Consider the following 42,859-nt stretch of genomic DNA (forward strand, 5'->3'; position numbering starts at 1 on the left):
TTTCTGTCTCAGCCGAAGTCGTCTCGGAATTAGGAATTTCCGAAACAGTCGGATTTTGAGTTTCAACTGCGGGGGAATTTTCGATTTCTGTCTCAGCCGAAGTCGTCTCGGAATTAGGAATTTCCGAAACAGTCGGATTTTGAGTTTCAACTGCGGGGGAATTTTCGATTTCTGTCTCAGCCGAAGTCGTTGTAGAAGTAGTATCTGGTTTTTTGTCTTCTAATTTAGTCTCAGTTTTTGGCGCAGCGTCAGCTATCAATTCTTTGCATTTCTCTGATGTACGCCAATCGGAGTTTTTGGCAATTACATCATCCATTGAAATGACTTTAGGGGTTGCACCTTTGAGCGAAAATATGATATCATTGTAATCAGCATCGCTCCCTTCTCCTATCCCCATATCTTCCATGACAAATATACTGCCGCCATTCGCAACACTGGCTATTTGTCCACGTTGAAAAGCATCGCTGGAATTAGCTGTAGCCATTGAGAATAAGGGCTTTTTGTCGCCGCCAATCGCTGGATTATTGTATGCTTCTTGTATTGTGCCGTTGGGAATTACGATGATACCAATTTCATCTCCTGGTGTCATTGCAAAGGTTTTGATTCCTCGGTATTCCCCGATATTGAAGTTATTTTCTCCATCGAAACTAGAGAATTTCGCTGCTTCTGTCCTGTCAGAAATGGCGATATAACCGAGTGAGGAGTTGCTTAAAGCGCGTCTGGCTGCTTCTTTGATAAATGCTTGGGAATCGGGAACAAATTCTTGCATTCCTGTGAGGCTGATAATTGCTAGTTCTCCTTGATACAAGCCTCCGTCTGATAGGTAATCGAACAAAATTTTACCTGTTTCGTCTGCTTGGAAAATGCCGGAGTCGAAAGAGATGTTATTGTGAGTTGCTGGCTTGGTTGTATCGCCTGTGATTGCGTCGGTTTGAGTTGTAGATGTTTGCGTTTTTTCAGGAATGCTGTTGGTTGTTGGTGGTGAATCTTGGTTGAGGATGAAGGCGTCTATCTCTGCTTGTTGGGGAGATATTTCAGGGCTTTTATCGAGGATTTGGTTGTTTGATGGTAATAGTTCAACGCTGGGGTTTGTGGAGGATGTTTCGTTAACAGTTAAAAGATTTTTCGGGGGAGAAGAGTAATCATTGGTAGAATTTGCTAGCGGCAAGTCTTCTACAATGTCGGTAATGAGAGAAATATTGGCAGTTGTTTGGGGGGTTGATGCTTCGATTAATAACATGATTTAAAGTTCTTTTTTTGATGATGAAAGTGACTAAAATTAGGCAGAACTTGAGGATGTTAATCTTGAAGTTTTCGCAAGCAAAGCGAGTCCAGATGATGCTGGAATTTTGTTTTTTTTATTGAGGACGCAAGCTGCGATATCGACAGGTGAAAACTTGCCGATGCGGCTCAAAAAAATTGATGGGATGGAATAATTGGGTTGTTTTATTGCTACCGGTAGATTTGAGAATATCAGTAACTTTTATCGATCGCAAGCGATGTTCGCCATCAGGAAGTAAACTTTATGGAAGCTTTAATCCACTTCCGTGTACTGAAGTGTCACGCTACGAATTTTGGGATGAGTGAGAGTTTGGGACTGGCGATCGCCCAACTAATTTCATGTTTTGTGTATAAAAAGTAACTTATATTTTTGCAAAAATACGCAAAACCCGATCGCAACAGTAAGGCTTTGGAAACTAGGTTGTACAGTCCAGGACGCAGACACACTATATGTAGTGTGGTGGGATTCCTAATAATTACTAACGACCAATTACTGAGGACTTCGCCTAAGTGAAGCCTAATATATGCCAAAATACGGACGAAATGTGCTATCTGTAGAAGACGAAAGCAGCCTTGACGAAATTTAAAGTCCCATGTTGAATGCGAACGGGAGCATATTGGCAGACAATCGATCGGCCGCGTCGCAGTGGGCGCAAGAAGCTTTAGGGCTTCCCGAAGTTCAAGTACAAGCGCGTTTGCGGGGAAATCACCTGCACATTTTGTGCGAAGCAGCGCAGTGTCCGTCTCAAGAATTGGTGACGGCGCGATTTACCAATGCCCTCGAACAAACGGATTTAACGCAACTGCTGCCCGATCGACCTAAAATTTACCAGTTGTTTCTGTGCGGCCGCAAAATCGGTTCCCGACAAAATGACTGGACAGTCCGGCTCGATTGCAGCAGTCCCAAGCGACAGCAACAGCCACAGCAACCGGAACCAAAAGTGGCCGAAGTGCCGCCGCCAGCGAGTTCCCCCGACGAACCGCCCGCAAGCCCTAAAAGAGGCGGATTTTTCGGCAAATTTAAGAATGACAACCAGAAACTCAAACAGACACCAAAACCGGTAGAAACAGCAGCCCACCCGCCACAAGTACGGGAAGAACTGGATTTTGACGCCGAAAGTCTGCCGATTGCCTCCCGGATTCAATACCCAGAAGCTTTTGAAACTTCCCCCGTGACGATCGACACTTCTGCTGCTGCGACGCGGCAAGCTTTTAGTTCCGCCGTTCCCCCGCAGCAGAAAGCGAACCGTGGCGCGGTGGCTTTGATTCAATCCCCCCAAGCTGACTCAGGCGAGGGCGATCGCGATGGAACATTAACGGTTTCGCCGGAAACGTTGGCGCGCCGGGGCTATCCAGATGCGATCGCCAGCTATCTCAGCGAAATCCTCGGGCCGATGGGAGTTTCGGTAAAAGTAAGCATTCGCGAAAAAGAACTCAAAAGCAGCCGAGAAACCCAGCCGATGAATGGGCCGGAAAATATCAAGCCCAAGGAACGCCGACTGCTGGTGCTGTGCGAGTCAGCTTATAGCCCCGACCCCTCATTGCTGGCCGAACCCATCGCCGGCAGGCTGCGGAAACTGCAACTAGAGGATTTCCGGGAAGCCGTAATCGCCAGCCAAGTCAGCGGCGAAGCGAAGCCGGACTGGCTGCTGCGGGTGGATTTGACTTCGCCGGACAAAATTCTCAAGGAATGGGCCAGGTGGGGAGACGTACAGTCGATCGCCAAACTGCTAAATCAACACTTGGCTGCATCGAGAGTCGAAGTGCGGGCTACCCTCAAAGAAGCAACCCTCCACCTGTTTTGCAGCAAAACTGCCAAAAAAGGACAAAACCCTAAACGGCAAGAATACCCCGACAAGCAGCAAACCACCGACGCGATCGCCCCTTTGTTAGCCTCCTTTGCGCCCCAAGGCATCCACGCAGCTACTATCTACGGCGTAGAACCAGCCAAGGACTCTCAGGCGGCGCCGGAGTCCCCGGTGTGGATAGACTGGGTAGACTTGCCGGCCGCCCACCACCCCGACTTGGCTGCAAACGCTAGAACGCTGGCGGCTGAGGGCGACCAATTGGCTTTGACTTTTTTATTGAACAGGTTGCTCAACCCCAATCTCAGACGCAAGCTGGAAACAGGAGGGATTCGGGCTGTCGTGCTGCAAAAAGCCAACGTGCTGCACGTCATGACAGAAGCTCTGACTTGCCCTTCTCAGTCGAAGGTAGGCCAGCCGGTGGCTAAATTTTTGCGGCACTTACAAATTCCGGGAGTGGCAGGGGTGCGAGTCTACGGACGGCGCGCCGGCCAGAAACTGCCTCTGTGGCGCTACGCAATCGACCTCAGAACGGTTGTTGACGAGGAATCAGCGACGGCACCGGCACCGGCTCCCTCCCAAGTGGCTGTGTTGGAAAAGGAACCGGTGCCGGAGTTTGCGCCGGCGGAGGATGGGAGTTTTTCGGGTTTGGGCGACAATTTGGTGTTCGATGCTCCGATGCCCAACTCCTGGCGGCCCCGCTTCAAAATCAGACTCCCCGGATACAATCTGGGCGAGCAGTTAGTTCAAGCTGTGGTGCAACCGCTTGTCGCTTCGGGTTTGTTTGTTCCCAACGATGGTTTGTCAACGAATGTTGCTGCGCCCGGGGGCGTGAGAGCCGATCGCGCGGCGGGAATGGCTTTGATTTGGGCGATGGCTGGCTGTTTGCTGACTTTTAATACCGATTGGCTGCTTGGTCTATTTCTGCAATCTGCGACGGTCAGTCAAGCTCCTAGCGCCTCCGAAGTTTGCAGCGGCCCAAATTGTCAAAATTCAGCTCCCAAGGCTTTGGGCGACGTTACAGCCCGACTGCCGAAGGAAACCCCGAACCCGGTTCCCCCTGCTGAGGAGGTGAATTTGCCTCGAATTCCGTTGCAGCAGTCGCCGGAAGCCAACCAGCAAGAGGTTTTTAATGGCTCTGGGTTTACGAAACCGGGAAATACTAGCGTTCCTGTAGCTGATGTTTCTGCTCCTGCGGTGTTCCCAACTTTGAGGAGCGAGCAGCTTGACGATCAGATAGCGCGCTATCAAGAGTACATCCACCTGCACAAAAAACCGCCGGATATTTTAATTGTCGGTAGTTCGAGGGCGCTGCGGGGCATCGACCCGGCGGTTTTGGAAACAGCTTTGGCAGAGTCGGGCTATCCAGGGCTGAGGGCTTACAATTTTGGGGTTAATGGAGCTACTCTCCAAGTTGTAGATTCGCTCATCCGCCGGATTTTGCCGCCGCAACAACTGCCAAAATTGCTGGTGTTGGCGGATGGGGCGAGGGCTCTCAACAGCGGGCGACCGGATTTGACTTTTAACGCGATCGCTTCTTCGGAAGGTTACAGGCAATTGAGCCGGGGTAGTTTTCTGATCCCCACCAATCAATTAGAATCCGAAACATCGAAAGAAAGCGCCAACAATCCAGTGGCGACTGCGACTGAATTGGTGCAGAATTTGGGACAAGCTCAAGCTACTGTTCAGCAATTGGTGAATCAAAAGTTGGTGGAGGGTTCTGCAACTTACAAAAAGCGCGATCGACTTAAAGGGTTTTTGCGATCGATCGTTAATCCATCAGCCCCTGTTGCAACCGAGAGTCCCCAAACCGCACCTCTGGGCCAACCAACAACTGAAAACGCCCAGCCAACCGCTGGGAGTAAACCCGTCAGCGAGTTTCAACCAAATGGCTTTTTGCCGATCGATATACGCTTCAATCCCGAAACTTACTTTCAGAAGCACCCGAAAGTATCTGGTTATTACGACTCCGACTATCAAAATTTTAAATTGGTAGGCGAACAAGCTCTAGCACTCAAAAATCTGATCGAATTTACCAAGGTTCGCAACATCAATCTCGTGTTTGTGAATATGCCTCTGACTGAAGATTATTTAGACCCGGTGCGGACAGGTTACGAACAAGAATTCCGGCAATATATGCAAGAATTAGCAGCTCAAAGCGGACTAATTTTCCTAGATAAGAGTTTATTGTGGCCCCAGGCGCGAGAATCTTTTTCCGACCCCAGCCACCTCAACCGTTACGGTGCTGTTGCAGTGTCTAAGCGGTTGGCTCAAGATCCCATGATTCCCTGGCCGGCGAAACAATAGTTATAATTTTTGAGTGGTGAGTTATTTTAGAAGTTAAATGCTCCCAACCTTGCGAGTGCGGCGCGACAATCTCAAAACTATTCTTTCCGGTGGCTAAATACTGACAATGAAAAGATTGATATTTCCTGAAAATAGCAAAAATACACAGATAAAAAATCCTAGAAAAAATCTGCCTGTGATATTTTTTATATTATCTTTAGCATTTTTCTGTTTCAGTTTGTATAAAGGTTTCTTTTTACCTTTAGCTTTATCATCTGGGCCGCCCAGCAACGAACAAAGTAGCGAACAGCCAACTCTGACACCCTTTGAAGAGGTTGTCAAAGACGCGCAAAAGTTAGAGGGACTATTTACTCTTTACCGCAATCAAGCAACTGATAAAGTATATCTGGAAATTAAACCGCAACAACTCGACAAAAAGTTCCTGTGCTTTGTGACATTGGCATCGGGTTTGGGGGAAGCGGGCATTTTGAGCGGAATGCCGATCGGCGATTTCTTGTTTCAACTGCGGCGCGTCCAAAATAACGTGCAGTTTGTGATACCAAATGTAAATTTTCGCACAAGTCCGGGCGACCCGCAAGCAGGTTCGGTAGCACGGGGATTTAGCGAGTCGATTCTCTATTCTTTGCCTCTCAAAAGCATTGATCCGCAAAGACAAACTCTGCTGATCGATTTAGGCGATTTGCTGATGAGCGAAAAACGCGATTTACCAGGGGTAAAAGCGATTTTGCCGATGCTTTTGGGCGCTTCTTACTCGATCGATGCAGACAAGTCTTCTTTTAAAGATGTTAAAGCGTTTCCGCTGAATGTGGAGATTGCTTCTGTCTATGGTTTTTCTAGCGATAATGACAGTGAGCTTAACTATTTACCTTCGATTCCTGACAGTCGGGCTTTTAACCTCCGCATTCACTACAGTTTCTCGGAAGTGCCGCTAAATAACGGCTACCGCCCCAGACTTGCGGACGAGCGAGTGGGCTATTTTCTGACAGCATATAAGGACTTTTCTGACAAGAGCAGCCGGGAGCCTTTTGTGCGCTATATCAATCGCTGGCATTTGCAAAAGCAAATCCCGACGGCGCCGATGTCGCCTCCGGTACAGCCGATCGTCTTTTGGATTGAAAATAATGTGCCTTCCGAATACCGAAACGCAATTCGCGAGGGCGTTTTGGAGTGGAACAAAGCTTTTGAAAAAGCAGGTTTTACTGAGGCAATTCAGGTCAAACAAATGCCGGACAATGCTAAATGGGACCCGGCTGACGTTCGCTACAATACTATCCGCTGGTCGAGTTCTTTTGAGCCTCAGTTTGCCGGCATCGGGCCGTCTCGCACTAACCCGCTGACGGGGGAAATTTTGGATGCTGACATTCTTTTGGATGCTAATGTTGTCCGGGAAATCAAACAGGGTTATCGGTCTTTGGTGGAACAAAATAGATCGCTATCTAAGAGTTTTCAAGGGCGAAACGGTTCTAATACCAATCCCTGTCAGTTCGGGATGTATTCTCGCTATTTGAATGTGCTAGAAAATGGGGATTTAGGAAAAAGCAGCGGGGAAAATGCTCAAGGTGGAATGGCTGATGATTTGCCGACTTTGGTAGAAAGATACCAAGAGCAAAAGCGCTCGCCTTTATCGCGGTTGATGTCGAGTTCGGATATGTGTTTTGGGTTGGAATCGAGCCGCCAGTTTGCGATGGGGGCAATGTCGATGGATCTGTTGGAAAATGCAGCGCCTAGCAGTGGGGCGATTGACAATTATGTTAATCAATATATCAGATATTTGGCGGCGCACGAAGTCGGTCACACTCTTGGTTTGAGGCACAATTTTCACGGGAGTACGATGCTGCAACCGGAGGATTTGAACAATACTCAGGTAACTCGCACGCAAGGTATGATTGCGTCGGTGATGGATTATGTACCGATTAATTTGGCACCTGCCGGAACTGTGCAGGGCGACTATTATCCAACGATTGTAGGGCCTTATGACGATTGGGCGATCGAGTACGGTTACAAGGTGATTGGCGGCGTAAACCCGAACAGCGACTTACCAGCGCTGCAACAAATTGCCAGCCGCGCTGCCCAAGCCCAATTAGCTTACGCGCCGGATGAGGATTCTGTCGATCTCGATCCCGCTGCAAATACCTTTGATCTCAGCGCCAATATGCTGAGGTATTCGCAATGGCAATTGGATAATGCTAGGGCGATGTGGAAGCGTTTGGAAAAGCGAATTCCGGTTGGGGAAGACGGTTATAACGAACTGCGGGTGATGTTTGATTCGGTGTTCGGGTATTATGTCAACCAAGTGATGAATGCTACTTTGTATGTGGGGGGACAGTCGTTTAGTCGGATTCGCCCTGGAGATACTAATGCGAAGTTGCCGTTTGTGCCGATCGAACTTTCTCAGCAGCGAGAAGCTTTAGCAACATTAGAGAAGTACGTTTTTGCACCGGATGCGTTTAGTTTTGCGCCGGAATTGCTGAATAAATTGGCACCGTCGCGCTGGGATCACTGGGGAAGTCCGGCTTTGGTGTTTCCTCTAGATTACCCGATCGGCGATCGAATTACTTTTTTGCAGCGGTTTGTGTTGCGGGTTTTGCTATCGCCGGTGCGCTTGGCGCGACTGCGGGATGCCGAGTTAAAATCAGCGCCGGAAACTACTTTGAGGTTGCCGGAAGTGTTGGATACTGTGCAAAAGGATATCTGGCAAGAGGTTTTGCAGCCGGAAAAGAAGATGCAAATTTCAACTTTTAGGCGTTCTTTGCAGCGGGAACATTTGGCAATTTTGATCGGAATGGTACTGCGAAAAACGAATGTTCCAGAGGATGCGCGGAGTTTGGCGTGGTACGAGTTGCGGCAGTTGCGGGAGGGTTTGAGCAAGAGTATTCGGAATCTGGATCGGAATGCGGATGCTTATACGCGGGCTCATTTGGAGGAAACGCGAGATCGAATTTCTAAGGTTTTGAATTCGCAAATTCAGTCGAATTAATTTGGGAGTCCAGAAACCGGGTTTTTGAGGAAGATATTTCGTTGCCGCCCGCAGATTTGGTCAAAAACCCGGTTTCTTAGAATCTCCGTCAAGTTAAAATAATTCTGAACTTGCGTCGTATACGATAGATAGACAGGGAAGCTAAAAAGAATAGCCCTTATGCCTGCCAAAGACCTTTATCACGATATTGTCTGCACTGCCCTCATCAAAGATGGCTGGACAATCACTCATGACCCACTGATTCTAAAAATTGGGGGCCGCTCGGTCTTTGTCGATTTGGGTGCCCAGAAACTAATTGCGGCTGAACGAGGGTCTGAAAAAATTGCGATCGAGATCAAAAGCTTTCTGGGCCCTTCGCCCATTAATGACCTCGAAAATGCTTGGGGGCAGTTCTTTATGTACGCCAGAACGCTGCAAAGACGAGAGCCAGAGCGTCGTCTATACCTAGCTGTTAATCGCAACACCTTTGAAACGTTGTTTAAAGAAGAAGCTGGGCAATTGCTGCTAGAAGAACCAGGTTTTCGCCTGATAGTTTTTGACCCAAACACGGAGGAGATTATCCAATGGAAACCGCAAATCAACCCGTAGACGAATGGCGTGAGACGTTGGAGAAAATTCTCCAATACTATGCGGATATTCCTTATACTTATGGGGATGTGATTACCTATGTGGTGGTCAGCCGCGATCGCAACCATTTTATGCTGATACATGAAGGTTGGGAAAATCATCTGCGAGTTCATGGCTATGTGGTTCATGCCGAAATTCGCAATGACAAAATCTGGATTCATTATGATGGTATTGAAGACGGCATCACTGATGAACTCGTCGCCTCTGGCGTACCCAAAGACCAGATTGTTCTTGCTTTCCATCCACCCGAAGTCCGACAGCATACTGGATATGCGATCGCATAGTTTCTCCTCTTGACGAAGATTTTAGATAATATCAGCTTGATAGGGTATATCGTACCTTAATAATTTTTTGGCAATACTGAGTACCTTACAGATAAGTTAGAAACACTAAACTTCTGTCATGGCAAGAATTTGAGCGATGGTTAATACCAACTGAGGAAAAGTTGGAGAAACAATAATGGCTTCTCCTTGATATCGCAGTGCCTGATATTCACCCTCGATTAAGCGGTTGATAGTCACCGTAGACTGTTTTGGAGAACCAATATACTGAACGCCTCCCAACCCTGCATAATCAACGATCCAATACTCCAGGATTCCTAAAGTTTCATACTCATTCAATTTGATGCGGTAATCATCCCGCCAATTCGTACTGACAACTTCGATCGCCAAGGGAGGTGGAATATAGGCAGCAGCAGAGGCAGAACTTTGACGCATTCTGACCCATTCTTCCTTGGCAAACACCACAATGTCGGCTTTACGACTCGATTCACTTTCACCGGGGGCAGCGTTCAATCTGACTTGTTTACTTTGTCGAGGAACGTAGGGAAGGTTCAAGGATTGGCAATGATCCACCAAGAGACGACATAAACCATCGACGACATCCTCATGTTTGGTTGTGGGTTCACTCAGGGGCATGGCAACTCCATTGACTAGCTCGAATGACCTGCCGGACTCGTCATCCCAGTTGAGAAATTCCTCGAAGGAAAGGGTTTTTTGGGCGATCGCAACCATTGATATTAACCTTTTGCGTAGGTTGGCTCTCTGTTGTCTGTTTCTAGCTTAACGTGAGGTAGAGAGATAAATCGCTGCTCTTGTAGGGTGCGTTAACGAAGTATATCGTAAACTTTGACACCTCTTCTCGGTTTTACTGCCCGCGCCCTGGTTTGCAATCTACGAAACCTAATGCTTCTGTGTCGATAAAATTGGCGATCGAAATGGCGATCGCAACTGCGATCGGATATTCAATTTCCGCAGCACGCGCGATCGGATGCGCTTGAATTCGTTCTGGCAAGCGTCTCAAAATGACTTCGGCATCAGCAAGAGAAAGTCGTTCTTGAAGTTTGGCTTGCATGGCATTCACCTGTCAGTTGGAATTTGATAGATATATTCAAGCCACTACCCAACTCAGATTTAGCAGTCTAACGTTTAGTTCAGCCGCAGTTCGTAAGACGAAATTGTGTGGAAAACTTTTGCGAAGCAAAACCATAAAATGGCGGTTTACAAACTGTCGAGCGTAGGCGCGAAGCGCCGGAGCGGTGCTGCAATGCTTTGTTAGTCATTTAATGAATCAATTCCTTGTTCTTTAAGCTTAGCTAATCCGTCTTTCATTATTTTGACTTGCTCTGATGAATGTCCTTGCCAAACTGTAACCTCACCTACAACCTTAAATGGATGTAATGAACGATAAGATTTTGTTGGGTTACCTGGGAATTTTCTGTCAGTCAAATCAGGATCGTCTTCAATGGGTCCTGTTGGTTCTACTAAATAAATTCTTTCACTCCCTTCGCCAAAGGAAAGTTCAGCACCCCAAACAGCGGCATCCAAGGTTGCTGTCAAGAAAATATATTTAGACTTTTTTCTTTGTCCAAAATTTGAATTAAAACCAACTTCGATTAAGTCCCCAATCTTTAGATCAGCCTTTGTTCCATGGAAGAACGTCTGAGAAAAAGGAGTTGCATTAGGTTCATTTGATTTGTTCATGCTTTCTTTCCTCATCGTGCAAGTTATCTATGATTGTTTTCTTTGTTTACTGGGTTGCCCATTACAATGACCACTAACGTTATGCGGCTGTTTGCACCCTGCGCTCAGGAGTGTTCGTAGGGCTTTGACACGTGCTGGTGCTGGACAACCCATGAACCATTCACCTTCATCAGACAGAACGTCGCGCGGACTAAGTCTTGGAAGGCTCTACCGTCGAGCAACGTCCCGCCTCCGCGAATGAACCCATGAGCGAATGCAATATCGCTGCCCGCAGTAATCGTCAGATTCTCAAGATTGAATATCGCCTCTCCCTGCGTTTCTGGCTGCCACTCTTCCCAACTGCGTCTATAGGACTCTGCACTTTCGTAATTCATAGACGGCAATACATCGAAAATCACCAAGTTCGCGACGTAGTTTTTCAGGATGTCATCCTTTCGGTTCTGCCTCGTAGCAGCAGCCCACTCTTCAAGTACGGCGAGGACTTCAGAGTCGGGCGTGTACCAGAGGTTATCATCGTTCGATCTCCAAGGGGCGTAGTTGAAAGAAGCATAACTTATAATTGGATCGCAGTTGCGGTATCATACCCAATACAATAGAAAAATACCGCCGATCGCTAGTCTATTTCACCAAAAGTAGCAGTAATCCACACAGCAAGGGCTGACGATAGACGAGAATTCAACCAAATTTTCATGCAGCTAAAACGGGATGGTCGAGTTTGCGGACTGCATACAGAAGCGCAGCTTTGAGATCCTCAAGTTCCAAGTCTGGCAATTCTTCGAGAATTTGCTAAAAACTCAAACCAGCAGCTAGCAACTCTAGGATATCGATGACTCGAATCCGCATTCCCCGGATGCAGGGACGATCGCCACATTGTCTTGGGTTCACTGTGATTCTGTCAAACAGATAAGCAACGGATGCTGGCATTGTTTGAAACCTTTGTCTATAGCTTACTTCATTTATCGCCCCAAACTCACACCGCGATATAATTCTGCGATGCCATCTCGCTAAAGCGCATCAACTAAGTTGCGATGGTTAGTATGAGCTCTTGAGCATTAAACAGTTTACGTTTGGAGGCATTGAGAAATTCGATGCTAACTGGTTCGTCACTTTCGTCATAACTGACAATCACGCCTCCAAGTTCAGAAATAGCATTGGCTGGAAACGCATCACGTAAGATAAAAATCTGAATGTCTGCTTCTGCATCGTATTTAACTTTCATTGGGATTCTCCGCCGCGAAAGCAAACACAGCTTGTAGAGATTCAGCATTAAGCGTTGGGTAGTTTTCTAGAACTTGTTGCTGCGTCCAACCTTCTGAAAATAACCCTAGAACGAACTCCACTGATATTCGTGTCCCCTTAATTACAGGCTTGCCAAGCAGAATTTTAGGATTTGAGTGAATGTGTGCTTTCCAGTTCATAGCCAGTGCGCCTCTATAGGGTTTTCATCTATTATCAGCATAGTTAAAATTATAAAATTTATGACCACAGCAGTATCTATTGACATTGGTACGCTCATTACACGCCCTCCCCGACTGCATGATGGATGTCCCCACATCGTCGGTAAAGGCGTTACCGTCCGCATCGTAACCTGGTACAAGCGAGGATAGAATGCTCAAGAGATTTGCGATCGCATTTCTCATCTCACCCTTGCCCAAGTCTACGTGGCACTCACCTACTATCATGCCAACACCCAAGAAATTGAAACTGATTTGCTCCATCAAGCAGCAGAAGCCAAGCGTCTTGAAGCTTTGCACAGCAACTTTGGTAAATATGAAATGCTAAGATAATAAATAATACATCGCCCACCGAAAAATCTACTAGATAAGCACTACCCTCAAACTGGGAAAGAGAAACTGATTTTTACCGGATAAATTTAGGGGGTGTAGGAGGAATATCGGCAATGAAGTAAAGTTGGGTAACAAGACTCAACACTTGTGATCCTTAACTAAACTGTAAAGTTCGAGCTCTTCAAACTGCCCTCGGTGAAAAACACGCTGTTTTTGGCTACCTTCCTGCGTCATTCCCAGCTTTTTTAGCACCTTAGCCGAGGCTATATTCGGTCTGAGACAAGTTGCATAAATGCGATCGAGCTTTAATGTTTCAAATATTCAAGACTGATTTAGTGTAATTGATTCGTTTTTTTCTCAAAAATTATGTCTGCTAACACTGCAAAAAATCATTACTTCCGATTGGCATTGTTCTGGGCGTTTCTGGGTAGTTTGGGAAGCTTGGCGGTGTTTCCTTATGCGCTGTCTCTCAATCCGGCAGTAAGTCAATTGCCTGCACCGCTACCTGTTTTGGCGATCACCTCCGCCCTGCAAACCGGAATTTTTCTAATTCTCTTTTGTTGGATTGGGCTTCGCCTCGGTAACTCGATCGGACTTGATACGCCCATAGCTCGTGCTTTGGTATATCGACAGCCTTTCGCGCCAATATCTAAATCTGCCCTTAACACGGCGCTAATTGTAGGCTGCATCGGTGGAATCGTCCTGATAGGATTGAGTTTAGGGTTTGAACCTTGGATGCCGCCAATGGCTTCAACAACTGCGTTAAAGATTGACCTCTGGAAACGCATATTAGCTTCCTTCTACGGAGGCATCACCGAAGAACTCTTGCTGCGACTGTTCGGTATGACATTGATTGCGTGGCTACTTTGGAAGATTTTTGAGCGAGACAAACTGCAACCCTCTACATTGATTTTTTGGCTGGCAATTGTGGCGGCTGCAATATTGTTTGGTGTGGGTCATTTGCCTGCGGCTGCGAATGTCTGGGCATTAACCCCGATCGTCATTCTCCGCACCATTACACTCAATGCCCTCTTAGGAATTCCCTTTGGTTTTCTTTACTGGCGTTGGGGATTAGAATACGCAATGTTATCTCATTTTTTGGCTGATTTGGTACTGCACGGAATTGGAGGAAGTTAGCAGGAGATGCAAACAATGCAATGGTACAACGAACCTTTACCAAGAAAAGGGGTCTAAAGCCCCGTCCTTTTAGGACGGCTTTAATTTCCCCAGAACTGTGATAGAGTGTTTTATATCCAGTTCCAAGACGTAAATGTTAGTATTTGAAGCCAAGCTAGAAGGAAAGAGCGAGCAGTACCAGAGGCTAGACGAAGCCATTCGTACTGCTCGCTTTATTCGTAATAGCTGCATCAGGTACTGGATAGATACGAAGGGTGTGAATCGATACGACTTGAGTGCCTACTGTGCGGTGCTTGCCAAAGAATTCCCTTGGGCTGCCAAGCTCAACTCAATGGCAAGGCAAGCTTCCGCAGAGAGAGCTTGGTCATCAATTGCTCGTTTCTACGACAACTGCAAAAAGGCAAAACCGGGAAAGAAAGGATTTCCACGTTTCAAAAAGCATGAAACCCGCGATTCTGTTGAATACAAAACCTGTGGATGGAAGCTTTCAGAAGATCTCAGAAGCATAAACTTTAGCGACGGCTTCAAAGCAGGAAGATTTAAGTTGTGGGGAACTCGCGACTTGCATTTCTACCAGCGAAGTCAAATCAAACGAGTGCGCGTAGTGCGTCGAGCCGACGGGTACTACGTGCAATTCTGTATTGATGCTGAACGGAATGAACAGCGAGAGCCTACGGGACGAACCATTGGTTTAGACGTAGGATTGACCCATTTCTACACTGACTCGGATGGTAATACCGTCGAGAACCCGCGTCATTTAAGAAAGTCTGAGCGGTCACTCAAAAAGCTTAATCGCCGACTTTCGAGAACCCAGAAAGGTTCTAAGAACAGAGCTAAGGCGCGGAATCGATTAAGCAGAAAACACCTCAAGGTAAGTAGGCGGCGTAAAGACTTTGCTGTGAAATTAGCAAGGTGCGTAGTCCAGTCCAACGACTTGGTAGCCTACGAAGACTTGTCGGTGCGTAACATGGTCAAAAACAAAAAGCTGTCCAAGTCTATATCTGATGCCGCTTGGACAGCTTTTAGGAATTGGATTGAATATTTTGGCAAAGTGTTGGGAGTAGCTACTGTTGCCGTCGCACCGCACTACACTAGCCAAAATTGTTCTAATTGCGAAAAGGTTGTGAAGAAATCGCTAAGTCAAAGAACACATATTTGTCCGCATTGTGGATTTGTTTTAGACCGCGATTGGAATGCTGCGCGAAATATATTAGAACTGGGATTGCGTACCGTGGGGCACACGGGAACCTATAATGCCTCTGGAGACATCGACCTCTGTTTGAGTGAGGAAACTCCTTCAAGTAAGTCGGGTCGCAGAAAGAGGAAGCCCAAACAGTGATGTTTGGAATCACCGTCGCTTTAGCGGGCGTGAGGATGTCAAAATGGCATGAGGATAACGATGTTATCCACATTACCGCCGGCCCAAAGACTGACTTTTGGCGGCAAACTCATTACGGATTTATTCGCGATAACGGCAACTTTTACTACCGTCAAGTATCAGGCGACTTTACAGCCGAAGTCAAAATTACTGGTTGCTATCGATCGCTCTACGATCAAGCAGGATTGATGATTCGAGAGAGCGAAAATATCTGGCTCAAGTGCGGCATTGAGTTTGTTGAGGGAGTCCAAAACGTGAGTGCGGTTGTGACACGAGACTATTCCGATTGGTCTGTTATGCCGCTTGAAGTGCCGCCTGTTTCCCTGTGGCTGCGGGTAAAGCGCCGAGCTGAAACGGTGGAAGTGCAATACTCGTTGAATGGGTCAGACTATTCAATGATGCGACTGGCCTATTTAACTGAGTCACCAATCGTTCAAGTTGGGTTAATGTGTGCGGCTCCCCAAGGTGAAGGCTTTGCAGTGGAATTTGAAGGGTTTAAGCATAGTAAGCTGATCTAATGTGGATGGTAAAAAAAACGATTTCGGCGCCACTCCATATATAAAATTAAAATTAGGGGTGAGTGCTTTTCACTTACCCCAGCCATTTTTTGTCCGCCTTTTAACAAACCAATTGCAGCAAGAAATCGCCACAAAAGGATCTCAATTGCTACTAGATAGCCTTGCCGGTACTCAGCGACAAAATCGTGAATACTCCCAGCAAATGACCTGCGCTCATGCAAGCCAAAAATGCCGGTACGCTAACATTGTTGAACAAAGACGGGAATGGCAAAGGCATTTTCGGCCCGACGTGGGGATACCAAATTCGGCGGCTGAGAACTAGCAATGCTAAGATATTGCAAACAAACATCACCACAGGCTTTTGCCAATCTCCTGATGCTGTGTCAGTTACAGTCGATGCTACTACTGCCAGTAAATTTGAGTTAATCATCGTTGATGCTCCTATTTTTCATAAATTATCAGAAATGCTCGATGAGATTTCTTGCCAAAAATACAGCAGGGGCGATCGCCTTTACGCAATAAATATCTGTTGCTATTAATATTCACCGCGCCAGCGACAGCGCCCCCACCCATAATCATCGAATCACGGCAAGAAGTCTTTTAATGCCATTCAAAAGTAACGAAAGATACAAAGGGACAAAACCATACTCGCTGCCATTTGTAACTTTTAGCCTGTCTGGCAGTGGTGGCATTTTCTCACGCTGCCAGACAGGATAGACTGCTCGTCATTACTGAGCAATGTAGGTAGGCAGAAAGTGGAGAATGTCGCGCAGAACGCTATATCCAGCAGCATCCCAGAGCAAATAAGCTAAGAAACCGATCATCGCTAAGCGACCGTTCCAAAGTTCTGCTTGCGGGTTGAAGCCAAACAAAAAGGCATTCCGATCTTTGCCGTTGTAAGCATTAGCCGTAGGAGGCAGGTTAGTAGGACGAGTTTCCATGTTTTTACATTCCTTAACAATGTTCGCTTCTCATGGTAGCGACCTAATTTCTGCTTTGCTATCTGTCTCTAGGCTCAAGATACACACAAGTCTAAAGGAGGATTTTGAAACAAGAAATAAAGTGTTAAGTTTTGTTACGCGAGATTTTTCAGCGATCGCCTGTATCTGTAGATACTAAATACAACTGCAAGTTGAGATGGCTGCTGTGAAAAGCCCGATCGCCCCGTAGCGGCAAACAACGGCGCTGGTGACTCGACTATACTGAATCCGTGATCTGCTAGAGGCAAGAAAATTTAGTAAATTTCAGCTTAAAACCCGAACACATCGTCCTTGAGTTAATTAAAATAGGAGATAAATAGATCGATCGGGAGAAACAGTTATCGAAACCATCTACGGCAATCTTCAAGGTTTAAAGTCCAGCCAGCTCAAGCAACTCGAAAAGCTGTACCACCAGCGACTACCGGGCGATCGCATCACCACTGCAGAATTCGCCCAGCGCGTCGCCGCCATCAGCACGGAAATAGACAAACCAATCTGCACCTACATCAACCGCCGCGGACAAGTAATTCGCGTCGGCGTGGGTACACCCCGCCAAACGCAGATTGCGCCCTTAGAATTGCCCCGCTACGGGGGAGGTCGCCTCAGCGGCATTCGCTGCATCGCCACCCACCTAAAGCCAGAAACCCCAAGCGAAGCAGCCCTCACAGCAATGGCAATTCAGCGCCTGGATGCCCTGGTTTGGCTGACACTGACGGGGGGAGGATTTCAGCGCCGCGGCGGCGGTGCCACTGGTTACATCCAAGAAGCTTATCTCGCTCACCTAATACCCCAGGGAGATCAGCCAAATTTTGAGTTCTCTGTTTTGAGCGCTCAGTTAGAACCAGATGCAACTGATGAAATAGAAGAGCCTTCAATTCAAAAGTCACTAATCAAAAGTCCACACTTTCCCTGGAAAATATCAGAACCGTTGAATTTGGACGAACTCGCCGACCAAGACTTTCTGGATTTGGTGGAAGGACTCGAAGCAGAGTTTGAAGCAGAGTTTGTCGCGGGGGAGGTCGATGCCGACCAAGACAAAGTGCTGTTGGTAGGTGTAATGACTCAGCACATGACTCAGTTGGAGTTTGAAGACGGGCTGGCAGAAATCACGCGGCTGGTTGAAAGCGCCGGGGGTCAGGTACTGCAAACAGTGCGCCAAAAACGATCGCGCCCCAATCCGCAGACAGTCGTCGGCGAAGGCAAAGTTCAGGAAATTTCCCTCACAGCTCAGACGGTTAGCGCTAACCTCGTTGTATTCGATCGCGACCTGTCCCCCGCACAAATACGGAACTTGGAAACTCAGATAGGTATCCGCGTAGTCGATCGAACAGAGGTAATTCTCGACATCTTTGCCCAAAGAGCTCGATCGAGCGAGGGTAAATTGCAAGTCGAACTCGCTCAGCTAGAGTATGCCCTGCCCCGGCTCAGAGGTCGCGGTCAGGCAATGTCGAGACAGGGTGGCGGCATCGGTACCAGAGGCCCTGGGGAAACCAAGCTAGAAACCGAACGGCGGACGATCGCCAAACGCATTTCTCGATTGCAGCAAGAAGTAAATCAACTGCTGGCGCACCGCTTTCGGCTGCGGCAGAATCGGCATCATCACGAGGTACCCTCAGTGGCGATCGTTGGCTACACCAACGCCGGTAAATCTACTCTGCTCAACCTGCTCACAAATTCCGAAGTCTATGCCGCCGACCAGTTATTTGCCACCCTCGACCCCACAACTCGACGGTTAACCATTCCCGGCGTCACCGGGGAACCCCTGTCGATCGTCCTCACAGATACAGTGGGCTTTATTCGCGAACTGCCTCCCGCCTTGATCGACGCTTTCCGGGCTACCCTCGAAGAAGTCACTGACGCCGATGCTTTGCTGCACCTCGTCGATCTCTCCCATCCCGCGTGGCAGAGCCAAATTCGATCGGTGATGAATATTTTGACAGATATGCCCGTAACTCCCGGGCCAGCCCTTGTAGTTTTTAACAAAATTGATGCCGTGGATGGAGAGACTCTCGCCCTCGCGCGAGAAGAATTTCCTCAAGCAGTATTTATTTCGGCGGCCAAAGGTTTGGGGATGGAAACTCTCCGCGACCGATTAGCTCAGCTCATTCAATACGCCCTCTACCCTCGGTAAATACTTAAATACTCCTTTTGAATAGTTGACATGGGGGAATATACGTACATATACTGAGGACAGATCTAGTCGGACTATGAGATGATAAAAGAGTAGTCAGATTGTGCATGGCAAAGTACAATACAGCAGCTCTATTTTGCGATCGGTTAAATAAATATTTTCCGGGGGCCGCGGTCAAGGTAAAAAGACTCTTTGTTAATGGCTGTAAGGGCTGTTGGTTCAGATGTTGCCAAAAGAGGTTGCTTCACTCTGTGCCACCTACCTGTGCAAACCAGGGTACGCGATGTCAAAGTAAAAGAGAATAATATTATTATTAAAGTGTTTTGGCACTCACCTCAAGCGCTATACTATCTTTTACAGACGTCGGCCAGAGAATACATCCATTTATTGTAAGAACTCTAAAATCCTTGCCCGTCGTACAGCGCTCATCTCTAGGACTATTTCTATTTTTCGATTTTACCACTGTTTAACTAAATAGTTATGTGTACGCCACTGGCAAAACTAGCAATTGGACTCTCTGCCACAATGGCAACAGCGTTTTACTATCTAGCTGCTGCCCCTCCGGCTTCAGCACAAGCAAATGTGTGTGGGCCTGGAAATTATTCTAGTGCCTGTCTCCCCAGCCGGGCATCAACACCCCCCAGCCGGGCATCAACACCCTCCGGGCAGACATCAACACCAACGGCACCCACCCCGCAGGCGACCCAGCCGAGTTTGTCCCAAATATACAGCACACCTTTGAGAAACGCATCATCAACTGCTATTCCTGAACCGGGTACTGCGATCGCAGTCCTACTGACAGGTGCAGGAATGATCTGTTCGTGCAGAAAGCGAAACAAGCAGGTTGGTCCGCAGCGCTAGGCAGGCTGATGGCCAACCTGTTTGCCTTCAAAAAGTCTCCGTTTTTTTTAGCGTGAGTATTTGTTTACTTAAATTTATATAAAAAATAACTTGACACCTAGCTTGTGCGCTGCAAATAGAGCCGGATGTTGAAGGAAGAAAGCTATAGCGACTTCAGTCAGGGTAAAAATAAGGAAGAAGGCAAATGCACTTCCCGGCAAGGATTTCAGCAATGAATAACCTCCGGTGCAACAGATAAGGTTGCTATATATAATAAAAATTAAAATATAAAAATTAAAATAAGATTGGTTAAGATTAATCCTTCGCAGAGTTTTTGATAGCCTACCGTAGAATAAGGGTTTCAAGGGTCCTAGGCAAGTTTGCTACCAACGAAAAATCGAGGGTTTCAGCCTAGGAACTAAAAACATTCCGCACTATGGTTAAGATTACAATTAAAAAATATTGTTATTGCTTGAGCGTCCCATGACCCCTAAAGTAGAAATTTACACTTGGAGAACCTGCCCGTTTTGCATTCGTGCCAAAGCACTGCTGAAACGAAAAGGGGTTGATTTTACAGAGTACGCGATCGACGGAGATGAAGCGGCACGAGCTCAAATGAGCGATCGAGCCAACGGAGGCCGCACCCTGCCACAAATATTCATTAACGACCAACACATAGGTGGCTGCGACGAAATGCACAAACTAGATGCTCTAGGCCAGCTAGACCCCCTGCTAGCAGCAAAATGAGGCGTTCACTGTCGAATTTTCCGTTAGCCCAAATTTTCCTGCGACCAATTCTTAATTTTAAGTGACAATGAAATTTGCATTCATCATCGATCCCCTCGCGCGACTAATTCCAGGACACGATACCAGCGTAGCGCTGATGGAGGCAGCTCAAGAGTTGGGTCACGAAGTGTGGGCGACTCAAGCCAACGAACTAAGCGTCATCGGCGGCAAAACCTGGGCAATGCTCAGTCGGGTAGCCCTCACCCCAGTAAAAGTGGTAGAGGGACGCTGGGAGGCGGCTGAGGCTTGGTACCAGGTAGAACATCCTACTTTGCAGCCTCTGGAAGCAATGGACGCAGTATTTATGCGGACAGACCCCCCAGTCAACATTCCTTACCTCTACGCTACTTACCTTCTAGATGGCATCGATCCGGCTAAAACTTTGGTAGTTAACAGTCCCAAAGGATTGCGGGCGGCGAATGAAAAGATGTATGCTTTGCAATTTGAGGGAGCGATACCCGAAACAATTGTTTCTCAAAACAAGCAGGTAATTCGGCAATTTGTTGAGAAAAAAGGAGCGGCAGTTCTTAAACCCTTGGGCGGCAAAGCTGGCGAGGGGATTTTGTTTTTGGAAGCCGACGATCGCAATCTCAACTCCCTGGTCGAAATTAGCACTCAACAAGGTCAAATTCCAGTGATGGTTCAGACTTATCTGCCGGAAGCAAAAGAGGGAGACAAGCGAATTATACTGTTGGATGGCAAGCCCATCGGTGCTATCAACCGTATTCCCACCGGCAATGAATTTCGAGGCAACATGGCCGTCGGCGGCCGAGTCGCAAAAACCGAAATTACCGATCGCGAACTGCAAATTTGCGCTCAGTTAGAACCCGTGCTGCAACGGGACGGACTGTACTTTGTCGGCATTGATATCATTGGCGGTTATCTCACAGAAGTTAATGTCACCAGCCCTACAGGGATCAGAGAAATTGACTTGTTTGAGGGGGTTAGTTTGGGCAAACAAGTAATTGAATGGGTGGAGAAGGAAGAAGGAAGAAGGAAGAAGGAAGAAGGATGAGGGAAGAAGGAAAGCACGACACAGATTAGGACACGGATACACGGATTAATTATCGAGCGTCAGGCGGATGTTGAAGTCATTAGTTATTTGTTATAGCCTTTCTCATTAACATGAGGTGCTCTCGCGGGCATAGGGCATAGGGCATAGGGCATAGGCATAGGACTCGCCCCCATACCTCACTTTTTTGAGAACCGCTATAGTTGCTACTAATGCCCAATGCCCAATGCCCGATGCCCAATGCCCAATGCCCCATTCCCTATTCCCCAATATTAAATTATGTCAAAAATTGGCGTTGCAGTAGTCGGTACCGGTTTCGGTCAAAAAGTACACCTTCCCGGATTCCAGGCCCATCACCGGACAGAGGTTGTGGCTGTTTACCACCGGAATTTAGACAAAGCAAAGGATCTCGCCTCTACCCACAATATCCCCTACGCTTGCGACTCGATCGCCGATATAGTAGCCATCCCAGAAGTGGCGGGCGTCAGCATTTCCACACCGCCGTTTTTGCATTTTGAAATGGCAAAAACCGTCTTGGAAGCAGGCAAGCATTTATTATTAGAAAAACCCACAGCCCTGACAGCAAATGAAGCCAGGGAACTTTACCGATTGGCAAACAACGAATCTCAAACCGAGCTTAAAAATGGTGGTTCGAGAGCAATTGCCACAATGGACTTTGAGTTTCGCTTCATCCCCGCATGGCAAATGCTAGCAGAATTATTGGCAGCAGAATATGTGGGAGAAAAGCGTTTAATTAAGATTGATTGGCTGGTGTCGAGCCGCGCTGATGCCAGTCGCCCCTGGAATTGGTACGCGCAGAAAGAGCGAGGCGGCGGAGTTCTGGGCGCGACAGGTTCTCACGTTTTTGATTATATTAGCTGGCTGTTCGGCCCGCCCCAAAGGCTTTCTGGGCAATTAATTACAGGAATTTCGCGGCGGCCAGATCCGAATGATTCGGGAAATTTAAAATTAGTTGATGCAGATGATTCTTGCACGTTGATGTTGGAATTAGCCGGGGGAACGCCTTGTCAAGTTTGTTTGAGTTCTGTTACTTATCAAGGGCGGGGACACTGGGTGGAAATATACGGGAGTAAGGGTACGTTGGTGTTAGGAAGCGACAACCAGCAAGATTACGTCCACGGATTTCGCTTGTGGGGTTCCCAAGGTGGAGAACCTTTAGCTGAAATCAAAATTCCTCAAAGATTGGAGTTTCCTCAAGTTTATCCAGACGGGAGAATTGCACCGTTTATTCGAGTAGTAGATAGGTGGGTTGAAGCAATAGATGCCGGTAAATCCTTGATACCCTCCCTCAGAGAAGGGGTTTACTCGCAGTTGTTGATGGATTTGACCCAGGAGTCGAATGCTACGGGAACTTGGGTAGATTTACCGAGTATAGATAAATTTTTGGGCACTAAGTAAAAGTAAAAACTGCCAAAGCAATCTCACGCACTCGATCGCACCCCAAACCCGATAAACTACAAATAGAGAAACTCAATCCCACCCTATATCCAGAGTCGGTAGTTGTCAGTAACTCAGGGCTAAAGCCACTGAGCTTGTAAGAGCGATCGAGCAAGCTGTACTGACCAGCCTAAGCCTTAACTGGCTACGTTATTTAGGTCACGACACCCTGGGATGCGAAGCTAGTCCCTTGCTCTGTCGCTAGTAGTTAAACAGCCTTAAAGTCACTGAGGCAGTGCTGCCAGCCTAACAAGCCTCTATAACATTGGCGAAGCTAACATTACCCCGCAAGGGAGATCGAGGCAACCATACCTCACCAGAGGGGCAACCATACCCCTCTACCCCGCAAGGGGATTCAAAGCGATTGAAATCGCCGGGTCGTTTTCCTCTCAGGACTAAAGTCTCTGAGCTTCCCACTTACCGAGCTTTTTTGTGAATGGCGCGCCCTGAAAGTCCTTGCCTCAGTATAGCGATCGCTCGCCTGAGAACCTCTGGGGCAAACCATTTTGCCACTTGGGTTCTACAAGCTCCCTATCCCAGCGGGTACGTTCACCACGATTGTATGTGGCCCGATACCCTATCCCAATCATGGAAAGCTTGGCAGGAAATGTTTTCGCCCTCCGGGACAATTCACGAATTGCCCCTAAATCCTGATGGCAGTTTCGTCTCGCCAGAAAACAACCAGAATATACTGGCAGAAACTGAACAACGAACACCGACGCCCTCTGTGCCGCTCCACCTCGGTCAACAGGGGTGGGGCGACAAGGGGGATCAGCATCCGCCTCGGCCACCGGCAAGCTACAGCAGTCGCCTGATGCAGCATTTGGGGATTAATCTTTGGCAGTGGCTGTTTGAAGGGCCGATTCAGGGTAGTCTCCAGGAAAGTAAAGGTATTGCGATCGGGCAAAATCTACCCCTGCGAGTGCGCGTAGACTTGCGCGAACCGTATTTAATTGCTTTGCCTTGGGAAATTATGCAGCCTCAAGCCGGTCAACCGGCAATTTCTTTGTCGCAGCAACTGCTTTTCAGTCGCACTACCAGCAATGTTGAACCTTTGCCACCCCTGCATCCTGCAGAGTCGCTCAACATTTTGCTAGTTTTGGGACAAGCAGAACCCGGCCGCGGTGCTAATTCTCAATTTTCCAGCAGCAATAACCGTCATTTGCAGTTGGAAGCAGAAGCACTCGCCCTAGCTGGGGTTCTCGAAAGCGCTTTTCAAACCGACGACAGCGGCAAATATTCTGACATCAGCGTTCCGACTCGTGTCGATACTCTAATCGAACCTACTCCGGCGGAACTCATTTCTCGGCTGGAAACGCAAGGTTACAACATTCTGTTCTACGCCGGCCACGGGATACCTGGCCCCGACGGCGGTTTGCTGTTTTTGGGGCCGGAAACGGTGATTAATGGCACTGAACTGGCTCAGGTTTTAGTTCGGTGCCGCGTGACGCTGGCGGTGTTTAATGCCTGCTGGGGAGCTCAGCCGGCGGTAGAGAGGCTGCACTCAACTAACGGCCAGCAACAGGCGATCGCCCGCAGCAGTTTGGCTGAGGTACTGATCCATCACGGGGTGCCTGCGGTGTTGGGGATGCGGGACTCGATCGCCGATCGCGAGGCCCTGAGTTTTATCCAAAGTTTTGCCCAAGCTTTGGCCGGGCGGATGTCGATCGATCGGGCAGTCGCCGTCGCCAGACAGCAGTTACTGACGCTCTACAAGTTCAATCAACCGGCTTGGACGCTGCCTGTGCTGTATATGCACCCTGAGTTTGACGGTCAGCTAACTGAGCCGGTAGATGACCTCAAAACTGAATTGCCTTTAAATTCTTCTACTTGGCTGGGACGGTTGCCGTCTTGTGCTTATTTGCGGGGGCGCGATCGACCAAATGCCAAATCCACCGAATCGAGCAATCAGGTTTGGCCGATTCGCGCGGGTATGGTTCGAGTCGGACGCTGGGAAGAAAACGACGTAGTGATTCGAGAACAGTGGGTTTCTCAAAAACACGCCGAGATTTTCTGCCGAAACACTATCGGAGATAGCCGGGAAGAACCTAGCTACTTCCTGCGCGATTTTTCTCGCTACGGGACTCTAGTTTTGGGATCTGAGGGATGGCAGAGAGTTCACCACCAAGAATTGCTGCTACGCAGCGGGACTCAGCTAAAATTTGGCAGTTCTCAAGGTCAGATTTTTGAGTTCACTATTGAGGTTCCTAAAACTTCGGGGTACAGTGAGACGGATTGCGGAACGAATTAAGGTGCGGGTGTAGCTAATGAAGACAAGCGGCTACTGGCACAGCAAAGTTCTGGGCGTTGAGTGTCCAGTCTCAATTTAAAAGAGTTACTCACCACTGATAGCTCGCAACGAGCTCTTGGCACAGTCCCCCCTTCTGTCTTTTCCTTCTCCCACTTAGGTATTACATCATGGCTACCCAATCTGCTGATTCTGAATATTTTCGCGATTCTCAAACTCAGGCCCAGATGGAACTTCTCGCCACAATTGTTCAGACTGATGTTGCTTACCCCTGGAATCCTGCACAGCTTGAATCCGAATCTTATTTAACTGCCCTAGAGCAGGAATTTGCGCTATCTGATTCATTCAGCGACAGCGATATTGCCCTGAAGTCCCAAGTTTTATTCTCGCAATTAGAACAAGTTTGGCTGACGACTGCTCTGCAAAAGTCTTTGCGCGAGAAATTTGCTCGCGTGCCTCAAGATTTTCTGGCCAGCATCGCTCAAAGCGTGCAAAACGCAACTGTTAAGTATCAATCTTTAGCTGACCAAATGGTAGAGTGCGTCTTAGAGATTTTGCCTCAGTGGGCTGAGGAAGATTTGCAGGTGTTGGCACGTCCTTTGGCTTATGCGATGCGAGATGTTGATTCGGAGGGGGGGGAATTGGTCATGGCAACTAAAAGACCTTGGGCCCAATTGTCGGAAATAGAACAAGCCAGAGTTAGTTTGGCTGTCGCCCGCTATGCAATCTCGCAATTAGAAATTGCTGATTAGTTTTTTGATGGCTTTGTTTTTGTGCTGCGAGCGCGGTAATTTTTTTAAATTAATATAAAATTTATCTACCTTTAGTTAGATGTCAAATTCATCTAATTGCTAAATCCTAGGGATTGCTATAGTTTGATATAGCAATCCTATTTGATTTGTAGAGTAGCACCAATCCGTAGTATTTCGGCGTAATCCGAGGTATTGCAGCTACTCCAGACCACTCAAAGCGAGTAATCGTTATCTCTAAGCGTTTAAGTTCACACCTTGGGATTCGCTAGTTCCAAGCTCTGTAAGTAGATTGTTAAACATCCGAGATTGGTTAGAGGAAGTGCAATCTGCATAGTACCGAGAAGATAACAGGGTTGAAGCAAACTTTACTTTTAGGAAACAACGCCAAAATGTTGAAACCCAATTTCGTTTTTGTAATTGATGCTAAAAAGAAACCGCTTACACCGTGTAAGCCTTCTATGGCGAGACGTTTATTATCGATGGGTAGAGCATCTGTTTTTAGAAAATATCCGTTCAGCATCATTCTCAAAAAAGAGGTTGCAGATATTCCTAAACCCGTCACAATTAAACTAGACCCCGGTTCTAAAACCACAGGGATTGCTCTTGTTCAAAACGACAAAGTAATCTTTGGTGCTGAGTTGACTCATCGCGGTCAAGCCATCAAAGCATCTTTAGAATCCCGTCGTTCTCTACGTCGGGGGAGGCGTTCTCGTCACACTCGCTATCGGCAAGCACGGTTTCTCAATCGCACCCGCCCTTCAGGTTGGTTGCCTCCAAGTTTGCAGCATCGCGTAGAAACTACTTTGACATGGGTGAATAAATTAATCAAATTTGCACCCATCAGTGAGATCGTTCAGGAGCTTGTCAGATTTGATTTACAACAACTTGAAAACCCAGAAATCTCAGGCATTCAGTATCAGCAAGGCATTTTATGTGGGTACGAAATCCGCGAGTATTTATTGAATAAATGGAACAGGAAATGCGCTTACTGCGACGTGACTGACACACCATTGCAAGTCGAACACATCCAGCCCAAAGCAAAAGGTGGCACAAATCGGATCTCCAATCTGTGCCTGGCTTGCGAGAAATGCAATCTCAAAAAAGGGACTCAGGATATTAGCGTTTTCTTAGCCAAAAAGCCAGATGTTCTGCGATCGGTTCTAGCTCAAGCAAAGCGCCCCTTAAAAGACGCGGCTGCGGTCAACTCAACCCGATGGGCATTGTTCAACCGACTCAAAGAAACGGGTATTCCTGTCTCGGAGGGTTCGGGTGGTCTGACCAAGTACAACCGCACTCGACTTAGCCTGCCTAAAACTCACTGGTTAGATGCGGCTTGTGTGGGTCAGATTGATTCCTTGGAGATGCTCGCCTTACAGCCCTTGCTGATTAAATCAACAGGACAAGGGAATCGACAGTCCACTAGAAACGATAAATACGGTTTTCCTTGTGCCAAGCCTAGACAGTCTTTTACTCATTGTAGGACTGGTGATATTGTTGCCATTCAGCTTCTAGAAGACCGCAAGCGATTCCAATCAGGACTTTACGTTGGACGGGTCAAGACTCCAACAGATAAAGGTGTTGAGATCAAGATCGGTAATTTTCGACTAAGTACAAAAGATCTGAGCAACGTCAAATTCTTGCACAAACAAGATGGCTATCAATATGCGTCAATCAACTCCGCTTTACTCCAATAAAGGCGTTTCTAGTAATTAGACAAGATATAGCCTTTCTCTGTAACATGAGGTGCACGCTTGATAAGCGGGCATAGGCCTCCGTGGGCATAGGCCTCCGTGGGCATACCTCACCAAGATTGAGAACTGGTGTAATTTTTTTTGAACTATAGCAAGCGCGCCCGACGTTTATGACTGAGATGTGGCAGAATTTTTAGTAAGATTTTTATGGGCGGCGTCGCAGAAACGGCCCCCAAGAAATATTTTTTATTATGGAACAGGCCGGAAAGCCTGTTACGGACATTGCTGAAATCCTTGCCGAATATTGCTTCTGACCGAAAGCATCCAGGATACAAGCCCCCCAATTTATCCGGGGGGTCAATGCTTCAATTCTTTAATCTAAAATCTAAAATCTAAAATCGATTGACTTCTCTCCTCGGTAACTAAAGCCTTCTTCCTTCTTCCTTCTGCTATATTTGGCCAGGTTTGGACTCGCTTAGCAGTTTGGCAACAGCAAGCAAGATGAATTATCATACAAGGGTCAGAATGTTAAAAAATGTAAAAATAGTAATTGGGGAGTGTCGGAATTTTCAACTGAAGTAAAAAGTGGACAGCAGGAAACCCTTACTGTGGCATGCACGATCGGGACTTTAAAATTATTTTATGACAACTTCAAGATTTGATTTTCAAGACTTGAAACGCCGCTTTGGGCGGATTTCGCGGGTGCCGGCGGCAACGCTAGTCGTGTTGGGTGCGGTTGCTTTCGCAGGTGCGATCGCCGGGGCCTGGTTTGCCGGTGAAGGTACAGTCAGCGGTATTTTTGCCACAATCAACATTTGGCAGCAAAACCCGCCTGTGTGGCTGCAAGTGCCTGCTACGAGCAAGATGTATTTGTTAGTGCCGACTTTTATGCTGGTTTCGGCCGCTTTAGCTGCAATTAAAATTTCGCCTCAACCGCAGAAATGGTCGCGCGCTGTGGTAGTTGCAATAATTCTAGCTTTAACCATTCGCTACGTTTTATGGCGATCGCTCGCTACTCTAAATTTAACCGATCCCCTCAACGGTATCTTTAGTTTAGGGCTGTTTTTCCTAGAAATGCTACTGGTTTTCAACACCAGTATTCAAATGTATTTAATGCTGAGAATGAAAGACCGGCGTCGAGAAGCAGATCGCATGGCAGTTGCAGTTGAAGCTGGAAACTTCACCCCGCCCGTAGATATTTTTATCCCAACTTACAACGAACCGGCTTTTATTTTACGGCGCAGTGTAATCGGCTGTCAAGCTTTAGATTATCCCCACAAAAAAATATATTTGCTCGACGATACCAAGCGCCCTGAAATCAAGTTGCTGGCAAAAGAACTGGGATGCGAGTATATAACCAGACCCGATAATATTCACGCCAAAGCTGGAAACATTAATCATGCCACACCCCTAACTAATGGAGAACTAATTGTAGTTTTCGATGCAGATTTTATTCCCACTAAAAACTTTTTAACTCGAACAGTTGGATTTTTTCAAAATCCCGAAATCGCCCTCGTTCAAACACCGCAAAGCTTTTACAACCACGACCCCATCTCCCGTAATTTAGGTTTAGAAAATGTGATAGCGCCGGAAGAAGAAATTTTTTACAGGCAAATTGAAATTATCAAAGACAGCGCCGACAGCGTGGTTTGTTGCGGAACATCTTTTGTAGTTAGGCGGAGTGCTTTAGAAACAGCGGGAGGCTTGGTCACAGATTCAATCTGCGAAGATTATTTTACCGGAATTCGGCTGTCAGCAACTGGATATCGCTTAGTTTATTTAGATGAAAAATTGAGTGCGGGTTTGGCGGCTGAAAATATAGAGGCTCATCTAAATCAAAGGCTACGCTGGGCGCGAGGCACGCTTCAGGCATTTTTTATTGATTCCAATCCTTTAACAATTCGCGGTCTTACATTCGTACAGAGGCTATCTCATTTGGAAGGATTGCTGCACTGGTTTACCAGTTTAACCAAGGTTTTATATCTGTTGATACCTTTAGCTTATTCATTTCTCGGCATAATTCCTTTGCGGGCAAGTGCGCCGGAATTGCTGTACTTTTTCCTGCCTTACTATTTGGTGCAACTTACTGTGTTTTCTTGGCTGAACCGCAGATCGGGATCGGCTTTACTTTCCGATATTTATTCGTTCGTCCAGTGTATTCCTTTAGCGGTGACGGTGGTGAGTTCCATGCTGAATCCCTTTGGGAAAGGGTTTCAGGTGACGCCAAAAGGAATTGCGAGCGATCGCTTTCGTTTTAACTGGAATTTGGGATGGCCTTTGATTGTCTTGTTCGCAGCTACAGCAGTCAGTTTCTGGCACAATTTAAACATTAATTTAGTGAAAAATGTTGGCACCGTACAGTCAATATCAGAAAGTACACATTTGTTGTCAAAAGGAATGAGTTTGGGATTGGTTTGGAGCGCGTACAACCTGCTGATGATCGGGATTGCCTTACTAATTTTGGTGGATATTCCTAAGCCGGACATTTACGAATGGTTCAATTTACGCAGGGTGGTACAATTAAATATTGGCGGTAAAAGTTTTTGGGGTATAACTACTGTAATTTCGGAAAGTGGCGCTGAAGTTGCTCTGACGCAGTGGCCAAGTTTTGCGGTGAAAGGTAATGGTAGTAAAGAGAGTTTGACCCCAGCAGAGATTTTGCCAAAATATGCCGTTCCGACCAGTTTATGGCCGGGTAAAATAAAAGCGCTCTCTCGCAGTGCGGCAGTCAAAGCAAGGAGATCCGTAGCGCCCTCTGTTGTTGAGTTGGGCACTGAGCGTCCTTTGGCCCAAGGTTTGATTGATTGCGATTCGGCGACTATGAAAATTATGGAAGAAAACTGTTTTATTCCTGTGGCTAAGATTGAGTTGGTGAGCGATAAATCTCAGTTGGAGTCAAGTTTTCGGGATGGAAAAGACGGCAGTTTTGCGGAATTTCCCACTGTGCGAATTGCGTTCGATCGCCTGAACATTAGCCAGCACCGCTGTTTGATCGAAATGCTGTACTGTCGGCCCGGCCAGTGGCAGCGGCAGGAAACTCCCGGAGAATGGCGATCGCTGTGGCTGTTGTTGAGAATTGCTTTGAAACCGAGGGCTGTTTTTGAGAGGAATAGGGCAGTTAGGCCGATCGGAGTTTCGCAACTTTAGATCGAGTTTCCCTCCCGGCCGGGTTTCACCAAACCTTTATCGCGCCAACAAACAATCCCATCAAGCTGCCCCCGCCAAGGAAAAATGGTAGATTTTACATAGACAAATGACCAGAACTTGTTTTTTAATTAATCGGCACAAACTCGTAACCGTAACTGGTGCGATTTCCGGGTTTAACAGTTACTAACTGAACAGCGCGATTGCGATCGCCCGAAGGTAAAAACCGAATCGGGCCCGATGCTCCTTTTGCCGAAAAATCTGACGCCGATAAAGCTTGTTGAATGCCTGTACGAGTAGGATTGCGCCCTAAACCAACAATTAACGCGATCGCCGCATCGTAGGCTAAAGCTGTGCGCCAACTTACTTCAGCATTCCAAAGTTGTTTGGATGTTTGGGGAAAGTTGGACTGCGGATCGGCGAGAATGTGCCAAGGAACAGCCAGCACCATATCTGTTGCTGCTGCGCCACCGATTTGCAGTGTTTTAGCAGTATAAGCACCGTCTCCTGCTAGTAATGGCAGCCGTTTGGCGTTTACTTGCACTACTTGCAAAGCTTGGTCGATCGTGGCTGAATTGGATGCTAACATAATCACTTCTGCTCCTTGGGCGATCGCACTTTTAACGCTATCGGCAGCATTAAAATTGCCCTTAGCAAAGTCAAATTCACCTACTATTTGTCCTCCATCTCCGTAAATAGCCGTCGTGAATTCATCTTTTAAAGATTTGCTGTAACTGCTGGCAGAATTGAAAAATACAGCAGCTTTTTGCTTTTGCAATTTTCCCAGCATATAGCGGGAAAGAGCATTAGCCGCAAACCGATCGCTCGGCACTGTCCGAAATATATTGTTGCCAACTCCTGAAAGCTGCACCGACGTACTTGTCGGAGAAATTGCTACTAATTGTTTTTGCTGGTAAATCTTGCTGGCTGCTAAGGTTGTATCTGAACCAAAATGCCCGATTACTCCTAAAATTTCCGAGTTATTTGCTAAAGCAGTGGCAATTTGGGCAGCAATTGCTGGGTTGTTGTCATCGTTAGCAATTAGCACTTTTAAGGGAGTACCGCTAATGCCGCCGCTTTGGTTGATTTCATTTTGAGCTTGAGCTACCCCCCGCAGAATTTCTAGAGCAGCATTGATATCGCCGCCAATGGGAACTGCGGTGGCAATTGTGTAGGATTTTCGATCGCCGATGCGGGCGTTGTTGAGGTAAATTAGTGCTTCTGGATCGTTGCGATTGCTGTTGAGCGAAGCTTGTAAGTCGGAAATAGCTGCGTTATAGTTGCCAGATGCGATCGCCTGTACTCCTGCTTGTTTGGTTGTTGTTGCTTGCTCTGGAATTAACAGTTTTTGTCCGGCACTCAGACGCTGCCCAATTGCCTGGTCTGACTGCTCGGCATTTCCCGTCGGAGACTTGGGAATTGTCTGATTTGGGAGTGATGAACCTCCGAACTTGATGCCGCCTCGGCTTGTCAGCCACCAAATACCTGCACCGGCTAGCCCGATCGTAATTAGGAGCGATAAGATGAGAACAGCAGTTTCATTTTTTTGTGACATAATTTTACATTTTTATATTTTTGAAATAACGAAGTCATTAGTCAGTAGTCAGTAGCCAGTAGTCAGTAGTCAGTAGTCAGTAGTCAGTAGTCAGTAGTCAGTAGTCAGTAGTCAGTAGTCAGTAGTCAGTAGTCATTAGTCATTAGTCATTAGTCAGTAGTCAGTAGTCATTAGTTATTAGTCATTAGTTATTAGTTAAGCTGTCACGCATTTAAATTGCATATTCAGGGCGGGCTCTTAGGCCCACCCCACAATAATTAGATTGTTTTTTGACATTCTATTTAAATGCACAACAGCTTATTAGGCTCGATTCAAAAACATTGACCAAGGATAAAAAGTGATTTTAACTGGGCGAGCCAGAATTGATGTAGGGTGCGTCAGATAGAGGGATGGGATCTATCAATTGACGATCTCGGAGCAGAGGCATCATGCAAGCCTAAAATCCAGTAGTCACTACTTCCTTATTATATGCGATCGCCCGGACATGATATAATTCAGTAACATTGGCATAGTAAAAATAGCGATCGCACTCTTTAGTCTGAATGCTTTCAAGGTGGTTCCACCAGAAAAGTGCAGGAATTTTTATAAGTTACCGCTTCAAAGATTAGTGAACCCTACCCTGCAAGAGCGCCACTTCCTCCATTCCAAATTTAGTTAAGCAGGCAAGAAATGATAACTGGTGGATTAGATAAAACGCTGAGTGTTGGAACTGAATTATACAATCTAAGGTGAGTAAACCTGAGAACTACCTTGAATAACACCTAGGGGGTAACTCTTCAGTCCTGTATTTAGTTACAAATTTTTACGTTAAAGTTGGGTATATATCATAAACCTTTCAAAAAAAGCTTTTCTTAATTATATCTTTATTTTTCTCCGCGAGTGGGAGTGGGAGGGAGGCTGTAACAGCAAAGGGTTGGGTAAAATAATTAAAGTTTGTTGAAATTTATAAAAATAGCTGCAATACTTTGTAATGTAAAGAGGAAAGTTGAAAAATATCTAAAGACAAACTAATTGGATTGCGATGTCGCTAAGGTAGTATATATGACGGTTTGTCACAGAAAAAGAGTGTTAAGCTCCGCTAAGCTCAGCAAAAGTAAAAGCTCGCTATTTCATTAAGTTCGATCGATAACAAAGGCTAAGGTAAAGTTCATGGCAAACTCAGTTTTAAATCAGCCAAACGCAGCAGGAGTGCAGTGGCAGCCAAAAGATATGATCCGCGGTCTAGTGTGGAAAATTGCGATCGCAACCTGGCTGTTAATGGCAGTAGGCAGCGCCACGCGAGTGATGAATGCGGGGCTCGCTTGCCCCGACTGGCCGCTGTGCTACGGTCAATTAATACCCGCAGCGCAAATGAATTTGCAGGTATTTCTGGAGTGGTTTCACCGATTGGACGCAGCAGCGATCGGCTTAAGCGCGATCGCACTTTTAGGACTATCTTTGTTTTACCGCAGCCGCCTGCCAAAATGGCTGCCAATTGCGAGCGCCGGAGCACTATTTTTAATCGTTTTTCAAGGCGTATTGGGCGGCTTGACAGTAACACAACTGCTCAGATTTGACATCGTTACCGCTCACTTGGGAACAGCTTTACTGTTTTTTGGCGCCCTGCTAGTCATCGGTTTCATGCTGACTCCCTACGAAGCTACAGGAAATGTCGGCAAATTAGCTTGGGTAAGTTCGATCGCAGCATTGTTAGTTTACCTGCAAAGTTTGCTAGGAGCATTAGTAGGCTCTAGATGGGCACTGCACCAATGTTTGGACTCCTCAGAATTGTGCTCGGTAATGAACAGCCACATCGCCGGTATCGTACCAGCTACAGCAGCGACTTTAGCAGTAGCAGTCATGGCTTGGCGGCAGCCTGCACTGAGTCCAAATTTGCGAAAACTGGCTAATTGGGCGAGTGTTTGCCTAATTGCTCAATTAGTTCTGGGATTAGCAACTTTCCGGCTGCACCTTCAGGTAGAACCGCTGACAGTCGCCCACCAAGCAGTCGGTGCTGCTTTGCTGGGAACCCTGATAGCTTTTAGTGTTTTAGCTTGGCGCGATCGAGTTTTATCAGCTTGAGAGTAATATCATGTCCGGTAGCATCGTTATTATATAGTGCAAGGTCTTGTAGGGGCGGGTTCACCATGATTCTCGATCTAAAAGCCAACAGTTTCATAAACCCGCCCCGCCCATACAAGCACGAATCAACCGGACACTCTCTAAAAGGCAGATTTATCTATTTCTTGAGTAAGAGGGGCCGGATTTATCCCTCGGTGGGGGCGGGTTTATTAATCCTTGTAGCTACAGTAAATATTTCTCGTAAAACCCGCCCCTACAAACCAATGACTGACAACTAACAACTAACAACTAATAACCGATGCAAGAAGTTCTTACCAACGACAGGCCCCGCCTCCACGAAAACTTTTCGCAAGTCGTGAAAAGTTACTATCAATTAACAAAACCCAGAATTATTTTACTGCTGCTAATCACCACATCAGCAGGAATGTGGATGGCAGCCAAAGGAGAAGTAGACCCGCTATTGCTGGTGTCAACTATTACCGGAGGCGCTTTAGCTTCTGCGTCGGCGAATACGATTAATTGTGTCTACGACAGCGACATCGATTATATTATGGAGCGCACCCGGTGGCGGCCGATTCCTTCGGGGCGTGTCAAGAAGCGGGATGCTTTGATATTTGCGATCGCCCTAGCTACAATATCCTTTACATTGCTGACAGTTGTTGCCAACTTATTAGCGGCATTGCTAGCGATGTCAGGCATCCTTTTCTATGTCCTAATTTACACCCACTGGCTGAAGCGCCACAGCGTGCAAAACATCGTTATTGGCGGTGCAGCAGGGGCGATTCCGCCGCTAGTTGGGTGGGCTGCGGTTACGGGAGATTTGAGTTGGGGTGCGTGGCTGCTGTTTGGGATTATATTCCTGTGGACACCGCCGCATTTTTGGGCATTAGCAATGATGATTCGCGATGAATACAAGGAAGTAGGCGTCCCGATGTTACCTGTAATTGAGGGCGACGAAGAGACAGCCCGCCAAATTTGGATTTACACGCTATTGATGATTCCTGCAACTTTCCTGCTAGTTTATCCCCTGCATTTAGCGGGCGCGGTGTATGCGGGAACAGCTATTTTCCTGGGTGCTATTTTTGCCCAAAAAGCTTGGTTGCTGTTGCAGACTCCAGAGGATAAGATTGTTGCGCGATCGCTCTTCAAATACTCTATTCTGTACCTGATGCTCTTGTGCGCCGGAATAGTGGTTGACAGTTTGCCTGTGACTCATAATTTGACTACTGCTCTTGTACAAAATGTGCAAACTTTGATTAGTGCAGTTGTGATGTAGTCTGCTTTTAGAGCCCTGACTTCTTGAAGAAGTCGGGGCTCTGGATATATTATAAAATTTAAAGTGGAGGAAAGTTCTGATGGCTGAGAATACTGTGAAAGTAGACATCTCATTTCAATCACTGCTGGAAGCTATTTCGTCACTGGGAATTGCTGAAAGATACAAGATATGGGAATTTTTGGAAGCTGAATTATTCCCGAATGAGGACGATTCTCCAGAAGACATTGCCGAAATTGAAGCTGCCCGTGCTGACTACAAAGCTGGAGATTACACAACTTTCGATCGATATATGGCACAACGGGCAAATTGCTGAGGCAAGTTAATGCGGTTTCTGGCAAATGAAAACTTTCCACCAAGTGACTTGACCATTTCGACCGATGAAATTACCCAACGGAGAGAAGGCACTGCTGGGCGACAAGCTTGAGCGATACTCACTGAATATGCAGCATCCCAAAGGAAAAGATAAAGCCATCCTGTTTAGAAATCGATTGGGAATTACACTAGAAAACAAAGCTATTTTAGAAGTCGCTTTATTAGAATGTGCGGTCAATCAGGAGGCAGAAATTTATAAAACCGACAACTATGGAACCCAGTATGATATCAAATTTTTCATGACCACGGAAACGGGAAGCTCTTGGGTGCTGTCATGTTGGATGATTCGCACCGATGAAGACTTTCCCCGGCTAACTAATACCTATCCTGTCAATAAGTGAGGATACTGTGATGACGTTACACGAGTATGATGTTGTTGCCTTGACTGAAGAAATTCACGCAATCCATAAAGCAACCTATCAGCCAATTTTGCTCCGACCTGGACAAGTTGGCACTATTCTGATGAGCTTTGAGGATCGTGCTTATCTAGTAGATTTTGCGGATGCTCAAGGTAATACCTATGCAATGGAAACCATTCCCTCAGAGAAACTCATGGAACTCGTTTATGAGCCACTTCCTGCCTACGCCTAACCTACGAATAATACTTTACAGAGTATTGAGTTGGAAGTGGCGATCGCAGAATTATATCGCGGTGTGAGTTTGGGGCGATAAATGAAGTAAGCTAGAGACAAAGGTTTTAAATAATTTTAACCAATGCCAGCATCCGTTGCTTATCTGTTTGACAGAATTACAGTGAACCCAAGACAATGTGGCGATCGTCCCTGCATCCGGGGAATGCGGATTCGAGTCATCGATATCCTAGAGTTGCTGGCTGCGGGTGAGCAAATTTTTAAGTTTATCGAAGAATTTCCAGACTTGGAAATTGACTATATTAAAGCTACGCTTCTGTATGCAGTCCGCAAGCTCGATCGTCCTGTTTTAGCCGCATGACAATTTGGTTGAATTTTCATCGAACGGCAGCAATTGCTATGTGAATTAGTGCCACTTTTGGTGAAATACATCAGCGATCTGCGGTATTTTTCTCTTCTATTGGGTATTGTACCGCAACTGCGATACAATTATAAGTTCGACTGCTAGATTTTCGTAAACTCGTAATCAGTTGATATATTTCGGGAATGTCTGAAAAAACTCTGCTAAGTGAAATTGTTCATTGTCCCCATGCACGAGAGTGTCAAGAAGATATTTCTGTTGAAAATCCATGTCGTAAAATTGTTGACTCTCAAAATGCAATTGGGTTAGAAAAATTTCAAGTGCCTGAACCTTGGAGTGGACAGATAGAGCAAGCACCCATTCTCTTCCTGAGTTCAAATCCATCAATTGGCTCTGATGAAGATTACCCAACTTGGGATTGGTCATGTAGCGAAGTACACGATTATTTCAATTACCGTTTTGGAGGAGGACGTAAGCACTGGATCGTTGATGGTACAAAATCCTTGCTAAAAGACGGGAAATATAGTCGCTCTACTCGATTTTGGGCAGCGGTTAGACAACGTGCGATTGAGCTACTTCAACGGAACGTTAGTCCAGGCATTGATTATGCGCTTACCGAGATAGTGCATTGTAAGTCTCGTGCCGAAACTGGTGTAGAAGAATCACAGGAGCAATGTGTGGAAGCCTACTTGTTGAGAGTTTTAGAACTAGCAAGAGCAAAAGTGATAGTGGTACTGGGCGCACGCGCAAAGCAAGTGATTCAAAGCCAATTCAATATCTCTACAGCAAATTCAATATCCGAGTTCGTTGAGATAGGGAATCGTGAAAGATTTTTTGCTTTTCTCCCCCATCCAAATGCTCGGACCCACCGTTCTTTTGCTAAGTGTTTACAGGGTGATGAACTTGAAAAGTTACGCGCTTTTTTGCGGTAGCATCCAAATACGGCAAGAGATGCGCGCACTCGAACAACGCCAATGCACCCGACCGTCGAAATCCTGTCGGTGGCAGTCTGAGGTAATTTGCGGCGGGTGATTGGCAACGTTAGACCGCTAAATCTGAGTTGGGTAGTGGCTTGAATGTATCTATCAAATTCCAACCCAAAGGTGAATGTCATGCAAGCTAAACTTCAAGAACAACTTTCTCCTGATGCCGAAGTTATTTTGGGACGCTTGCCAGAACGAATTCCAGAGACGCCGATCGCGCGTGCTGCGAAAATTGAAGATCCGATCGCCATTTCGATCGCCAATTTTCAAGGGCACAGAAGCATTAGGTTTTGTAGATTGCAAACCAGGACGCGGGCAGTAAAATCGAGAAGTCCCAGGCGATCAAGTTCGAGATAAGGTGAAAGCCCGATCGCTAAAATGATGAATAGATGTTGCTGCCAAGATAACCATGACCACCATCACCCTCAACCTCTCTCCCGAACTCGAACACCAGATCCGCACTGAAGCATCTCGACAGGGCGTTGAACCCGATCGCTACATCCTCAACGCCCTGCAAGAACGCCTCCAGCCTAGACTTCCAACCACCCAACCTACTGAAGCCGACTTGCTGCAACAAATTAACATCGGCTTTAGTGCACAAACCTGGGAAGAATACCATGCCCTCATCGCCAAGCGTCATGCCGAAACCCTGACTCCCGAAGAACACAAGCAACTGATCCAAATGAGCTCGCGCCTTGAACAACTCAATGTTGCCCGCATTCAAGCCTTAATTCAACTCGCAACCTTCCGCAACCAACCTCTGACAGATCTGATGCAAACCCTGGGCTGCCTGCGGGTTCTTCCGTCTATGATAATAAGTAGTTAGAATCAAAAAAATGTATGCCAGTTGTAGCAGTTAAAACTTACATAGAGTATCGGAATGATGCCTATTGGGTTGAAGGAACTCGGATTTCTCTTGACTCGATCGCCTATGCTTTCCAACAAGGATTATCGCCCGAAACTATTGTTCAGTCTTTCCCACTACTGACACTGGAACAGGTTTATGGTGCGATCGCCTTTTATCTAGGCAACCGCGCTGAAATCGACGCTTACTTAGCCGCCGAAGAAGCTGCATTTGATGCCATGCCTCAACCTCTACAAACCAGCGATCCAGCTTTGTACAACAAACTGATTGCAGCTAAAGCAGCAACACAGCAGGTGCAATCGTGAATGTGCGCTATCAAGCTGATGCTGACTTAAATCAGGCGATCGTCACAGGATTACTGCGACGAGAATCTACAATCGACTTTCAAACTGCTTTTGCTGCTGGGTTAGAAGGCGTTAAAGATTTAGAAGTGCTGGCAATTGCAGCACAGCAAAGACGTGTTCTTGTCAGCCACGCTCGCAAAACAATGCCATCGGAATTTGCTGAGTTCATTACTACTAATCAGAGTGCTGGAGTCATTATTGTTTCCCGAAAAATACCGATGGAAGTTGTCATCGAAGAACTACTCTTGATTTGGGCAGCATCTAGTGCAGAGGAATGGGTCGATCGTATTGCTAAGCTACCCCTTTGATGCACACTAAAATGGATATTGAAAGCGTTAAGCTAGAAACAGACAACAGAGAGCCAACCTACGCAAAAGGTTAATATCAATGGTTGAGATCGCCCAAAAAACCCTTTCCTTCGAGGAATTTCTCAACTGGGATGACGACTCCGGCAGGTCATTTGAGCTAGTCAATAAAGTACATCTTGAACACTACCAAATTTTTCAATGTTTCAACTTCTGGCTGTCAGTGGGAAAGTGGCGATTTCTGTTGCAGATTCTGGCAGAGGGGGGCGCAGACAAAGATAAACTAGCGGCCCTAACAGCGGAACTAGAGAGACTGCCCAAAAAATGCGATCGTCCGCAAGTCCGCGGCGTGCCATGTCGTCTCCCAAAAGTGAGGGAAATATTACAGCCATCAAGCAACAATCCCAAGTTATTAAATGCACAAAAGGAATTGACTGCCACTGCTTGACAAAATCTCCCCAATCTCCATTTAACCAAGCCCAAGCTAACAGCCAGATAGTAGTTAGTAAAAGTACAATCCCTGTCCAGCGGGAGTCTGATATTTTGATCAACATATCTTTGCGGCCGGAAAATTCTTGCTGGGGCTGGCGGAGGAGTAAGTAGGGAATTAAGCCGATGATACCGGCGCCGTTGGAAGCGATGAAAGCAGGCCCAGCGGATATATTTTGGGTTTTCTCATCAATGAATAGGAGGCAAGCGTAGACCATCGGCCACACTCCCATGAGAGCGAATATGGTGACAAGGTAGGGGTTAATTCCTTCTAGCTGGAATTTGAGCATTTTTTCAATAACTGTTAGCGTTCCGGGCTGATCGAGAGGAGCTAGCAGCAAGGTGTAGGCAATAAATGTTGCCCACAGCAACCCCAGAAAAAGTTTTGTTTTCATCATATATAACGAGTAGTGGAAGCCGACTAAAGTAAATTATGGTAAAGTAGCCGCCGAGTTAGCGCCGTCTATCTTAGGTAATAAGCAGTTCGATTGGAACAGCGGCGGGAAACCCCGTTTTAGTTGGGGGATGAAATGCTCTACAGCAGCCGATCCTTACTTTAGGCAGACGCAGGAGCCGCGTCAGGAGAGATACATTTTAAAGAATCGGTTGTTTTTATTACAAAACCCCCCTTAGAAAAGGAGTTTCAGCGGTGAACTTAATATCTGTAGAGGAACTCAAAGCACTGGTACAACAATCTCCTGGATTGTGCGTCTCAATTTATATGCCAGTCGCTCAAGGAACAGAAATTCAACAAAATCCGATTCGGTTCAAAAATTTAATCAGAGAGGCTGAAGACAAAATTGTAGAGTACGGATTTGACAAAAAAGAAGCGGCCCAATTGCTAGAGCCAGTCCGAGCAGAAATTGACCGGGAAAACTTTTGGGAAAATCAAAGCAACCTGCTGGCGATTTTTGTCGGTTCGGGATTTTTCCGCTACTATACCTGTCCGGTGAATTTTGAGGAATTAGTGGTTGTGAGCGACAATTTTCACGTCAAACCGCTGATGCCTATGCTGACAGGAGATAATTTATTTTATGTTTTAGCTCTCAGTCAGAAGGAAGTGAGGCTGATTGAGTGTACGCCTTACAGTGCTAGGGAAGTTGAAGTTGAAAACTTGCCGAAAAGCCTTGAGGATGCTCTGCAATATGACCCGACTGCTAAAGATGGTCAGTTTCGGATTGCTACTTCAAAAGGAGGCACTAATAATTCTTTTCAGCAGCCGGGAAGTTTTCACGGTCAAGGAAGTCCAGATCGAGATGAACCGCAGCAGGAAATTTTGCAGTATTTCCACATAATTGATGGGGCGCTGCACAAATATTTGCACAATAAAAAAGCTCCTTTAGTGTTAGCTGGAGTTGAGTATTTGCTCCCGCTTTACCGAGAAGCAAATACGTACCCGCATTTATTTGAAGAAGGAATTACAGGCAATCAGAAACTTCTCAAGCCGGAAGAGTTGCGGGCCGAAGCTTTGCCGCTGGTAGAACCTTTGTTTTTGCAGGCTCAGTCAGAGGCGATCGCACAATACCACGATCTGACAGGAAGCGATAAAATTTCTGCTGATTTGAAAGAAGCTGTTTCGGCTGCTTATTTTGGACGAGTCGATCGACTATTTGTTGCTCTTGGCGTTCAACAGTGGGGTACTTTTAATCCCGATACGAACGCGGTGCAAATCCACCCAGATGCAGAATTGGGCGACGAAGATTTGTTGAATGCGGCAGCAATTCAAACTATTCTCAATGGCGGAACTGTTTACGCGGTGCCACCGGAAAAAGTGCCGGACGAGGCGCCTTTAGCTGCTATTTTCCGCTATTAATTTACCAGGTTTAAACCAATGGAATCGAGTTCAATGACAAATTCCGACAAACAAAACCAAAGTAGCAGCGGCGATACCGAACGCTGGGCATCTTTAATTGGTGGCGGGGCGCTGGTGCTTTTTGGTTTGTCGCAGCGTTCTTTGAGAGGTGCTTTGCTGGCGGTTGCGGGCGGCGGTTTAGCGGCTCGCGGGCTGGGGGTTGTGGAGGGTTTGCAGTCGGCCGCTGATCCGAATCAAAGCATTAAAGTTGAAAAGACGGTGACGATCGACAAACCGGCTGATGAATTGTACCGTTTGTGGCGCAATTTTGAAAATTTACCTCGGTTTATGAAGCATCTCAAACACGTTACGGTAATAGATGAAAAACGTTCTCACTGGATTGCCAGCGCGCCGATGGGCAATAGTGTGGAATGGGATGCAGAGATTGTCCGCGAAGAAGAAAATCGCTTAATTGCTTGGGCGTCTGTTGAAGGATCTGATGTTGACAATTCTGGCTTTGTGCGCTTTCAACCGGCATCTGCAGGACGCGGTACTGAGGTAAAAGTTGTCATCGAATACAACCCTCCGGGCGGTGCAATTGGTGCTGGTGCTGCTAAACTATTTGGCGAAGCTCCCGAACAGCAAATTGCCAATGATTTACGTCGCTTTAAGCAGTTGATGGAAGCTGGGGAAATAGCGACTACGGAAGGTCAACCTTCGGGCCGGAAGTAAGTATAGCACTTTTGGTGGTAAGCCCTTGTAGGGACAGGGCGAGTGTAGGGACTTAGGCCAAGCCCATAGGTGTTCAACTTAAGCTTTTTGTCCACCAGTCCTCCCGCCCACCCGTTAGTCCGCCAGGGAATGAATTCCCTGTCTCATAGCTAAAGTCCTCTCAAAGAGGACTGAAAAACTCATTAGTCGTCTTCAGACGACTTTAGCTTTGAGGCAGCCAGGGAATGAATTCCCTGTCTCATAGCTAAAGTCCTCTCAAAGAGGACTGAAAAACTCATTAGTCGTCTTCAGAC

At 46.7% G+C, this 42,859-nt stretch carries 44 protein-coding genes and 1 pseudogene; 30 read left to right on the top strand and 15 right to left on the bottom strand.

Annotated elements, in window-relative coordinates:
* Positions 1 to 1,240 (bottom strand): DUF4114 domain-containing protein (locus QUA00_RS00255; protein WP_333408330.1); only part of this gene is annotated, 1,240 nt, incomplete at its 3' end.
* Positions 1,241 to 1,874: 634 nt separating this feature from the next.
* On the opposite strand from QUA00_RS00255, the gene QUA00_RS00260 reads away from it, so the two are divergent.
* The 4 genes from QUA00_RS00260 (at position 1,875) to QUA00_RS00275 (ending at position 9,281) form a co-directional block, all read left to right on the top strand.
* Entirely contained in the window at positions 1,875 to 5,393 is a 3,519-nt protein-coding gene (locus QUA00_RS00260) for a hypothetical protein (RefSeq protein ID WP_333408331.1), read from the top strand.
* A 106-nt stretch (positions 5,394 to 5,499) separates the two neighbouring features.
* Complete coding sequence (locus QUA00_RS00265) at positions 5,500 to 8,370, top strand: zinc-dependent metalloprotease (RefSeq protein ID WP_333300602.1); 2,871 nt, start codon at positions 5,500 to 5,502, stop codon at positions 8,368 to 8,370.
* A gap of 159 nt (positions 8,371 to 8,529) precedes the next feature.
* Positions 8,530 to 8,958 (top strand): element excision factor XisH family protein, encoded by a 429-nt coding sequence (locus QUA00_RS00270; RefSeq protein WP_333141219.1) that lies wholly within the window; start codon positions 8,530 to 8,532, stop codon positions 8,956 to 8,958.
* On the top strand, positions 8,934 to 9,281 hold the full coding sequence (locus tag QUA00_RS00275) for a XisI protein (protein WP_333408332.1): 348 nt from the start codon (positions 8,934 to 8,936) through the stop codon (positions 9,279 to 9,281). The genes QUA00_RS00270 and QUA00_RS00275 overlap by 25 nt, the downstream gene beginning before the upstream one ends.
* 105 nt (positions 9,282 to 9,386) lie before the next feature.
* Here QUA00_RS00275 and QUA00_RS00280 read toward each other — a convergent pair whose 3' ends face one another.
* From QUA00_RS00280 to QUA00_RS00310, 7 genes and pseudogenes are all read right to left on the bottom strand, one after another.
* The gene (locus tag QUA00_RS00280; protein ID WP_333310388.1) at positions 9,387 to 10,010 is read right to left on the bottom strand and encodes a Uma2 family endonuclease; all 624 of its coding nucleotides are present in this window, start codon (positions 10,008 to 10,010) and stop codon (positions 9,387 to 9,389) included.
* A 133-nt stretch (positions 10,011 to 10,143) separates the two neighbouring features.
* The gene (locus tag QUA00_RS00285; RefSeq protein WP_333310390.1) at positions 10,144 to 10,350 is read right to left on the bottom strand and encodes a hypothetical protein; all 207 of its coding nucleotides are present in this window, start codon (positions 10,348 to 10,350) and stop codon (positions 10,144 to 10,146) included.
* Between the two features lie 200 nt (positions 10,351 to 10,550).
* Positions 10,551 to 10,979, bottom strand: coding sequence for an NAD(+)--rifampin ADP-ribosyltransferase (gene arr / locus QUA00_RS00290; protein ID WP_333141227.1), 429 nt, complete (start codon positions 10,977 to 10,979; stop codon positions 10,551 to 10,553).
* A gap of 104 nt (positions 10,980 to 11,083) precedes the next feature.
* Entirely contained in the window at positions 11,084 to 11,539 is a 456-nt protein-coding gene (locus QUA00_RS00295; RefSeq protein WP_333141334.1) for a nuclear transport factor 2 family protein, read from the bottom strand.
* Between the two features lie 127 nt (positions 11,540 to 11,666).
* Positions 11,667 to 11,903: pseudogene (locus QUA00_RS00300) on the bottom strand (DUF433 domain-containing protein).
* Positions 11,904 to 11,997: 94 nt separating this feature from the next.
* Positions 11,998 to 12,198 carry a DUF2283 domain-containing protein gene (locus tag QUA00_RS00305; RefSeq protein ID WP_333141229.1) on the bottom strand — a complete coding sequence of 67 codons (201 nt, stop codon included), beginning with the start codon at positions 12,196 to 12,198 and terminating at the stop codon, positions 11,998 to 12,000.
* On the bottom strand, positions 12,188 to 12,397 hold the full coding sequence (locus tag QUA00_RS00310; protein ID WP_333141231.1) for a DUF433 domain-containing protein: 210 nt from the start codon (positions 12,395 to 12,397) through the stop codon (positions 12,188 to 12,190). Before QUA00_RS00310 ends, QUA00_RS00305 begins: the two co-directional genes overlap by 11 nt.
* Positions 12,398 to 12,457: 60 nt before the next feature.
* Between QUA00_RS00310 and QUA00_RS00315 the strand changes: the two genes are divergently transcribed.
* The 5 genes from QUA00_RS00315 to QUA00_RS00335 all read left to right on the top strand — a co-directional run bounded on the left by QUA00_RS00315 (position 12,458) and on the right by QUA00_RS00335 (position 15,799).
* Entirely contained in the window at positions 12,458 to 12,586 is a 129-nt protein-coding gene (locus tag QUA00_RS00315; RefSeq protein WP_333141233.1) for a hypothetical protein, read from the top strand.
* Between the two features lie 54 nt (positions 12,587 to 12,640).
* Positions 12,641 to 12,766 (top strand): hypothetical protein, encoded by a 126-nt coding sequence (locus QUA00_RS00320; protein ID WP_333141235.1) that lies wholly within the window; start codon positions 12,641 to 12,643, stop codon positions 12,764 to 12,766.
* Positions 12,767 to 13,132: 366 nt separating this feature from the next.
* Positions 13,133 to 13,903, top strand: coding sequence for a CPBP family intramembrane glutamic endopeptidase (locus tag QUA00_RS00325; RefSeq protein ID WP_333408333.1), 771 nt, complete (start codon positions 13,133 to 13,135; stop codon positions 13,901 to 13,903).
* Positions 13,904 to 14,036: 133 nt separating this feature from the next.
* Positions 14,037 to 15,242: a transposase gene (locus QUA00_RS00330; protein ID WP_333141239.1), complete on the top strand. Its 1,206-nt coding sequence runs from the start codon at positions 14,037 to 14,039 to the stop codon at positions 15,240 to 15,242.
* Positions 15,242 to 15,799 (top strand): DUF1349 domain-containing protein, encoded by a 558-nt coding sequence (locus QUA00_RS00335; protein ID WP_333141241.1) that lies wholly within the window; start codon positions 15,242 to 15,244, stop codon positions 15,797 to 15,799. Before QUA00_RS00330 ends, QUA00_RS00335 begins: the two co-directional genes overlap by 1 nt.
* Before the next feature lie 151 nt (positions 15,800 to 15,950).
* On the opposite strand, the gene QUA00_RS00340 is transcribed toward QUA00_RS00335, so the two are convergent.
* The 4 genes from QUA00_RS00340 to QUA00_RS00355 all read right to left on the bottom strand — a co-directional run bounded on the left by QUA00_RS00340 (position 15,951) and on the right by QUA00_RS00355 (position 17,280).
* On the bottom strand, positions 15,951 to 16,229 hold the full coding sequence (locus QUA00_RS00340) for a Photosystem I reaction center subunit PsaK (RefSeq protein ID WP_333408334.1): 279 nt from the start codon (positions 16,227 to 16,229) through the stop codon (positions 15,951 to 15,953).
* Between the two features lie 298 nt (positions 16,230 to 16,527).
* Entirely contained in the window at positions 16,528 to 16,740 is a 213-nt protein-coding gene (locus QUA00_RS00345; RefSeq protein ID WP_333041855.1) for a chlorophyll a/b-binding protein, read from the bottom strand.
* A 134-nt stretch (positions 16,741 to 16,874) separates the two neighbouring features.
* The gene (locus QUA00_RS00350) at positions 16,875 to 17,027 is read right to left on the bottom strand and encodes a hypothetical protein (RefSeq protein ID WP_333408335.1); all 153 of its coding nucleotides are present in this window, start codon (positions 17,025 to 17,027) and stop codon (positions 16,875 to 16,877) included.
* Positions 17,028 to 17,142: 115 nt separating this feature from the next.
* Positions 17,143 to 17,280: a hypothetical protein gene (locus QUA00_RS00355; RefSeq protein ID WP_293297880.1), complete on the bottom strand. Its 138-nt coding sequence runs from the start codon at positions 17,278 to 17,280 to the stop codon at positions 17,143 to 17,145.
* 37 nt (positions 17,281 to 17,317) lie between these two features.
* On the opposite strand from QUA00_RS00355, the gene hflX reads away from it, so the two are divergent.
* Positions 17,318 to 18,910, top strand: coding sequence for a GTPase HflX (gene hflX / locus QUA00_RS00360; protein ID WP_333141246.1), 1,593 nt, complete (start codon positions 17,318 to 17,320; stop codon positions 18,908 to 18,910).
* Between the two features lie 599 nt (positions 18,911 to 19,509).
* Here the strand turns inward: hflX and QUA00_RS00365 are convergent.
* The gene (locus QUA00_RS00365) at positions 19,510 to 19,749 is read right to left on the bottom strand and encodes a hypothetical protein (protein ID WP_333141248.1); all 240 of its coding nucleotides are present in this window, start codon (positions 19,747 to 19,749) and stop codon (positions 19,510 to 19,512) included.
* A gap of 484 nt (positions 19,750 to 20,233) precedes the next feature.
* Here QUA00_RS00365 and grxC point away from each other — a divergent pair, with 484 nt between their 5' ends.
* The 7 genes from grxC to QUA00_RS00400 all read left to right on the top strand — a co-directional run bounded on the left by grxC (position 20,234) and on the right by QUA00_RS00400 (position 30,844).
* The gene (gene grxC / locus QUA00_RS00370; protein ID WP_333106127.1) at positions 20,234 to 20,497 is read left to right on the top strand and encodes a glutaredoxin 3; all 264 of its coding nucleotides are present in this window, start codon (positions 20,234 to 20,236) and stop codon (positions 20,495 to 20,497) included.
* A gap of 67 nt (positions 20,498 to 20,564) precedes the next feature.
* Positions 20,565 to 21,551: a glutathione synthase gene (gene gshB / locus QUA00_RS00375; protein ID WP_333408336.1), complete on the top strand. Its 987-nt coding sequence runs from the start codon at positions 20,565 to 20,567 to the stop codon at positions 21,549 to 21,551.
* A gap of 276 nt (positions 21,552 to 21,827) precedes the next feature.
* On the top strand, positions 21,828 to 22,967 hold the full coding sequence (locus QUA00_RS00380; RefSeq protein WP_333408337.1) for a Gfo/Idh/MocA family oxidoreductase: 1,140 nt from the start codon (positions 21,828 to 21,830) through the stop codon (positions 22,965 to 22,967).
* Positions 22,968 to 23,442: 475 nt separating this feature from the next.
* Positions 23,443 to 25,257, top strand: a complete 1,815-nt coding sequence (locus QUA00_RS00385; protein ID WP_333408338.1) for a CHAT domain-containing protein — start codon at positions 23,443 to 23,445, stop codon at positions 25,255 to 25,257.
* 167 nt (positions 25,258 to 25,424) lie between these two features.
* On the top strand, positions 25,425 to 26,006 hold the full coding sequence (locus QUA00_RS00390; protein WP_333408339.1) for a hypothetical protein: 582 nt from the start codon (positions 25,425 to 25,427) through the stop codon (positions 26,004 to 26,006).
* Between the two features lie 389 nt (positions 26,007 to 26,395).
* Positions 26,396 to 27,700 carry an RNA-guided endonuclease IscB gene (gene iscB / locus QUA00_RS00395; protein WP_333141260.1) on the top strand — a complete coding sequence of 435 codons (1,305 nt, stop codon included), beginning with the start codon at positions 26,396 to 26,398 and terminating at the stop codon, positions 27,698 to 27,700.
* A gap of 639 nt (positions 27,701 to 28,339) precedes the next feature.
* The gene (locus QUA00_RS00400) at positions 28,340 to 30,844 is read left to right on the top strand and encodes a glycosyltransferase family 2 protein (protein WP_333408340.1); all 2,505 of its coding nucleotides are present in this window, start codon (positions 28,340 to 28,342) and stop codon (positions 30,842 to 30,844) included.
* A gap of 124 nt (positions 30,845 to 30,968) precedes the next feature.
* On the opposite strand, the gene QUA00_RS00405 is transcribed toward QUA00_RS00400, so the two are convergent.
* A complete protein-coding gene (locus tag QUA00_RS00405; RefSeq protein ID WP_333408341.1) occupies positions 30,969 to 32,396 on the bottom strand; it encodes an ABC transporter substrate-binding protein in 1,428 nt (475 codons plus the stop codon).
* 1,149 nt (positions 32,397 to 33,545) lie between these two features.
* On the opposite strand from QUA00_RS00405, the gene QUA00_RS00410 reads away from it, so the two are divergent.
* The 11 genes from QUA00_RS00410 to QUA00_RS00460 all read left to right on the top strand — a co-directional run bounded on the left by QUA00_RS00410 (position 33,546) and on the right by QUA00_RS00460 (position 39,556).
* A complete protein-coding gene (locus tag QUA00_RS00410) occupies positions 33,546 to 34,457 on the top strand; it encodes a heme A synthase (protein WP_333408342.1) in 912 nt (303 codons plus the stop codon).
* 298 nt (positions 34,458 to 34,755) lie between these two features.
* A complete protein-coding gene (locus QUA00_RS00415) occupies positions 34,756 to 35,733 on the top strand; it encodes a heme o synthase (protein WP_333408343.1) in 978 nt (325 codons plus the stop codon).
* Between the two features lie 79 nt (positions 35,734 to 35,812).
* Positions 35,813 to 36,046 (top strand): hypothetical protein, encoded by a 234-nt coding sequence (locus tag QUA00_RS00420; protein WP_333141274.1) that lies wholly within the window; start codon positions 35,813 to 35,815, stop codon positions 36,044 to 36,046.
* Positions 36,047 to 36,110: 64 nt separating this feature from the next.
* Positions 36,111 to 36,446, top strand: coding sequence for a DUF6883 domain-containing protein (locus tag QUA00_RS00425; RefSeq protein ID WP_172186779.1), 336 nt, complete (start codon positions 36,111 to 36,113; stop codon positions 36,444 to 36,446).
* Positions 36,447 to 36,456: 10 nt separating this feature from the next.
* The gene (locus QUA00_RS00430) at positions 36,457 to 36,696 is read left to right on the top strand and encodes a DUF4926 domain-containing protein (RefSeq protein WP_333141278.1); all 240 of its coding nucleotides are present in this window, start codon (positions 36,457 to 36,459) and stop codon (positions 36,694 to 36,696) included.
* 123 nt (positions 36,697 to 36,819) lie between these two features.
* On the top strand, positions 36,820 to 37,056 hold the full coding sequence (locus QUA00_RS00435; protein WP_333141280.1) for a DUF433 domain-containing protein: 237 nt from the start codon (positions 36,820 to 36,822) through the stop codon (positions 37,054 to 37,056).
* 185 nt (positions 37,057 to 37,241) lie between these two features.
* Positions 37,242 to 37,988, top strand: a complete 747-nt coding sequence (locus QUA00_RS00440; protein WP_333281832.1) for a uracil-DNA glycosylase family protein — start codon at positions 37,242 to 37,244, stop codon at positions 37,986 to 37,988.
* 180 nt (positions 37,989 to 38,168) lie between these two features.
* Complete coding sequence (locus tag QUA00_RS00445) at positions 38,169 to 38,396, top strand: hypothetical protein (protein WP_333408344.1); 228 nt, start codon at positions 38,169 to 38,171, stop codon at positions 38,394 to 38,396.
* Positions 38,397 to 38,448: 52 nt separating this feature from the next.
* Positions 38,449 to 38,865 carry a hypothetical protein gene (locus QUA00_RS00450; RefSeq protein WP_333408345.1) on the top strand — a complete coding sequence of 139 codons (417 nt, stop codon included), beginning with the start codon at positions 38,449 to 38,451 and terminating at the stop codon, positions 38,863 to 38,865.
* 14 nt (positions 38,866 to 38,879) lie between these two features.
* Positions 38,880 to 39,209: a DUF433 domain-containing protein gene (locus tag QUA00_RS00455; RefSeq protein ID WP_333408346.1), complete on the top strand. Its 330-nt coding sequence runs from the start codon at positions 38,880 to 38,882 to the stop codon at positions 39,207 to 39,209.
* Positions 39,206 to 39,556, top strand: a complete 351-nt coding sequence (locus QUA00_RS00460) for a DUF5615 family PIN-like protein (protein WP_333408347.1) — start codon at positions 39,206 to 39,208, stop codon at positions 39,554 to 39,556. Before QUA00_RS00455 ends, QUA00_RS00460 begins: the two co-directional genes overlap by 4 nt.
* Before the next feature lie 203 nt (positions 39,557 to 39,759).
* Here the strand turns inward: QUA00_RS00460 and QUA00_RS00465 are convergent, their stop codons facing one another.
* A complete protein-coding gene (locus QUA00_RS00465) occupies positions 39,760 to 40,440 on the bottom strand; it encodes a DUF2834 domain-containing protein (RefSeq protein WP_333408348.1) in 681 nt (226 codons plus the stop codon).
* A 251-nt stretch (positions 40,441 to 40,691) separates the two neighbouring features.
* On the opposite strand from QUA00_RS00465, the gene QUA00_RS00470 reads away from it, so the two are divergent.
* The gene (locus QUA00_RS00470; RefSeq protein ID WP_333309251.1) at positions 40,692 to 41,855 is read left to right on the top strand and encodes a baeRF3 domain-containing protein; all 1,164 of its coding nucleotides are present in this window, start codon (positions 40,692 to 40,694) and stop codon (positions 41,853 to 41,855) included.
* A gap of 18 nt (positions 41,856 to 41,873) precedes the next feature.
* Entirely contained in the window at positions 41,874 to 42,566 is a 693-nt protein-coding gene (locus tag QUA00_RS00475) for an SRPBCC family protein (protein ID WP_333408349.1), read from the top strand.
* The last annotated feature ends 293 nt before the right edge of the window (positions 42,567 to 42,859 follow it).

This window comes from Microcoleus sp. T2B6 (assembly GCF_036700475.1).
Classification (GTDB): domain Bacteria; phylum Cyanobacteriota; class Cyanobacteriia; order Cyanobacteriales; family Microcoleaceae; genus Microcoleus.

Coding starts and splice junctions, on each gene's coding strand:
- QUA00_RS00405 (WP_333408341.1), bottom strand. CDS start 32,396: ATGTCACAAAAAAATGAAACTGCTGTTCTCATCTTATCGCTCCTAATT.
- gshB (WP_333408336.1), top strand. CDS start 20,565: ATGAAATTTGCATTCATCATCGATCCCCTCGCGCGACTAATTCCAGGA.
- QUA00_RS00335 (WP_333141241.1), top strand. CDS start 15,242: ATGTTTGGAATCACCGTCGCTTTAGCGGGCGTGAGGATGTCAAAATGG.
- QUA00_RS00315 (WP_333141233.1), top strand. CDS start 12,458: ATGACCACAGCAGTATCTATTGACATTGGTACGCTCATTACACGCCCT.
- iscB (WP_333141260.1), top strand. CDS start 26,396: ATGTTGAAACCCAATTTCGTTTTTGTAATTGATGCTAAAAAGAAACCG.
- QUA00_RS00445 (WP_333408344.1), top strand. CDS start 38,169: ATGCAAGCTAAACTTCAAGAACAACTTTCTCCTGATGCCGAAGTTATT.
- QUA00_RS00450 (WP_333408345.1), top strand. CDS start 38,449: ATGACCACCATCACCCTCAACCTCTCTCCCGAACTCGAACACCAGATC.
- QUA00_RS00270 (WP_333141219.1), top strand. CDS start 8,530: ATGCCTGCCAAAGACCTTTATCACGATATTGTCTGCACTGCCCTCATC.
- QUA00_RS00340 (WP_333408334.1), bottom strand. CDS start 16,229: ATGATTAACTCAAATTTACTGGCAGTAGTAGCATCGACTGTAACTGAC.
- QUA00_RS00400 (WP_333408340.1), top strand. CDS start 28,340: ATGACAACTTCAAGATTTGATTTTCAAGACTTGAAACGCCGCTTTGGG.
- QUA00_RS00325 (WP_333408333.1), top strand. CDS start 13,133: ATGTCTGCTAACACTGCAAAAAATCATTACTTCCGATTGGCATTGTTC.
- QUA00_RS00425 (WP_172186779.1), top strand. CDS start 36,111: ATGAAATTACCCAACGGAGAGAAGGCACTGCTGGGCGACAAGCTTGAG.
- QUA00_RS00385 (WP_333408338.1), top strand. CDS start 23,443: ATGGCGCGCCCTGAAAGTCCTTGCCTCAGTATAGCGATCGCTCGCCTG.
- QUA00_RS00415 (WP_333408343.1), top strand. CDS start 34,756: ATGCAAGAAGTTCTTACCAACGACAGGCCCCGCCTCCACGAAAACTTT.
- QUA00_RS00475 (WP_333408349.1), top strand. CDS start 41,874: ATGGAATCGAGTTCAATGACAAATTCCGACAAACAAAACCAAAGTAGC.
- QUA00_RS00430 (WP_333141278.1), top strand. CDS start 36,457: ATGACGTTACACGAGTATGATGTTGTTGCCTTGACTGAAGAAATTCAC.
- QUA00_RS00310 (WP_333141231.1), bottom strand. CDS start 12,397: ATGAACTGGAAAGCACACATTCACTCAAATCCTAAAATTCTGCTTGGC.
- QUA00_RS00440 (WP_333281832.1), top strand. CDS start 37,242: ATGTCTGAAAAAACTCTGCTAAGTGAAATTGTTCATTGTCCCCATGCA.
- grxC (WP_333106127.1), top strand. CDS start 20,234: ATGACCCCTAAAGTAGAAATTTACACTTGGAGAACCTGCCCGTTTTGC.
- QUA00_RS00455 (WP_333408346.1), top strand. CDS start 38,880: ATGCCAGTTGTAGCAGTTAAAACTTACATAGAGTATCGGAATGATGCC.
- QUA00_RS00345 (WP_333041855.1), bottom strand. CDS start 16,740: ATGGAAACTCGTCCTACTAACCTGCCTCCTACGGCTAATGCTTACAAC.
- QUA00_RS00390 (WP_333408339.1), top strand. CDS start 25,425: ATGGCTACCCAATCTGCTGATTCTGAATATTTTCGCGATTCTCAAACT.
- QUA00_RS00305 (WP_333141229.1), bottom strand. CDS start 12,198: ATGAAAGTTAAATACGATGCAGAAGCAGACATTCAGATTTTTATCTTA.
- QUA00_RS00285 (WP_333310390.1), bottom strand. CDS start 10,350: ATGCAAGCCAAACTTCAAGAACGACTTTCTCTTGCTGATGCCGAAGTC.
- QUA00_RS00435 (WP_333141280.1), top strand. CDS start 36,820: ATGCCAGCATCCGTTGCTTATCTGTTTGACAGAATTACAGTGAACCCA.
- QUA00_RS00275 (WP_333408332.1), top strand. CDS start 8,934: ATGGAAACCGCAAATCAACCCGTAGACGAATGGCGTGAGACGTTGGAG.
- QUA00_RS00265 (WP_333300602.1), top strand. CDS start 5,500: ATGAAAAGATTGATATTTCCTGAAAATAGCAAAAATACACAGATAAAA.
- QUA00_RS00260 (WP_333408331.1), top strand. CDS start 1,875: ATGTTGAATGCGAACGGGAGCATATTGGCAGACAATCGATCGGCCGCG.
- QUA00_RS00380 (WP_333408337.1), top strand. CDS start 21,828: ATGTCAAAAATTGGCGTTGCAGTAGTCGGTACCGGTTTCGGTCAAAAA.
- QUA00_RS00280 (WP_333310388.1), bottom strand. CDS start 10,010: ATGGTTGCGATCGCCCAAAAAACCCTTTCCTTCGAGGAATTTCTCAAC.
- arr (WP_333141227.1), bottom strand. CDS start 10,979: ATGAACAAATCAAATGAACCTAATGCAACTCCTTTTTCTCAGACGTTC.
- QUA00_RS00420 (WP_333141274.1), top strand. CDS start 35,813: ATGGCTGAGAATACTGTGAAAGTAGACATCTCATTTCAATCACTGCTG.
- QUA00_RS00465 (WP_333408348.1), bottom strand. CDS start 40,440: ATGATGAAAACAAAACTTTTTCTGGGGTTGCTGTGGGCAACATTTATT.
- QUA00_RS00330 (WP_333141239.1), top strand. CDS start 14,037: ATGTTAGTATTTGAAGCCAAGCTAGAAGGAAAGAGCGAGCAGTACCAG.
- QUA00_RS00410 (WP_333408342.1), top strand. CDS start 33,546: ATGGCAAACTCAGTTTTAAATCAGCCAAACGCAGCAGGAGTGCAGTGG.